Origin of the sequence: Dyadobacter sp. 22481 (genome assembly GCF_052044875.1) — a bacterium.
In the GTDB taxonomy this organism is placed as follows: Bacteria; Bacteroidota; Bacteroidia; order Cytophagales; family Spirosomataceae; genus Dyadobacter; species Dyadobacter endophyticus.
The window spans coordinates 1,266,626-1,324,296 of sequence record NZ_JBQENV010000001.1; the positions used below are offsets into that span (position 1 = coordinate 1,266,626).

Here is a 57,671-nt window from a genome sequence, read left to right on the forward strand (position 1 = left end):
TTCGATGATGAGATGGTCAGAAACGGCGCGATCGGTTTCATGCAAAAACCGGTAGACGAGCGGTCGGCCCAGCAGATATTTACGGCATTAAAACTGCAAGGCAAAGACCTGGACCGGCAGCGCATCCTGCTTATTGAAGACGATGCTTTCCAGAGTAAATACCTGGGCGATTTCCTCTCGGGCAATAATATTTTCGTGCTATACGCCTATTCGGCCGCCGAGGCGCTGCATATGCTCGAATCCGACCGGGTGGACGGCATTATTCTCGATGTAAGGTTGGCGGACATGAACGGATTGGATCTTTTGGACAAAATCAAAGAGAACCCGCAATGGAACGAACTACCTGTGGTGGTGAATACCGCAGAGGACCTTACGCAGGCTGATCTGGGACGTGTGATGAAATATGCGCACCCGGTGGTGATCAAAACGAAAAAGTCCAACGAACGGTTGCTCGACGAGGTGAAACTGTTCCTCAAAAAGATCCAGCCCAGAACGCAAGAGCCGGAGGTAGCGGGGGAGTCGTTCAGCAATGCGGTCGTGAATGCAGAACAGCACTTTGCAGGAAAAAAACTGTTGCTCGCTGACGACGATATGCGCAATATCTTCGCATTGAGCGCCGTGCTGGAAGACGCCGGTTTCAGTATTGAAATCGCTACGAACGGTAAAGAGGCTATTAATAAGCTGGAAGACAATCCGGAGATAGAACTGATATTGATGGATGTGATGATGCCCGAAATGGACGGTATCGAAGCGACGCGCCGGATCAGGCAGGTGCCCAGATGGTCCAACATTCCCATTATTGCCGTGACCGCCAAAGCTATGCAGGGCGACCGTGAGCAATGCCTCGAAGCCGGTGCCAACGATTATATTTCAAAACCTGTGGATGTTGATAAGCTGCTCTCGCTGATCAAGGTCTGGTTACACGCCTAGGGGAATGGTATTGATAGAATATCCGCAATTGGAAGTGCTCATCGCGCGGATCAGGGAAATATCCGGGTTCGACTTTTCGGGCTATGCGAGGCCGTCGTTGCTGCGGCGGGCCAGCAGGTATCTGACTACCCACAAAATGGAGTTCCCCGAGCTGCTTCTGCACATCGAACAGGGCGGGAGCGTCGTCTACGGCCTGATCCAGGAGCTGACGGTTAACTACTCGGAAATGTTCCGTGACGCCGACTTCTTTATGAAAGTGAGCACGGAGGTATTTACCTATCTCGAATCGTATCCTACTCTGCGTTTCTGGGTGGCGGGTTGCGCATCGGGCGAGGAGGCCTATTCGCTGGCTATTTTTCTCAAAGAGGCCGGTTTCCTGGGCCGCTCGCTCATATACGCGACGGACCTGAGCAATAAGGCGCTTACGGCCGCGCGCGAGGGGGTATTCACGCTCGGAAATGTGCGGGCGTTCTCGGAAAGTTATCTGGCGGCCGGTGGCAAACATTCGCTGTCGGACTACTACCATGTTGCGTACAATAAGGCGGTCATATTGCCCGAATTGCGTCGTAACATTGTTTTTTCAATGCACGACCTCACCGGCGACGGTGTGTTCAACGAGTTCCAGTTTGTGAGCTGCCGGAATGTGATGATCTACTTTACCCTGGAACTCCGGCAAAAAGTATTCCGGCTTTTGTATGACAGTCTCAGCATGTTGGGTTTTCTTTGCCTCGGAAAGCGCGAAACGCTGCGCTACTCGGGTCTGGAAGAAAACTTCAAAGTGATCGATAGCACGTTGAACATTTACCAGAAGATCAGATGAGCATTGCGAAAGAAGACGGTTCTCTCAGTTTAGTGCTGATCGGCGGGTCGTCGGGCAGCTTTGCGATCTTCGAAGAAATGATCAGGCTGGTCAAAAAACCGTTGTCCTTCGCATTGATTTTCGTATTGCACCGCGGCAAATCCAGCACCACCGTTTTACCCGAATTATTTAAAAACAAGACCAATGTAGCTATGAGCGAGCCGTATCATCTGGATCCGATCGAGGCGAATTGCATTTATTTCGCCTACCCGGATTACCATTTGCTGATAGGCCCCGACCGGCGGTTCTACTACGATTGCACACACAAAGACTTCTTTTCCAGGCCTTCCATTGATGCTACCTTTATTTCTGCCGCGGTTTCGGGCATTCACGTGAAAGCGGCTATGCTCTTTTCGGGTTCCAGCGCCGACGGGGCCTCTGGAATGAAAGCGTTGGCAGAAAAGGGCTTTCCGACGTACGTGCAGAACCCGGCCGAAGCAGAGTCACCGAGAATGCCTGAACAGGCCCTGTCAATCTATTCAAAACATCAGGTAATGATCGATGGAAACCCTTTTTCGATAATCAATAATATCCTTCAATAGCTACTCAACGATAACCCATGGAAAATACAAAGATTTTGTTGCTGGACGACCGGGAGGAAAACCTCATCTCGCTTAAAGCAATCCTGAACCGCGACGACATTGACATTTACGCCACCACGTCGCCCAACGAGGCGCTGCGGATTGTATGGGAGAATGACATTGCCGTTGCCCTGGTGGATGTTCAGATGCCCGGTATGGACGGTTTCGAATTCGCCGAGACGCTTTTTTCCAACCCGAAGACCCGCGAGATCCTGATTGTTTTCGTGACGGCTATTTCCAAAGAAACCACTTACGCAGTGCGCGGGCTTAAAACGGGGGCTATCGATTACCTCTACAAACCGCTGGATCCCTATATTACCAATGCAAAAGTCGATTCGCTGATCAAACTGGCGCGCAGCCAGCGCGAAATACGCGATAAGAACAAACTGCTCGAAAATTACGCGACGATCGTCCTGAATTCGCCGGATATTATCGCCACCGTAGAGCCGGACACCGGGTCGATACTGTCTATTAATCCGTCGGTTGAGACCATCCTGGGCATTTCGCCTGCTTCGCTGATTAAAACGCCGATGCTGGACCTGCTCGTAGATCCCCTGAAATCCTCGCTGCGTGATGTGCTTGTGAAGCGCAGTTTTATAGGTGGCGAGACGATCGTGGTGGAAGATCAGTTCTATGGCCGACTGCGGCAGCCTGTTTGGCTGGAACTCAGGATTATGTATAAAAACCGGCTGTTGTTTGTGAATCTCCACGACGTGGAAAAGCGTAAGGCGCACGAATTGGCGCTTATTGATGCGCAAACGCAGGCCGAAAAGGCGCGGAAAACGAAGGAGTCGTTCCTGGCGAATATGAGTCACGAGATCCGGACCCCTCTGAATGGCATCATAGGTCTGGGGAACCTGCTGTCGGCGACAGAACTCAGTGAAGCGCAGACGGAGCTGGTGAATATGCTCCGGCAATCGTCGGGATCGCTACTGAATATCCTGAACGATATTCTTGATATATCCAAAATAGACGAGGGTAAGTTCTCGATCATCCCGGCGTCTACTGACCTCCGGGTCCTCGGCAAGCAAATTATTGATCTGATGCAATTTAAAGCCGACGAGAAAAAGCTGGAATTGCGGCTTGAAATCGGTAAGAATACCCCTGAATCCGTAACGGTAGATGGCATGCGCCTGAATCAGATTTTGCTTAATCTTATCGGTAATGCGCTGAAATTCACTGAAACCGGTAGTGTGACGTTGAAAATGGAGCACCTGGCCCAAACGCCGGCCGGGCATTCGATACGGTTCGCGGTGGAGGACACCGGAATCGGCATGTCGGACGAGCATCTGGCCAATATTTTTTCGGAATACGGCCAAGCCTCCGAGAACACTTCGCATCAATATGGCGGCACGGGCCTCGGACTGACCATTTCGCAGAAACTCGTGCGGCTCATGGGCAGTGAGCTGGAAGTGAACAGCCGTTTCCGTCAGGGAAGCCAGTTTTTCTTCACATTGATCGTCCAGGACGCCAACGAAAAGTCGGGAGAGCAAAAGCCTGTCGTTTCATTTCAAAGCCTTCCATCTTTCGAGGGTAAGAAGGTGCTGGTAGCGGAAGATAATCCGATCAATGCATTGCTTTTGAAAAAATACCTGAAAGCCTGGCAACTAAATGCTGTGATCGTCAGCAATGGAAAAGAGGCCGTAGACCAGCTTCGGGAAGAACTGTTCGACCTGATCATTATGGATACCCGCATGCCCGAAATGGACGGTTTTCAGGCTGCGCGTTTCGCGCGTGAAGAGCTGCGCGTTACCACTCCGATCCTTTCGCTTTCGGCCACCGTGTTGCCGGAGGAAGTTTCCCAGGCACTCGATGCAGGTATGAACGATACGCTTTCGAAGCCGTTCGAGCCCGAAAAATTGCATCAGAAAATAGACTTGCTGCTTTCAACCTTAATGCCCGCAAACGTGTCCCAGGTTTAAAGTGCAACGATTTGCAGTAACTTTTCGTAATGAATATTTGCAGGATTTCGTTGTAGAAAGAGTAATTCTAATTTTAAAAGCAACAAATGAAAACGATCAGAAACAGTTGGTCATTGCTACTGTTAATAGCCCTGGGAGGTTGCAGTTCTTCCAAAACGATGCCTTACGCCTCCAAATGGAATGCCCCGTTCTCCTATGTGGATGAAATCAAACCCGACCAGCAGGATCAGCGGTCGCGACTCAGATACGGAATCATCAACGACGACCAGTACGTCTACATTACGCTCAAAACGAAAGATCCCAACACGATCCAGAATATATTGAGCAGCGGCCTTAAAATTGCATTCAGCCCCGAAGGGCAAAAGAAGGAGGGCTACGCGCTGACGTTCCCTGTTGTGATGAAAGAAGACCGCAAGGCATTGCGCCGTATTGATACTGATTTACCCAACAGCCTCGGACTGGATTTGCTGCTCGATTCTTACAATAAGGAGGCCGTTTGGAAAGACCGCGAAGGCCAGCACCTGATTGACCTCGTGCGGCCGGATGGCAGCATCAAATCGCACATCGCGATGGATCGTAACGGCGAACTTACCGAGCAGATCGCGATTCCTTTCGCGCTCATGAATGTGAATGCCCGCGAGACGGCAATGATGGGGCTCAGCATTAAAGTCGACGGACAGTCGTCATCCAATTCCGGTTTCAGTCCGCGCATCGGCATCGGCCTTGGGGGCGGTATCGGAATGGGCGGGGGCATGGGCGTCGGCATTGGTACGGGCGGCTATAATTCGCGATACAACGGCAATGATCGTAATGTCGACATCCGTCTGGAAGTGCAATTGGCAAGAGCTAATTAAACCAGTCTTTATCAGGATTTGCGGCCCGCGGCATTTTTGCTGCGGGCTTTTTTTGTGGGGTTGATGGTCGGGGTATGTACGCGGCGGCAAAGACCGGGTCAGCGGCAGATACGCTTGCATTTATCTGATATTCAATCGAAAGTGCATTTGACAAGTTTATAATTGACAAATAGTCAATCAATTGTTTGTCAATATCTTAGATATGATTTATTATTGTATAATACTTGATAAATCAAGTATATATCAACTGTAAATCAAATACTTTTCAAGTTTATGTCAACTATTTCTCAGGAGCTGAAACTGTTTTTAAACCTCACTATCATCCAGTCGATTACGGTGAAGCGTTTCGATGCGAGGCTTCAAAATCACGGTATCAGCCTCAATGAATTCATGATTTTGCACCATCTGGCGAATGTGCCGGACGAAAAATTGCGGCGTACCGATGTGGCTGAGAAGGTGGGTTTGACCGCCTCGGGGATCACCCGGATGTTGTCGCCGTTGGAGAAACTGGGGTATGTAAAAAGAGAGGCGAACAGCCGTGACGCAAGGGTGTCGTATGTGAAACTGGCTAATGCCGGGAAGAAAATTTACCTCGAAGCGATCGCCACGGCGGAAGCAACAACGGAGCAGATTATGGCCTCGGTGAAGACCAGGAAGCTCGACGATTTGCAGAAAATGCTCTCGGAGCTTGGCTCCACAATAGAATAGCCGCGCATAGCCCTGGGATTTTCACACAGGCCAATAAAAACGCCTCTGACAGACGATCTGCCAGAGGCGTGGGCAAAGGGTCAGGGAATGTTATTTCGCTTTCCTGAGGTAAATATTTCCGTTCATGTTCTTCATCATGATCTCGCTGCCGCCGCCATTGACTTTGCCTTTCACCCAGTCTTCGATGCTCACTTTGTACATGCCGTCCTTGGCTGAGCGCGTGGCCTGCGGTACCGATTTGTCGACGTCAACATCGAAATCGCTGTAAATGTCTCCGCGATCGGATTTGAGTTTAACGTCGAATTTTGCCGTGGCTGGAAGCGTAACATCCACATTGCCATTGAGCGTCGAAAACGCCATGGGCGATTTGGCCTCCACCGTTTTGAAATTTACTTTCAGCAGGCCGTTCACCGTATTGGCAACGGCCGAGCCTGAGATGTTGGTCAGGCGTATGTCGCCATTTACATTCGTGATCTCCATTACACCATCCACATTTTCGATCAGAATGTCGCCGTCGTTAACAGTACCGACATTGAGCGAGAACTTCATGGGAACTTTGATGTTCAGCTCCATTTTGGTATTGATAAGGTTCGAGCTGACATTCACGATGTTGTTCTCCTCAGTAGCCGAAATATCCAGTGCTCCGTTTTTGGAAATGCGTTTCATGCCTTCCGCATTCACTTTTGGCTTTTCGGGCTTATCCTGGTTTGTACTGGCGTCGATCACTACCTGGTTCCCGTTGTAGCCGGTCACGCGGATGGAGCCGGTGATCAGGTGTACTTTCAGCTTTCCGGGTTTGGCCGGGTCGCTCAAAGGGACTGTCAATTGTTCTTTCATATCGCCCTGGGCCAGCAACGGCGCCGAAATTGCGGTAAACGCTGTGAATGCTGCGAGGGCTAAAATGCGCGGGGTTTTCATTTTGCTATGATTGTTTTTTAAGATAGATATTGCCATTGAATGTTTCGAATTTGTAGGTAGGGCCGCCGCTGCCGATACGGATAAACGTTTCGGTACTAAGCTTGTAAATGGTTTTGTTATCATGGTTTTCAGCATTTTTGACAACTCTTACAGGCAGTTTTTCCACATTGGGGAAATCGGTATAAAAATCGCCGTGGAATGTTTTAAACTGACAGTCGACAGACATCGTGGCGGGGTAGCTTATTTTGATGTCGCCGTTCAGCGTTTTGAAATCCGATTCACCGGGAGGGACTGTCAGGTAATTGACTTCCACATTGCCGTTGATCGTATGCATGTCCGCCTTTCCCTTGGCATTCACGACTTTAATGGCGCCATTCACGTTGCGCACGCCCAGCGAGCCTGTCACATCATTCACATTCACGTCGCCGCCATTGACGGTCGAAACATGCAGATTGAGCGAGTAGGGGACTTTTACCGTAAAATCCAGTTCGAAATCGTAATGAATTTTCGGTCCGTCCCAGTTGCGTCGGTTGCGGTTAGGCCGGGAATCGAACGGGTTGGCGATGTAGGCGATAATACTGTCGGCATCTTGTTCGATTTCGAGTTTGAACTCGGCCTTTCCCTGATCGAGATAATCCTGTGTTTTGGCGCTGATCTTTTTATCGATTTCCAGCACCACTTTGTCACCATTGTAGCCTTCAACTTTGATGGACCCGTTGATGTTGTAAATCGCCAGCACATTCTTGGCGGCCTGCCCGGAGGTGATGGAAAACTCTTTGCTGACGTGCTCCTTGTGTTCCAGCTTTTGTGCCGGGGCCTGGGTACAGCAGAGCACTGCTCCCGCCAGCAGGGGGATTGCAAAATACTTCATGGCTAATAGATGATTTAAAGTTTATGAAAGGTCTTTGATTGTCTGTTCGATTTTCACCTTCACCAGGTCGTTCAGGTCTTCTTTTTGAAGCAACGTTTTCAATGCTTTTACGGAACGTTTCTCCTGTAATTTAACCATTACATCGGCCAGTGCCACCTGTACCATCGGCGAATCCTGCAATGCAAGCGATTTTACCAATTCCTCCCGCACCGATGCGTCACCTGCATATTGCGTGAGTGCTTCCAGTGTAACAAGCCGTACATTTACGTTAGGATCGTTGTTTAAGGTGGCAAACAGCGCCTCTAAGACGCGATCGTCGGCATGGGTGATCTCACTTGTGTAACCCACCGCGCGAAGCCGCTCTGTGGCCGAAGGATTTTCAAGCAGCGACAGCATCATCGTGCTTTTCATATCCTGCACTTGCCCGGCCAGTGCCTCTATCCGTTGCTGATAGGCGGTAGCATCCATTTTGCTGCTGCGGCTCGTCCGGTTGCCGATCACCCAGCCTAAGCCCACGAGCAGCAGGCTGAAACCAACCTGGACCGTCCATTGCGGCAACACAAACTCCCGGATACTTTCCATCATGCTCTGGAACGAGAACCGCGCCGCCGCTTTTTCTGCCTCTTTGAACTCGTCGAGCATGGTGTAGAAATTGGTCCGCAACGCCTCCTTGGGTTCAGGAATCCGGATTTTCGCCATACCGTCCCAGATCTGCTTATCGGCAGTGAACTCTTCCTGGCAGCTCACGCATTCGGCGAGGTGCCGGTTTATTTCCATCTGCTCGCTTTTCTCGAGGTTATTGTTGAGCCATTCGGTCAGTTTGCCTTTGGTATATTCGCAGTTCATTTGCTTATCGTCTTTCATTTGTAAAAAACCTTTTCTTCAATTCCCCCAATGCCCTGTGGACCCGCACCTTCACCGTTCCTTCATTGATATTCAGTACTTTGGCGATCTCGTCGTATTTCATTTCCTGGAACCTGCTCAAAATCAGTACTTCGCGGTACTCGGGGCTTAATGCACCCATGGCTTCGTGCAAAAAATCCTTGTCCTGCTGCCTTTCAAGGCTTTCATCGGCGAGCATTCCGCCTTCGAGCCTGTCGGCTACCTCGTTCACGTCGTAGAAATTGAACGACCTGTTTTGCTTCACCGAATCATTGAGCACATTCCTGGCCAGGTGGTACATCCAGGTTCTGAACTCCCCGTCACCCGCAAATGTGTGCCGGTATTTGAGCATCCTGTAAAACACATTCTGGACGAGGTCCTCGCTGAGATCGGCCTTGTGCGTCATGTGGTAAAAAAAACCGAACAGCGGCCGGTTGTACCGTTCGAAGAGCAAGCCCATCTTATCCAGGTCGCCGGTTTTCACCCGGAGCATCAGCGAATTGTCGGTTAGGGTATTCAAGGCTTCGCGCTTTGTTTTCGTGATTTTGATGTGGTAACTCCGGAGAATGGGAAAGGTTACAGGAATTTAAGAAAAAAGTTGAAAAATTTTTTGTAGCTGGCTCAAGATGGGGATCGCGTGGGGAGAATGCTTAGGCTAAAGCCGATTGGGGAGTGTATCGCTCACCCCGGATACGAGATGATGTTGACGGGCGCTGGCCCCAGGTCTGAAGACCTGGGTTGTGGCGGGATGTGATCATGGCCTAATACCTAGCTTCGCGGGGAGATCACCTGCGCTGGATCGTCTGCGGTGGGCCCAAGTCTGAAGACCTGGGGTCTGGTGGGATGTGATCATGGCCTACTACCTAGCTTCGCGGGGAGATCACCTGCGCTGGATCGTCTGTGGTGGGCCCAGGTCTGAAGACCCGGGTTGTGACGGGATGTGATCATGGCCTACTACCTAGCTTCGCGGGGAGATCACCTACGCTGGATCGTCTGTGGTGGGCCCAAGCCTGAAGACCTGGGGTCTGGTGGGATATGATCCTGGCCTACTACCTAGCTTCGCGGGGAGATCACCTGCGCTGGATCGTCTGTGGTGGGCCCAGTCTGAAGACCTTGGGTCTGGTGGGATGTGATCATGGCCTACTACCTAGCTTCGCGGGGGAGATCACCCGCGCTGGATCGTCTGTGGTGAGCCCAGGTCTGAAGACCTTGGGTCTGGTGGGATGTGATCATGGCCTACTATCTAGCTTCGCGGGGAGATCACCTGAGATGGATCGTCTGTGGTGGGCCCAAGTCTGAAGGCCTGGGGTCTGGTGGGATGTGATCATGGCCTACTACCTTGGTTCTTAGGGAGATCACCTTTACTGAACCGTCTGCGGTGGGCCCCGGTCTGAAGACCGGGGGGGCTGGTCAGAAATGTTGATTGACCTCATGGCGCCCCAGTTCGGGGGCTAGATCACCTGCACCAGGGCACCTGTGTCGTGTGTCGCAGGACCTGGATCGTGGAGCGCAGCATCCACTTAACCCGAGGCTTCAGCCTCGGGCCAGGCAGACCAGTCGAGTCCGGCTTTAGCCAAAGTATCATCTAGGTTGTCAGCGGGTATTTGGAGACATCTCGCTGTCAACCACATTAAACTTACCGCAGAATGCTGATCGAATTATCGTAAATCTTGTACTTACAGCCTGGTGCCTGGTCGCGGATCACCTGCTCGCAGAGGAATTTAAGGATCTCATCGCGCCGGGAAAGTGGCGTCCCGGTCTGTGCTTCCCAATATTTTGTTTCAGGGATATAAAGAATTACCACCGCATTGCCTCCGCCGAATTCCCATCCGAACTCAATATTAATGTCGCCTTCTTTGTAATAAATACTGCCGCCCCGCCCTTCCTGGCTATATTCCAATACAGGCACGAAACGGCTGATCAGGTCCTTTTTGAATTTTTCCATATTAATCCCCGAATCCAGTTCCACGCCATTGTAGTCAAATAACCGGTGTTCGTCGCTATCCTGTATCATGTGCAGGCTGCAAGGCGGCGAAGAATAGCCGGGATAAGGCGCGGGCTTTTTGATGTCCGACACCGTCGGTCTTTTAGGAACTTCGGGTTCCCTCAGTGGCAGGAGATGTACTTCCTCGTTACGGATGGCACGGAAAATGTTTGCGGGTGCATTCTCGTACGGCGCTTTGGGAAAGCCTTCCGTGAACTTGATGAACTGTATGCGGTGTGTCCAGCCGTCGGGCCAGCTGGCGTCAATGGTGTAGAAGCCGGGCGGGTAGGGTAATGTGTTGGTCAAAATCATGGTGCCGCCGTTGAGACGCTCACGCACGGGCTTTTCTTCGATCACTTCCTGCGAGCATGTATTCGTGAGGCGGAATGTGCCCGCGTCCCAGGCGTATTGGGGCATGTGAAAGACGAGTTGCTGGCAGTCGGGATAATGGATAACCCGCACTTTTTCAGGCCCCACGCTGCCTGTCTGTCCTTCGCCGGTTTTGTCGCCGGAACCCTGCCAGAGATTCGAAACGCTTGTCAACACGCATTTGCCGTAGTAGGCCTCTTCCCCGGCGGGCGTTTCGGTAAGCGGCTCGGCAGCGCCCAAAGGGATAATACCCGGGGTGCCATCACCGATATCAGGAACAAAATACCCTGATTCCGGCTGGCTTTCAGACTTTTCTAAAATGTGTCGCCTTACTTCGACGATATTACCCGGTTGAAAAACATGAATATGCCGGGTGATTTTGCAACGGATCGTAGGTTCCATCGGGGCAATGGTTTGGATCAAAAGAAAAACCCGGGCCGGATGCCAATGCGCATACGACCCGGATTCTAATGTAATAACTATTTATTTTTCAAATAGTTTATTTCGATCTATCGGCTATTCCGAACGAAGGGATTCCACTGGGTTCATCAATGCCGCTTTGACAGACTGGTAAGAAATCGTACACAGTGCCACCAGCACCGACAATGCGCCCGCTAATGCGAACATCCACCAGGTAACATCGATTTTATAGGCAAATTCCTGCAACCAGCGGTCCATCAGCCACCAGGCGGCGGGCGTGGCTATAAGCAATGCAACTATCACCAGTTTCAGAAAATCCCTGGAAAGCAATGCGATAATGCCCGCCACGGAAGCGCCCAGAACTTTGCGCACGCCGATTTCCTTGGTACGCTGCTCGGCCGTAAAAGTAGCCAGCCCGAATAAGCCGAGGCAAGCCACAAAAATGGTGAGCCCCGCGAATGTGCCCAGAATTTGGCCAGTCTTTTGCTCGGCCTTGTAAGTTTCATTGAAACGTTCGTCAAGGAATGTATAGCTAAACGGCATATCAGGGCGGAAACCGTCCCAGTTTTTCTTCATTGAAGCCAGTAATCCGGAAACCTCCGCGCTGCGGGTTTTGACCATCATCCAGCCCGAGCCATTGTTGAGGGTCATAACCAGCGGTCCTATTTGCTCGTGCATTGACCTGAAATGGAAGTCTTTCACAACGCCGATCACATGATAGGTTGCTTTATTTCCCTGGTTGTCGTTGCGGGTAATGATCCTGTCCATGGCATTCTCCGGCGTCCAGCCGAATGTTTTGACTGTCGTTTCGTTGATGATGATAGCGGTGGAGTCTGTGCCATATGCTTTCGAAAAATTACGGCCGCGGGCCATCTCCATACCCAGCGTTGCGATGTAGCTGTAATCGACATCATAGCGGAGGGTTTTTACCATCTGGTCAATTTTGCCGTCGGGGTTGACTGTGAAATTGTTGCTGTCGGAAGGTCCCGCAGGCACATATCCCGAAAGGCTTACGTTCGCAACGCGCGAGTCGTGTAACAATCCTTCACGAAATGCCTCCATGTTTTTGCCCAACGACCAGGCAGGGATCACGATCACCTGATCTTTGTTATAACCCAGCTTTTTGTTGCGGATAAACTGCAATTGCTGGTAAACAACCATGGTGCCAACAATCAGGATGATAGACATAAAGAACTGAAACACAACCAGTCCGCTGCGCAGATTGAAGCTTTTGCCCGAGGATGAGAACTTGATGACCGATGACCCGCCTTTCAGCACGGTGATAGGCTTGAACGACGACAGGAAAAATGCCGGGTAACTCCCCGCGAAAATGCCGACAAACAGTCCAAAACCGATTAATGCTGGTAGCAGACGCGGAACGGCGTCCCATTGCAGCGCCAGGTTTTTACCCGATAGCTCATTGAAAACAGGCAACGCGATAATGGTAAGCAGGATTGCCAGCACCAGCGCCAGCGACGTCAGCAAAATAGATTCAGTGAGAAACTGGCCTACGAGTTCACTTTTTTCGGAGCCCATCACCTTGCGTACGCCTACCTCCCGTGCGCGCTTGGACGAGCCGGCGGTCGAGAGGTTCATGAAGTTGATGCAGGCAATAAGGAGCATCATTACGGCTACGGCGCCGAAAATGTAAACATAGGTAATGTCGCCGTTCGCGTCGAGGTCATACTGAAAATCCGAATGTAAATGGATGTCGGTCAGAGGTTGCAGGCGGAGTTCCAGATTGTTGCCCTGTTTGCGGAATTCCGCTGTGGTGACGCCCATCGACTGTTTCAGCTGCGGACTAATGTATTTATCGACCGTTGCAGGCAGTTTGGCCTCCAACTTTTTGTAGTCGTAACCTCCCGGCAAAACCAGATAGGTGAAAAACTCGGACGTCATCCAGGAATTGGATTTTGCTTCGTCCAGCGTAGCCATCGAGCCCAGCAGGTCGAAACGGAAATGTGAATTGGAAGGGATGTCTTTCATCACTCCTGTCACGCGTAGGGTCTTATTCCAGTCTTTTAAAGTGATGATTTTGCCGACAACATCCGTTTTGCCGAAGTATTTACGGGCAGCAGTTTCGGATAAAATGATGGTATTCGGTTCAAGCAATGCGGTTTTAGGACTTCCCGTAATGAAAGGCAAGGTGAACACCGAGAAGAAATTGGAGTCGACGAACGCTAGTTTTTCATCGTTGTAAAGCTGATTGTTGAGCAAAACCAGTGGCTTTCCACCTTGTCGAAGCCTTGTCGATTCAAGCACCTCCGGATAATCGGCCTTCAATGCGGCGGCAGTAGGAGGCATAGCGTGCGCTTCGTTGATGATCCCACCCGGCATGGTGCCTTTGAATGTGGTGCGCACAATGCGGCCGGACTTCTCATGGAAACGGTCGAAACTCAGCTCGTCGATCACATAGAGGCTGATCAGTATGCACGAAGCCAGGCCAATGGCCAATCCGGCAATGTTGATGGCAGAGAAAACCCGGTTGCGGACCAGGTTTCGCCAGGCAATTTTGAAATAGTTCTTTAACATAGGAATGGTGCTGACTGGGTTTTGCAAGCAAATTCAATTTTCATGGCTAATAGACGGTACAATGTATTACATAGTACATTGTATAAAATATATGCCAAATCTTTAACCTGCTGTTTTACAATTATTTGAGTTTAAGCTAAACAGACAGCTCGTTCGCATTCGGACACTTTTGTGCGATAACGGCCGTGCCGACAGCCGATCTTTGCTACATTTACGACCGATTTCAGCGCATTATGACAGATCTTGAACACTACCTGCAAACCTATTTCGATTTCGACCAAACGGACCTGTCCAGGGTTGCCTCGTTTTTCAAGCCCGAAATACTGAAAAAAGGGGATTACTACCTCAAAACCGGGAAACTTTGCAATAAACTGAGCTTTATTAAATCGGGCTTGCTGCGGATTTATGTGGATCTGGAAGACCGCGAAGTGACGCAATGGATATGCACGCAGGGCTATTTCGTAACCGATCTGTCGAGCCTTGTGTTTGCCAATCCTGCCCGCTGGAACATCCAGGCGCTTTGCGACACAACGCTGTATACCATCGAAAAACATGATTACGACCGTCTCGGAGATTATATTCCCAAATGGCCGGTCACCGAGAAACTTTTCATCGCGCATTGCTTCACCACGCTCGAAGACCGTGTATTTTCCTTCCTTTCCATGACGGCCGAACAGCGTTACAACCTGCTTTTCGAAAGCCACCGCGACATTTTCACCCAGGTACCACTGCAATACATCGCCTCCATGCTCGGCATGACGCCTGAAACCATCAGTCGTATCCGCCGTAAGCAGCTCAGCTGATTTCTTGATCTAGGTCAAGTGCGTTCGGAAATGGCCCGGATACCTTTGTAAGGTCATTAATTAACCACCTGTGTTATGTTTCTAGGTCATTATGGTTTAGCATTCGGGGCAAAAAAAATCGCTCCAAAAGTATCGCTCCTGACGCTCTTCGTCGCCGTGGAGTTTGTCGATATTCTCTGGCCCTTCCTGCTTTTATTGGATGTCGAAAAGGTGAAAATCCATCCCGGGTTTACAGCGGTAACTCCATTTGAATTTGTACATTATCCGTTCACCCATAGCCTGGTCATGGGCGTCGTTTGGGGGCTAGTTTGTGGGGGTATTTACTGGTTATTCCAAAAAGACATCCGCAGTTCGATTATCGTTGGGCTGGCTGTACTTAGCCACTGGTTTCTCGACTTCATCGTCCATGTTCCAGACCTTCCGCTTACTCCATTTGGTGGTATTAAAGTCGGTATCGGCCTCTGGAACTCCTTGCCGCTTACCATGCTGGTCGAAAGCGCCATTTTCATCGCCGGTGTCTGGATCTACTTTAAAAACACCCGGGCTATCAACGGCAAAGGCAAATGGGGCCTTTTTTCGCTGATCGGCTTCTTCGTAATCGCCGAAATTTTTAACATGTTCGGTCCGCCGCCGGAAGATTCTATCCCGGCGTTGCTTGGCTCATTTGTTGTTTTGCAGGCGATTGTATTGGGACTGGCGTATTTTACTGATCAGAACCGGGAGACTATTTGATGACCGATTACCGACAACAGACCGCCGATTCATGTTCGGCGGTCAGCCGTCAAAAATTCATTTCCGTTGAAATCCCTTATAATGCGTGATAATATCCTTATCGCTGAACGTGTGATTAGGGTCCTTGCGGCCAAGGAAATACACGCCGCTGGCCGTATCGACATTAAATGAATCCGGTACGAGATGGTCGAAAAGCCTGATCCAGCTAAATACCATGGCTACCACGATGGCGACTTTTTTACTCCGGGTAAGTCCCCAGGCCGCATATCGCACGTTCCAAAGCAGGACGGTGCCAATGCCGGTCAGGAAGCCGGAATCCAGCAGTTTGAAATCTTTAAAAAGCAGGCGGTGACCGCTTTCGGTGAAGCGGGTGAAGTCGTACGGTCCCTCGTGCACGTGTTGCTGGAAAGGCGTTTCTGCATACACGACACCATCCGCTTTGAGTACTCGGTGGATTTCGGCTGCCACCCGTTGCGGGTACATGACGTGTTCGAGTACCGCCTGGATCCAGATCCCGTCGATACTGTTGTCGGCAATAGGGAGTGAGTGGCCATCGGCAATGAAATCGGTGTTGGAAGAGGCATAAATATCGAATGACAGCACATTGATGTCTTTTGCATCGTACATTCCCTCGGCTCCATTCCCGACGGCGCCCCCGCCGATAATGAGTACCGTCGATTTTTTGCCGGCATATTTAGGCACGTTTTCGAGGAATTGTGCCAGGTTCCGCTTTGTTTTATCGCCGCTTCCCCAAAATATCTTCTTGATCGCGTCGTACTTGTTGCCGCTCCGGGGAATAAGGCTTTCGCCCCCGGTTGCAAGCAGCGATTCCTTGTTAAGGATGGTTTCCCCGAAATTAAGGAGTATAGGTATCTTCTTCTGTATCAGTGGTATTTCGATGGTCGAATGCGAGCACTTTGTGTTGGTGCAGTAAATGCTTTCGTCAACGATTTTTAACGGAGACAAACATAAAGGACAAACTAGTGTGCCGTTTTCGAGTTGCTCGGTAAGCAGTGGACTGAAAGATGTCATGAGAAGATGAAAATGATTGTGGTGTGTGATTAAAGACTAAGTCTAAACCTAGCTAAGAAAGCTCAATTTAGAAAAAAGTACTGTTCTATAAGCCCGGGGTAAATGAATTAAATGATTTGTAAAGCGGGAAACAGACCACTGGCCACGGACGATTGCCGCCGGTCTATAAACTATTCTATTTGATTTTCGTAACTTAGCCGCATGGAGAAACCGGAATCACTCGAAGAATTCTATCAATACAAGTTTAACTGGCTGCCGGACAATTTGCAGCAGGATATCGGGCATTTCAATGTATTTTCGATGGGAGGGAACTACATGATCAACCCGGTACCAGCACGGTACAGCCGCAGGGACTTCTACAAGATCGCGCTGATCCGTGGCAAGAATATTTACCACTACGCGGACAAAAGCCTCGAACTCGACGGTACTGCCCTCATGTTCTTCAACCCCACGGTTCCCTATACCTGGGAAGCCGCCTGCGACACGGTTACCGGGTATTTCTGCATTTTTAAAGAAGGTTTTTTCTCGGAGAAACTACGCGGCAATGTGTCGGATCTGCCCATGTTTGCCGTTGGTGGACGACCGTCCTATATTCTCAACGACATCCAGGATACGCACGTAAGCGAGATCTTTGAAAAAATGTTAGGAGAGATTGCCTCCGATTACCCGTTTAAATATGATTTACTGAGAAACTACGTAACGGAGCTTATACATTATGCACTTAAAATGCAGCCCAGTGAAGCATTGTATCAGCACCCCAACGCAAATTCGCGGATTACGGCCGTATTTACAGAATTGCTGGAACGCCAGTTCCCGATCGAGGCGCCGTCGCAGCGGTTTGCATTGCGTTCGGCCAACGACTTTGCCCGGCATCTCTCGGTGCATGTGAACCATTTGAACCGTGCAATCCGCGAAACGACCGGTAAAACAACGACAACGCACATCGCTGAGCGCATTACCTCCGAAGCGAAGGCGCTTTTGCGGCATACCAACTGGAATATCTCCGAGATCAGCTATTGTCTCGGCTTCGAAGAGCCATCCCATTTCAATAATTTTTTCAGGAAACAGACCAGTCAGACACCATCCGCTTTCAGGATTGTTTGAATTTTGCAAGTATCTGTTTGAACCGCGCAATGCCGGCGCGTTCTGCCCATGTTACCTTTGTCATATTAAAACAATCAACAAAGGAATAATGGAAAACAGAAAAGTATGGTTTGTTACCGGTGCCTCCAAAGGCCTGGGACTGGCACTTGTGCAAAAATTATTGGCAAACGGGTTTGCCGTAGCCGCAACATCTCGCTCCATCGATGAGCTGAAAACTGCCGTGGGAGCCACAGGAGAGCAATTTTTACCCCTCAGCGTGTCGCTTACCGACGAGGAAAGCGTGTGTAAGGCGATCGCCGATACACGGGCTGCGTTCGGTCGTATAGACGTGGTAGTGAACAACGCGGGCTATGGGTTAGCGGGCAGCCTGGAAGAGCTTTCGGACGCCGAATCGCGCGGAAATTTTGATGTGAATGTGTTTGGTACACTCAATGTGATCCGCGCCGCGATGCCGCATTTGCGTGCGCAGCAGTCGGGGCATATCCTCAACATTTCGTCGATCGCCGGCATTACGGGTTCATTTCCGGGCTTCGGGATCTATTGCGCTACCAAGTTTGCCGTAAACGGGCTTTCCGAGTCGCTTGCGGCTGAGGTGGCGGATTTTGGTGTGAAAGTGACGATCGTCGAACCAGGCTATTTCCGCACCGATTTCCTCACCGCCGGATCATTTGTAACACCTAAAAACGGCATTGCGGATTATCAAAAGGTACGTGATTCGGAGGCATTGCACCAGCAGCAAATCAACGGCCAGCAGCCGGGCGATCCGGATAAAGCCGCCGATGCGATGATCCGCATTACGGGAGAGGCCAATCCGCCGTTGCATTTGGTCCTTGGGGAAGATGCCTATGGTTTGGCAAAAGCAAAAATTGCTACTTTTTCGGAAGAACTGGAAAACTGGAAATCGGTATCCGTTTCCACAGATTTCGACGCCTGAGTGACTTTAAAATATCCTTATCTTGCGGCATTAACAGCACTTGAAAATCAGACAAACTATGGCCGTTGAAGGAAAAATAAAGGCAATCGTAACCGGGACGACGGGTATGGTAGGTGAGGGGGTACTGCTCGAATGTCTGGAAAACCCGGACGTGGAGGCGGTTCTTATTATCAATCGGCGTCCACTTGGAATGGATCCCCCGAAGCTTACAGAGATTGTACACAAGGACTTTCACGATATTTCGGCGATAGAGGGCCAGTTGACAGGCTATAATGCCTGCTATTTCTGCCTGGGTGTATCGTCGGTAGGTATGAAGGAGCCGGAATACCGGCGCATCACCTACGATCTGACTCTGCACGTAGCCGAAGTGCTCAGCCGACAAAATCCTAACATGACCTTTTGCTATGTTTCAGGAGCAAGCACAGACAGCACAGAAAAAGGCAGCATTATGTGGGCGAGGGTGAAGGGCAAAACGGAAAATGATTTGCGGAAACTACCTTTCGATCAGGTGTTTGCATTCCGCCCGGGGTTCATGAAAGCTACCGAGGGACAGAAAAACCTGCTTAGCTTGTATAAATACGTCGGCTGGCTGTATCCGATTTTGAAAGCGGTATTCCCTAACAGCGCATCTACGCTGAAACAAGTTGCAAAGGCGATGATCAATGTTACAAAATACGGCTACGACAAGAATATCCTCGAAGTGAAGGATATCAATCTGGTAGGAGACAGGCAATACGTTTGATCACTTCATTTTTTCGTAGGAAAACGCATCGCCTTTAAGAAGTGGATGTTCCCCTTTCAGGCCGTCTTTTTCGGGTTTCAGAACGATATTTTCGACGAAAATTTCTATAATCCAGGGCTCAATGCGGAACTCGAAATAGTTGTCTTCGGACTGCACAGGGAATGAACTGTAACGTTCCGGAGCCAACGTAAAGAACAGGTCGATACCGGTCGTTTTGGTCTTGGGAATTTGAAATATGCCTTCCTGGTTCATTTTGCCATACTTTTCGCCTCCGGGGGTTCGGATCAGGGCTTCGAAAAATGGCAGGATCTGCTGGTTGCTGTCGACGATTTTGACGGTAGTAAAGTCGTCAGAAGCAGCTTTGCTGGCAACTAATGCAAAATCGCGTTCGGGTCTCGGGCGGCTGTTGAGCACAATACTTCCGTTCTGAACCTGCCATTTGCCGTGGCCCTGGCGGTCCATGGCGCCGTAAGAGAAATAAAGCTCGAAAGTGCTGTCGGGTTTAAGCAAAATGGCGGAAGCGGTTTCCATCACGCCCTGCAAATGGTATTCCCCGGGGATGGAATCCGGAGCCTGCGCAGCGGCAATGCGGCCGGTAAGGAGCATTAAGCAGAGGAGGTAGCGTTTTTGCTGCATGTAAGGATAGTTTAAAGTGTATAGCTGAGTTTGCCTTGTGCCGATAAGGACATAAGACTTAGGGAATTTAACTAAAAACGGCCGTTTTATCCACCGGATAATTATTATAAGGCTGAAATACTGAGCTTGTAGAACAACGAAGCCGGACCCATCGCTGGATCCGGCTTCACTTTTTTATCGGCAATCTAAAAGTTAGCAAGTGGCAGTTCGCTGCTCTACCCACTGGATGATTTCATCGGCGCGTTGAATGCCCTGTTGCGCAACGGTGGCGTTCTGCGTCCCGTCGTATCCCATATATAAATGCAGGAGTTCGTATGCGTCCACAAAATTGCCCAACACTTTTTTATCTACTGAGGCGAGTTGCTCTTTGTACCAATTAGCGTCCTTCTGTTTCTTAGTTGTGATTCCAAAGAAGCCATCAAGCGCAACCAGTACGCCTGTATATGCGGCGTGACCGGCCAGTTTGACATACTTCCGATCGGTATACCGATCATTCTCCTTAATAGCTTTTTCTCTCAAAATAGTCCGCGCATTTTCAACATAGCGTTTCGCTTCCAGGACAGGGTTTTTCTCTTTCATAGTGCAGTATTTTTATTTGACTTAAAACAAATTTAGCACTTTCGGACCCCTATTCCAATTCGAGCACTTCTCTCGGTTTCTGCGGTTTACGCCGTTTTTCTGTCCACAAATAGAGCGGTGGAAGGAGTATCGGGGCGAAAAGCAATGTGCTTGTCAAACCGCCGATAATCACGGTCGCCAGCGGACGCTGCACGTCGGAACCGATGCCGAACGAAATAGCGGCGGGTACCAGGCCGATAATGGCCACGACGAGGATGGAAAGCATGGCACGGAGCTGTTCGGAGGAAGCTTCCAGCACATCGTGTTCCAATGAATTTTCGCGGGCTTGCGTCGTGCGGTTCAATGCGGAGACGAGCAGCACGCCGGCCATCACCGAAATCCCGAATATGCTCACGAAACCCACACCGGCCGACACGTTGAAGTAATATCCCCGCATGAGCAATGCCACAATACCGCCTCCCAGGGCAAAAAGAATGCAGCTCATCGTCACCATCGTGTGCGGAAGATTTTTGAACAACATAAAGAGGAACAGGAACACCATCACAATGGTCAGCGGAATGGTGAATGCCAGCTGCTTACCCGCGCGTTCAAGGTTTTCGTACTGGCCGCCGTAGATGATGCTGTAACCTTTTGGCACGTGGACCTGCGCATTGAGTTTTTTCTGCAATTCTTTCACGAAACCACCCTGGTCACGGCCACGGATGTTGGTGCGGACTGTGACCATCCGTTTGCTGCCGTAGCGATAGATATTGGTTTGACCTTCAATGAAATGAATGTCGGCCAGCTGGCTCATGGGGATGAGCGCGCCTGTGAGCGAGGGTACCTGCACGCTCTTGATCGCGTCGATGGAATTCCGGTATTTGGGCAGGAAGCGAATCACAATGTCGTACCGCTTGGTACCGTCGTAAAGCGTGGAAATCGTTTTGCCGCCAATTGCCGCCTCGATCATGTTCTGAATATCGGCGACATTGATCCCGAAGCGAGCGGCTGCCTGCCGGTTGATGTTGATCGCCAGCTGTTCCTGAGGGCCTTCCTGCTCTATATTGACATTGTCGGCACCCGGGGTAGCTTTCACGATTTTCGCAATGGCTTCGGCTTTTTTGCGCATCATATTCAAATCGTCGCCAACAACCGAAACTGCCAGATCTGCCGCGCTGCCGGTTACGATCTCCATTACCTGGTCGATAATGGGCTGGCCGGACGAAAATGCAACGGCCGGGAGTTGGGCTTGCAAGTCTGCTTTAATCTTTTCTACCAGTTCTTTTTTGGAGATTGTTTTACTCCAAAGGTCATAATCCTTCAAACCCACGAGGATTTCGTTTCGGTTCGCAGGAAATGGGTCGGTACCGTCGTCGTTGCGGCCGGTTTGGGTGATCACGAACGATATTTGCGGGTATTTGGCAATGATCTTCCGGATTTTCGGCGCATAGCTCGCGTTTTCCTGGATGGTAATACCCGCCGGGAAGTTGCCACGGAGGAATATCGAGCCTTCATCGAGGGTCGGCAAAAACTCGGTTCCCAGTTTTAACCCGAACAAAACAAGCACGATCACGACACTGAAACCTGCGAGGACAGTGATTTTATAGTTCTTCAAAAAGCCGCCCAATGCTTTGGTATAGGACTTTGTAAGAAAGTCCAGAACAAAGTTCTTATGCTCTTTCATCGGCTTGTCGGGATTAGACAATGCTTTTTTGTAGGCAAAAGAAATGAGTACGGGAATGAACGTCAGCGCGGCCAGCATCGAACCGATCACGGCGAATGCGAGCGTCAGCGCCATTGGTGAGAAAAGCTTGCCTTCCACGCGCGTCATGAGCAGGATAGGCATGTACGCGAGGATGATGATGGTTACTGAGAAGAAGATCTCGCGACCCACTTCCTGGGCGGATAGCAATGTAATTTTGACGATACCCTGCTGTTTTTCCTCGGGGCTGGCAGTCCGGTATTTGCGAATCAAATGTTCGGCCATCACACAGGCACCGTCGACGATGATCCCGAAGTCGATCGCACCGAGCGAAAGCAAGTTCGCCGGAATGCCTGTCAACCGCATTAATATAAACGCAAACAACAAAGAGAACGGAATCGTAAGCGCCACTACCAGTGCGCTCCGGATGCTGCCAAGGAAAAAGATCAGCAGGATTACAACGATTGAAATTCCTTCAAACAGCGTATGCGCGACGGTTTCAAGCGAATGGTCGATCAGAAAGCTGCGATCGTAAAGCGGTTTCAAATGCACGCCTTCGGGCAGTTCGCTCGCTTCGAGGTCGGCGATTCTTTCTTTCAATACCTTCAAAACCTCGCTTGGGTTTTCGTAGCGACGGAGCAGGATAATGCCCTCAACGCCGCTGCTAACGTCCACTTTATCAGCGGTTATGGTGTAACCCATCACCCCGCTTGGAGGAGGAGGGGTGATCTCAACAGTGGCGACATCCCGTACAAATACAGGCACTCCATTGTCAGATTTCAACACAATATTCTGGATATCCAGCTCATTTTTAATGGCCCCAAGTCCCCGAATAGCAAAGCCCTGGCCACCGCGTGCAATCACATTCCCGCCGGTGTTCTGGTTGTTTGCATTGATGGCGTCGATCACATTTTGCATCGACAAGCCGTATTTCACCAGCTTTTCAGGCGAGGTAATGATGTGGAACTGTTTCAATGGACCGCCAAAAGTAGTCACATCGGCAATACCAGGCACTTGCAGCAATGCGGGCTTGATCACCCAATCCTGCAAATCGCGGAGCTGGGTAGGGCTGTAACTCGACGGCGCTTCCACCACGTAGCGGAGGATTTCACCTACCGCAGTCGACAAAGGGGCGAGCTCGGGTGCAACGCCATCCGGCAGCTCAGCTGAAGCAAGCCGTTCGGTAACCTGCTGACGGGCGAAATAATCGTCTGTGCCGTCTTTAAATGTCAACTGCACTACCGACAGTCCGAATATGGTCCGGCTGCGTCTGTCGAGCACGTTCGGGGTGTTTTGCAGGGCTCTTTCAATGGGAACCGTCACTTGCTGTTCCACTTCCTCGGCGGCGCGGCCTGGATATTGGGCTACCACGATCACGTTAGTATCGGCAATATCGGGGTAAGCCTCTATTTTGAGCTGTGTGAAGCACCAGAATCCGGCGCCCATCAGCACTACGCTCACAGCGATCACGACCCATCGGTTGCGAAGGCTGAAAAAAAGCAGGTTCTTGATCATTTTAATTCCACTTGTCTACATGGTTGGTAACTATAAACCCGCTTTTCACCTCTTTACGGAGTAATGTCAATGCGGATTTAACTTTTTCTTCCTCGTCTATAAAGGAAATGACCATGGGTGTTTCGTCGAAACTGAACAGGTCGTTGGGGCGGCTCAGGTGCTTGCCGTCGAAGCCTAGGCGGCCGCGATACACTGTGGCTCCCTGCACTTTCTGTCTAACCAGAAACTGCATAATGTATTCAAATAGCGGTATTTCGTCCTTCCAGTGATCGGCACTGATGAAGATCTGGGCTTGAAGCATATCCGGAGGGGGTTAATAGCCGAACGATAAACCTTTGAGTTGCATGACGCCCTTGGTCACCACATTTTCACCGTCTTTCAGGCCGCTGAATGCCACAATGCGGTCGCCGATTTGGTCGCCGATATTCACTTCGCGGCGCTCGAAAACCTGCGGGGCGGTTTTTAAAAACACATAGTTGCGGCCTTGCACAGTTACCAATGCATCTTTATTGATACTGAGTCTTTTACCTTCGCTCAGGCCGAATGCGACCGTTCCAAACATCCCGGCTTTCAGCTTGCCATTGGAGTTATTAATATTCACGCGCAGCTTGATCATCCGGGTGGTTTGATCCACCAGGTCGGCGATGTCGTCGATGGTACCGGTGAAGTCCTCGTTCGGAAAAGCGGTGAACTGAATGGTGCATTTACCGCCTTTTTTCACCTGGCTGATGTCGCTCTCGGGCACGTCGCAGATGATGTACGCGGTGCCCGCAGGCGCGGTGCGGAGTTGTTTGGGTTCAAAACCGCCTGCTTTGAGCTTCGTTTCGTGTTCGATAATGGCCGAACGCTCGTTGATCAGATTGGTTTCTTCCATCGCCAGAGCAGTCTGTGATTCGAGCAGGTCCTTGCCGGTAGCGGCACCATGTTCCTGCAAGTCCTTAATCCGAGACAGTTCTGTCTTGCGCTGACGGATATTGATATTCTGGATCTGGTTGATCATCGTCAGATGCTGCAAGAGCTGGGTATAATTGCCCGCAAGCTCGGGGTTATCGAATATCACAATGTTGCCCGAAGCCCCCTCATTCGAACGGAGAACGGTAGCGGAAACCTTCGCAGGTGCGGTTACATTCGCCATGAGCGAGGAACTGGATATCTTTTCAGTTTGGAAAAAATTCGCGCTTTCGGCCAGTGGAAACGATATTTTGGTGCCCGAGGCATTCACCACCGGCGAGGAATTGTCCTGTACGGGTTTGTTAGCGGCTTTGTTCTTGCAACCTGCCATCAATGTCATGGCCAGGCAGGTGCAAACGAGTATGTTCTTCATGATTATTGCGCGATTTGATTGATCATTCCGGATGCGTAAAGGAGGTCGATGTAGCTCTGGCGGTACTGCCCGAGGACGTCGTAATACTGCTGCTGCGTATCGAGCCAGCTGCGCTGGGCTTCAAGGAAGTCGATGATTGTCGTCCCGCCACGGAGGTAAGAATATTTAACACTGTTCAGGATTGTTTGGGATTGAGTTAGTAACTGATTGAAATTCTGTAAGTTCTGTCTGTGGGTGATATAGCTTTTATAGGCCGTCATGATTTCCGTCTGTACCTGCGTTTCGGTGGCGCGCAAATCCTGCTCGGCTTGTTGTTTCAGCACCTGCGACTTTTTGATCTCGCCCTGGTTCCTTGAAAAAATGGGTATTTCAATGGTGCCGTACACGCCCATGTAATGCGCCTTGTTCTGCGGGTTGTAGATAAGCCCGAGTTCCGGTACCGGCAATGCGCTCGATTTTTGCAGCTTGATATTCGCGTCGGCCACGTCCATCGTCGATTTGATGGCCTGGATATCGGTACGGTTCTGTAATGCCTGCTCCACGATAGCGTCCATCTGATCTGGGAATGCAAATGCAAACTGGTCGGTCGTGTCGATCCGGATCGAGTCCTGCACGCCCATCAGGAATTTCAGATTGGAAAGCTGATTGCGGTATTCCTGCGATGCCGATTTGAGCTGAATGTCGTACTGGTTCGCGAGCAGTTCGGTGCGTGCGAGGTCGGTGGTGGTGATCACCTGGTTTTTTACACGTAGGCGGTTGATATTGGCCAGCGAATCGATATTGGCCTTCGCTGTGCCCAATAAATCGAGTTGCTTGCGGGCTGCCCAAACATCCAGCCATTTCTGTGCAACTGTCTGAAACAGATGACGTTCCGTGTCTGCATACTGCTTTTGGGTGAGCCTGACATTTTGCTGTGCGAAATTGATCTTGTTCTCTCTCTGTACAGGCAACTGAAAAGGCTTGGTTACCTGCCACCAGATTTGCCGGTTGGCGCCGTTGAGCCACCCGGTGTTCTCGGGGAATTTGGACGACTGCACCAGCTGTAATGACTGGTTGTTCAGTATCACATTGGGGCGGAGCTGCGCGGTAGTAATGTCGGCCTGCGAAATGTCGACATTGAATTGCTCGCGTTTCAGGATGGGGTTATTGGACTTTGCCGTTTGGAGGGCTTGCTGCAAATTGTAGGTTGTCTGAGCCCTTGCAGACGCCATTCCCACCATCACCAGGATGAGAACCCGTTTTAAAACTGGATAGCACATGTTCGTTTAGTTTGAATTACCTGCGGGCAAAGGTTCTCAGCTGTGCTAAAAATGGTATTAAAACTGTTTTATAAAGTCATTAAAATTCGGTTAGAAATAAATTAGAGCGACGCTTTCACGACAGTTTCGGGCACAACCGATATTTGAGGGAAAATAAGTACTTTGCCAATTGTTAAGGAATAATAGTAAAACAGAACTACTATTACAACATCTCTACATGCATTTCATCGTTGCCTTCTTTCTCGTTCAATTTGCCCATTCAGCCATGCAGCACACCGACAAGCTGCCTAAATGGGCCAACTTCTTCAAGTATGCCCGCTTTTACGTGTTGGGCCTGGTGGCGATTTACTACATAGGAAGGCAGCCCGAGATGTTTACCTGGGTTTGGAATCTGTCGCTGCTGGGCTTACTGTGGTTTTTTTACAAGGAGGAGGATTTTCAGCCCATACGCACTACTGTTCAGTCGATTGTCCCGTTTGTGGGCGTATCCATGCTGAGCGACATCATCGAGCTGCTCTTTCCTAAATTTCACAAAAGCTATGACGACATTTTCGGCATGGCTATTTTGTTTGCATGGATTTTCTGCTTCGTGATTTGGTTTTATGCCAGGAAGCAACAGAAGGTTCTGGCACAGGAGCGGCGCGACCGCCTTCGTGACGAGGAGCTCGCGCGAGAACAGAAGCAATCCTTGGAATACCTGGTGGCAGAACGAACGCAGGAGTTGACCCAACAGAAAGAAGAGCTTCAAAAGGCAATCGAAGAACTGAAAGCAACCCAGAATCAATTGATACAGAGCGAAAAAATGGCTTCACTGGGCGAGCTCACGGCGGGTATAGCGCACGAGATACAGAACCCGCTGAATTTTGTAAATAATTTCTCGGAAGTGTCGGTAGAGCTTTGTCAGGAGCTGGAAGAGGAGATCGATAAGACGGGTATCGACGATAATGACAAGGATTATATCAAAGGTATCATCAGCGACCTGAGCCAGAACCAGCAGAAAATCACGCACCACGGTAAACGTGCCGATTCGATCGTGAAGGGAATGCTGCAACATTCGCGGGCGTCGTCGGGCGAGAAGGAGTCCGTGGAGGTGAATGCGCTCGCAGACGAGTATATGCGCCTCGCTTACCACGGCCTGCGCGCGAAAGACAAGGAGTTTAATGCGGCGTTAGTCACCGATTTCGACCCGACGATCGGGACCGTCAATGTGCTGCCACAGGACCTGGGCCGTGTTTTCCTCAACCTGTTTACCAATGCATTCTATGCCGTTGCTGAGAAAAAGCGGAAACTCACCGAGGCAGGCCAACTGGGCGACTACAAGCCGGAGGTTAAAATCAGTACTAAAAAATTCGATAACAAACTATATATCAGGGTTTCAGACAATGGAACGGGCATGCCGGAACACGTGAAAGCAAAGATATTCCAGCCGTTTTTTACAACCAAGCCAACCGGTCAGGGTACCGGTTTAGGACTTTCGATGAGCTACGACATCATTACCAACGGCCACGGAGGCGTGCTCGAAGTGGATAGCTTGGAAGGTGAAAAAACCGAATTCCGCATTACCTTGCCCATCGCCTGATTAACCTTAACCAAACATGAAAATACTGGTTGTAGACGACGAGGAAGACGTTAAATCGCTTTTTGAGCAGAAATTCCGCCGCGAGATCCGCGCCGGGCAGTTCGAGTTTTCGTTCGCATTTTCAGGCGAGGAAGCGCTGGAATACATGCAAAACCATCCTTCGGAAGTAGTCATGATCCTTTCGGACATTAATATGCCCGGAATGAGCGGTATCGAGCTGCTGAAACGCATTCGCACAGATCATCCCTCGGCCCCCCCGCAGGTGATGATGATCACCGCTTACGGCGACGCCGCCAACCACGACCAGGCGATGCAGCTTGGTGCCGACGATTTCCTGACGAAACCCGTCAATTTTAACGAATTGAAAGAGAAACTACTCCTGTTATGAAAGCCAAAATACTCGTAGTGGACGACGAGGCCGACCTGCAACTGCTCATCAAACAAAAGTTCAGGCGACACATCCGCGAACAGCAATATGAATTCGTTTTCGCTGAAAACGGCCTGAAAGCGCTCGAAGTGCTCGTCGAGCATCCCGACGTGGATATGGTGCTGAGCGACATCAATATGCCCGAAATGGACGGGCTGACTTTGCTCGTACGGCTCGGTGAAATGAGTCCGCTGTTGAAATCCGTGATCGTGTCGGCCTACGGCGATATGGACAATATCCGTACGGCCATGAACCGCGGTGCATTCGATTTCCTGACTAAACCGATCGATTTCCGCGATCTGGAAGTCACGATGGAGAAAACGCTTCAATACGTAGCCCAGTTGAAGGAAACATTGAAAGCTGTTCGTGAAAACGATATCCTGAGAATGTATGTGGATGCCTCGGTACTGCAATTCATGACCCAGGAAACCTTCGAAAAGTCGCTCATGACGAGCGAAAATATCGAAGGGACCGTCGTTTTTATGGATATGTGCGGCTTCACAGCTATATCCGAGAAAGAGCAGCCGGATCGCGTCGTGAAGCTCATCAACAAGTATTTTGATGTGATGGTGAAGGAAATCATCGCGCAGGGCGGACACGTCGACAAGTTCATGGGCGACGCCGTCATGGCGGTTTTCCGCGGGGATTACCACCTCGACCGCGCCGTGGAGTCGTCGCTCGCAGTTCGCAACCATATTAACGGCTTCAAGGAAGAATTGTCGGATCAATCCGGTTACCACCCCAAAGTTTCGATAGGGATTAATTCCGGTGAAATGGTGTCGGGTAATATCGGTTCGGCTGCATTGAAGCGGTTGGATTACACGGTGATCGGCGACGTGGTGAATGTGGCTCAGCGACTTCAATCCATTGCCAAACCGGGGCAGGTGGTCGTGCCGGATTCGGCCTATGAAAAGCTCAAAGAAGCATTCCAATGCAGCTTGGTCGGCGAGGTGAACCTCAAAAACAAATCGAACCCCGTGTTGATCTACGAAGTGCTCGAATAGCCATGCAAATCGAAAAGGCTGAACAATACGTGCTCGGACAGCTAGAAAACCGGCTCGACCGCACGCTTTTTTATCACGGAATCCACCACACGCTCGATGTTGTGAATGCGTCAGCAGAAATAGCAGCGTCGGAAGGCGTTACCGACGAGGAATCCCTGTTATTGCTTCGTACCGCCGCATTTTACCACGACAGTGGCTTCATGACCGTCTACCAGGGCCATGAGGAAGCGGGTTGCCTGCTCGCGCGGGAGGTCTTGCCCGGTTTTGGCTACACCGAACATCAAACAGAAACAATCTGCGGGATGATTATGGCAACAAAGATCCCGCAAAGCCCCCAAAATGCGCTGGAAATGATCCTTTGCGACGCCGACCTGGATTACCTCGGGCGCGACGATTTCCAGGGCATTGCAGCCACATTATTCGAGGAATTGAAAGCGAGGGATATGGTGGAGGACATTCCTGCGTGGGATGCGGTGCAGGTCAGGTTCCTGGAAGCACATTCCTACTGGACGGCTTCGGAGCAGAAGCGTCGGGATGCCGTCAAGCAACGGCATCTCCAACACCTCAAAAACAAGGCACGCGCCTTATAACTGGCGCATTTTTTCATTCTGCACGCGGATCCGCTGGCATAGGATGCGCAGCACGTTGCGCAGGATCTCGTCGCGTTCTTCCATCAGTTCAAAGAAATCTTCCTGGTCGATGCGGAATACGAGCGTGTCGGTTTCTGCCACAGTAGTTGCCGAGCGTGGCTCTGTATCCAGCAATGCGAGCTCCCCGAAAATCTCTCCCTTATCGAACAATGCAAGCTGTTTCGGACCGTCGTAAATGCCTACCTGGCCGGTGTAAATGATGTACATCGAATCGCCCAGGTCGCCTTTCGCAAATATCTCCTGCCCGTCACTGTAAGTCACCTCTCTCATGATCGGTGCAATGGAGCTGAGGACATTCTCGGGCGTCTGCGCGAAAAGCTGGGTGTTTTTAAGGACAATCACCCTTTCCATTTCGGAAATCTGCTGGGTGGGTTCGGCGTGTTTCATAGGGATTCGAAGCGAGAATTTAAGTTCGGGGCGCCGGGCGAGGATGGCATATTTTTCTTGCACGGCCTCGCGTATCAGGCGTGATGAATGGTGGGAGAGCTTTTCGAGATGTATCAAATCGGCCTCGGCAATGTCGCATTTGCCGACAGCCAGCGCGATGGTCCAGGTTGTGAACGACCGCTCCTCCTGTGACAGGATGGTGGTGATCAGCGACAGGCCCGGATCCATATTGCCCATATACTGACGCAACGCGTCGCGCTTTCTCTGGATCGGTATATTCTCAAACAACGCATGCAGCGATGGGTACAGCATTCGCGGCAAAAAGCTCTCGATCAATTCGAGCGAATTGGCGCGTTTCTCTTTGCCGGCATGGCGGATTCCCTTCCAGGCACTCTGCACAGCCTCCTTGTCGTACTGCATCATGAAGAGGTAGAACAGCCGTTGCGCGGTTAATTCCAACTCATATTCCAGGGCATTGTTCCATACAATATCGTTTTCAGAAGCATCCATTCCGTTGAGCAATTGCCCGGCATGGATGAGCTCTTTTTCCACAAATTCTGGTATAAGTACTTTGTAATCAGCTATTAATGTGTAGTTGCTAAGTGGTTTCAAAGCCGCAATATGGATGAAACTGTCAATATGATTGGTATGGGAATTACTTTCTTTACTTTTAATACTAGTGGTGTTTTCAGTATTAATTAAAAATTTATGCTGGTAAATATTTTTAATAAGGTTAAAAAGTATTTGAAGTATAAATTCATGCCTGCCTTTTTCAGCTGTTTTAATAAACGTCCTGATGCGATCCCCGGCGGTATCCTGCTGCAACCACTCCTCGATAATGCGGATGCCGAGGTCACCGGAATTGATCAGCGCATGGATGGTCGAGGGCGTCAATGTGCCTGTGAGCACGAGACGGAGATCCCGTAAAAGGGCAGGAGAGCCTACGGTCGCCGCTACTTCTATCGCATAGTTGCGCACGCGTTGCGAGCCGTTGTGAATGCAGCTTTTGAGCAGGTTTTCGTACGAATGAATGCCCGTTACTTTCAGGCAGTCGAGCGCTGCGAGCTGGTGGCCTTCCTGCTCCGAGCCGAAAAGTCTTTGCAGGGTTCCGTGTATTAACGGCAATGCTTTTCCTGCCTCCCAGCACCCGATAATGGTGCCTTTTACAATGTCCAGATCCTGGTGTGCGAGGAAACGGGCGAGTTCCTCCTCGGAAAGCCTCCCATTGGCGCAGGCCAGCCGTACGGCCAGCACCTGGCATGTCGCATCAGGTTCGTTTTCGATGTAAGAGATAAATGAACCCGAAAGCTCGGGTTTATCGAGTGCCGAAAGTGTTTGCAAAGTCTTCAACCTTACCTGTACAAAAGGGTTTTTCAAAAGCTCGCCGGCATGTTTGCGGAACAGCGATATTTTGTTTCTTGCCAGCCAGTCGATCGCGTTCAGAACCTCTTCCTTACGGTCGCTTTGCAGGTTTTCGGTGATAATCGGCAATGCCTCGGCAGGGGAGGCCATTTCGCCGCTGCGGATGAAGCGCTTGCTGATCGCCGATTTCAGTTCCTGCATGTAGTGCTGGTAGGTTTTCCGGAACACCAGCAATGCACCGACCGCGAAAAGCAGCGACAGGTCGAATGTGAGGCTGATATCGCTCCAATGCTGCGTGTAGACGATCCAGAGCATAACACCCGCGATAAGCATCCCAAGCGGCTCAAAAAGGCCTTTCGCTAGCGTGTGACCTTTCAAACGGGTTTTGGTGGAAAGCGGTTGGAACAAAACAAGGAAAACCGGGTCGAAAATAGTCCTTCTTACCAGTTCGAAAAGCAAATAAGCAATGCAATAGTAAACCAGCAGCGAAGGCTCGTCTTTGCGGAAATAGGACGATACGAGCAAACCCAGGGAAATGGCGATGGTCGTCAGCGGCAGCAGGTATAATGTGACTTTAATCCCGAATCGCTCCACGGTTTTACTCGAAAACAGCATTTTCACGAACGTCGAGATCACATAAGTGGCCGTGAGCAGCGAACCCACGAAAAAGATCACGTCGTGCTGGCTATGGAATTTGTATTTGACGTTTACAAAAAAATGGTACTCGATCCAGGTCGCGGTGGCCGCAATGGCGACCATGCCTATGCATAGCGAAGTCAGCAGCTTGTTGCCTCCAAAGTATTTCTGGATAATGCGGGAATCGGAATTCGTTTGCCTGGTGCGTGCGTGGTGCGGGTTGGGAATATCGGTATGTCGGAATGTGAGGATCTGCGTGTAGAATGCCAATGCGAAAAAAATCAGCGAGATAACGAGCAGTATTGCCAGTACCGACGGGGAATGGATTAGCACGGCAAGAACCGCACCAAGCGCTTTGGCAGGCATATCGCCCGAGCCGATCACGCTGAACAGCCGCTTGCTTTGGCGCACATCGAAAACCAATGCGGATAAGCCCCAGAATTCCAGGTTGATAAGCAGGTAAACGATCCGGTAACCCACCATCACGGCAATGGCGGTGGCTACGCCATGCCCGAGCAGCAACAAACCGATCACGACGATCACCATAAACAATGCCGAAAGCATCGTTCCAAGGCTCAGCTTTTTGAGCAGAAGATGGTGTTCGAAATACTCATAAACTTTTCCCGAGGCCATCACGGCAAGGGCCGCGGCGATGTAGGCGAGCGGCAGCGAGTATTCTGGATGGTTTTCCAGCAGGAGCACATTAGCCGAAACGTAAACCAGCGTGGTACCGACGTTCGTAAAGAAATTATGGAAAAAGAAAAGGATTGTTTGCGGGTTAATGGACTTCGTAAACCGGTTTTGGCTTAAAAATGGGATCATAGAGTTGGAATGCTAGCGTCGCTACTGTAAAATAAACACTTATTATTCCTTTTAAAAACCCGTTTGGGTGAAGGAGGTATTAAATAAGAGCGAACCGGGCCGCCGGGCGGTCGAAACATCATTTGCATAGCGCAAACGGCCTTCGATCGCCGGGCGGCCCCGTACGCTCAGGCTGCCACCATAGGCACATTTGACATAAACTGCGGATCCTCAGCCCCGAATGATCAGCACGGAGGGGGAGTACGAAAGCCACACGCTGTGCGACTCCACCGCTTTGATCCAGCTTTCGAGGCTGATCACCATCAGGTCCTGACTTTGCAGAAAGTCCTTTTCAAGCACGTTTTCGTAAAGCATGGTCACGTTTTCAGGCGATTTTTCCTGCAATGCATCCAAGGCCTCACCGGTTTCGACGTGCTGGCTTACGGTCTGCGACGGGTCCATGATCGTCATTTGCAAGCCGTTTACGACAGAAAGGCGCTCGGCGAATGGGAGCAGGCGGCGGTCCTCCGGCGTGAACAGCGGCATGAAAACATTCTTTACCTGTTCGAGATTTTTTTCGATCAGAATGCCGACGGGCACCTTCACCGATCTGATGATGTGCGTCGTCCGTTCGTCGAAAACATCGGAGTGGAAGAGCTTTTCCTTACCGGTAATGGTATCGAAAAGGCGCTCGCGGCTAACGAATTTGGAAGTGAAACCCAATATTTTCCCCAAAAAAGTACCTTCGAACACCGATTTGCCGATCCCGATCATCAGCATATCGAAATCGCCGTCGTTAGCGGTTTCGATAATATCGTGCTCGATGCTCTGCGATGGTTTGAAGAGCGACGTGAAAGAAGTATTGAGCTCGTGGGCCTCTTCGTTGATCGGTCGGAAGGTTTCGTACTGGTATTCTTCGGTATTGACCTGGTTGAGATAGCTGCTCGGCGAAAGGTGCAATGCGGTAATGTTTTGCTCATCAGGTTGTTTGGAAACCAGTTTGTCGGCCAGGCGAAGCATTTTGCGGCCGCCCTGCGGACTTGCGAATGCAATGAGTACCGAAAAACGCGACGGCTCGTGTATCGGATGGAGGTCGTCTTTCGGTGCGGGGAGGAATTTGTCGATCAGGTCTAGGGCGGGGCCTGTCATACAGGTTGTTGCGAGGGCCATGATCACCATCATTGTGAAGATTTGAGGCGAGAGTACGCCGATGTCGTACCCAATATTGAGCACCACCAGTTCCACCAGTCCGCGGGTGTTCATCAGCGAGCCGATAATAAGACTGTCGCGCCACGACTGCTTCACAAACAATGCCGCTACGGCGCTTCCGACGAACTTACCGATCACCGCCGCCGCGATGATGAGCCCGGTGACATACCAAAGATGCGGATCATTCAGCAGGCCTATCTGGGTTCTTAAACCCGTAAAAACAAAGAAAAGCGGCAATAGCAGCACCAGTGCCACGTCTTCTACTTTCTCAATAAAAATATTGCGGAAACGTTGGTTCGCAGGCATGATCACCCCGGCCATAAACGCCCCGAAAAGCGCGTGAATGCCGATTACCTCGGTGAGATAGGAAGAAACGAGCAGCACGACGAAGAACAGCGCCACTACCGGCTTTGTAAGTCCCTCACGGTAAGCATAGTGGTCGCCAATGCGTTTCAGCATCGGTTTTACCAATTGCAGCATCAGCAATACATATGCAACGGAAAGGATGATCGTATAGATCGCGCTCACAAATTCGCCGGCCTTCACGATTGCGATCACTGCCGCGAGGATGCACCACGCGGTAATATCGTCGGTGGCCGCGCAGGTGATCACCATCATGCCCAGGCGCGTACGGGAGAGCCCGCGCTCCTGCACAATGCGTGCAAGGACCGGAAATGCGGTGATACTTAACGCAATACCTGTGAAAAGGGCGAAGGACAGGAAGTTAATGCCCTCGGGGGCAAAGTCGGTGTAGAGGTATAATGCCAGCCCTACGCCCAACGCAAACGGCAGTATAATGCTGGCGTGGCTGATCACGATCGCTTCCTGCGCCTTGGTTTTCAGCACTTTGAGATCCAGCTCCATGCCGATGATGAACATGAAAAGGATCAGTCCTACCTGGCTGAGAAACTGCAAGTTGCTCAACGAGGTTTTGGGGAAAATGAAAGCGGAAACTTCCGGGTAGAACATCCCGAGCACCGACGGCCCCAGGAAAATACCCGCAGCGATCTCACCGATCACTGTCGGCTGGCCGATGGCTTTGCAAATCCAGCCAAACAGGCGGGCGACGATGATAATGGTGACGATTTGGGCGAGGAGCGTGGCGAGCGGGTGGGTGAGGTTGTGCCCGAAGGTATCGGTGAATTGCTCCCAGGAGGATATACTTTGTGCTTTTTGAGGAATCTGGCCGGCTTTTTCGAGGAATGTGCCCTGTCGGATAAAGAAGTAGAGCAGGGCTGCGAATATTCCGATTGTAATGCAGTAAAAGAGTACGTTGCGAATGTTCTTCATCAGTACATATGAGAGTGAAGCGCGCAAAATACTGAATTAAGGCGAAAGATGGTAGGACTTCGCGCCCTACCATTTTTCAAAAACCTAGCTCCAAAGACGGTCGTGCGAACGTTTTTCGTTCCAGTCGGGCGTTGGGGCGAAGAACGATTTGTCCTTCGGATGCAGGTGTTTTTTAACCTCTTCTTCAACGAGCTCGATGCCGAGGCCGGGCGCTTCCAAAGGCACAGGCGCATACCCTTTGTCGATCAGCTTGCGACCGTCGGTGGTTTTCACGAGGCTTTCCCACCACGGCACATCCACCGAATGGTGTTCCAATGCCAGGAAGTTCTGCGTGGCGGCTGCGCAATGCACGTTGGCCATAAAGCTTACCGGCGTACCGGCGAAGTGCATCGCCATCGCAATGCCATGATCCTCAGCGTAATCGCCGATACGTTTCGTTTCAAGCAAGCCGCCCGACGAAGCCAAATCGGGGTGGACGATGTCTACCGCGCGCTGTTCGATCAATGCTTTGAAACCTTCTTTGAGGTAAATGTCCTCGCCGGTGAGCGTCGGCGTTTCCAGCGCATCCGAGATGGTTTTCCACTGATCGGTGTATTCCCAGGGCACCATGTCTTCGAACCACGCGAGGCGGTATTTGTCGAGCGCTTTTCCAAGGCGAATGCCGTTGTTAAGATCAAAATGGCCGTAGTGGTCGGAAGAAAGCGGTATCTCATATCCGACCACGCCGCGCACTTCTTCCACTACTTTTGCCATTTCTTCCAATCCTTTCGGTGTGATCTGGATCGCGGTGAAAGGGTGTTTGGTATTGGCATAGGAATGGTAATCGCCGGCCCATTGGGAGAAACCGCCACCCCACACCTTGTTATTCACAACGCTGCCTTCATTGTTCCGTAGCATTCCGATCGAAATATCCATTTTCAACCACGTGTAGCCCTGGTCCTGCGTACGGAATTTGATCTTTTGCTTAAACTCGTTGATATCGTTCGACTCGGGCGTGTCCGCGTACAAGCGAACCTTATCGCGGTAGCGACCGCCGAGCAGCTGCCAGCATGGCACGCCGTAAGCCTTTCCACAAAGGTCCCAGAGCGCCATTTCCACGCCGCACACGCCACCCGCCTGACGGCCATGGTAACCAAACTGCTTGATCGATTTGAACAGCTGCTCCACATTGCAGGGGTTTTGGCCTAACAAATGGCTTTTGAGGAACAATGCATAACGCTCGTCGGCGCCGTCGCGCACCTCGCCAAGGCCGTAAATCCCTTGGTTGGTATCGATGCGGATAATGGGCGTCCGGCCCACATTCTGTACAATGCAATACCGCAAGTCGGTGATTTTCAATTCCGAAGGTTTGGAAGCACGGCTTACTTTGGAAGTGGCTTGCGCAATGGTATCCTCGGTCGACATCGACATGAAACCCCCTAACGCAATGCCGCCTACCGCGGTTTTGCGCAAGAAATTACGACGGCTATCCCCGGTAGCAGGGTTAGCAATTTCTGCCGCTGCGACCGCTTTTTCAGCGCTTTCAACTTGTTTATTCGATTCAATGATTTGCTTTAAAATGTTTTTCATCGGGATTTGAGTTTAGTATCGTGATTTGTTTTGACCGCCGACTATGGACCGCGCGCTAATAATTCCTTTCCTTCAAGTAATCGTCCAGCTCCTTCTTCGTCATCGGCAACTTGCCGGGGTAATTATTTACCCAGTTCAAAAAGTCCTTCTGGATCACATCCGACCATTTCGTATCGATTTCCCCGGGCGTGTATTTGCCCTCGCGCAGGCGTAGGTGCCCGAACTCGTCGCGCAGGGCCGTTACCTCGGAAGTAATCACGAGATCTTCCACCAAATGCGCCGGAATAAAGATCGTCCCGTATTTTTTAGCCAAAACGACATCCCCCGGAAGTACCACCGCGCGACCAATGCGGATCGGGGTGTTGATGTTGGTAAGCATCATTTGCTGAATATATGAAGGGTCCTGACCTTTGATCCAGGCATTGAAACCGTTGATCTCGCTCAACCCTTCTACATCGCGTACGGAGCCGTAAAAGATTACCCCGCGCTTGGATTTGGCATAAATGGAGTTGCCCAGGTTGTCACCGATGAGCGTACCGTCGGCGATCTTGCCGTAGCCGTCGGCCACGTATACATCGCCTTCTTTGAGCACGTCAATCGGCCAGGAGTTGGTACCGCCGGTTTGCACGCGGCCTTCTTTTTTACCGGTTTCTTTCACCAGGTCCTGCAAATCGGGGCGGGCGGGCATGTATTGCGCCGTTACCACGCGGCCGGTCATGGTGCTGTCGTTGTGGATCAGCTGCCATTCGCCTTCAAACTGATTGTGGTAGCCTTTGTTGCGCAGCACGCCCCAGGCTTCTTCCATGGAAATGTTTTTCAGACGGGCCAGGATCGCATCCGACACGTGCGGACGGCCATCCGGCGATCGTGCCCCTTTCCAGCCGGAGGTGTAGGCTTTAATCTGGTCAGGAGTAGGGGAGATCGCTTGTGCGTGGGAAGCAAGGCTTCCCAGCACAAACGCCCCTGCAAGCAAGGTTTGTTTAAGCATAAATGAATAATTAAGGGTTAGTAATAGTCATTATTTATCCCAAAAAACGGGTGTTCCAAGCTCGTCGGGCCCCATTCTGGCGATAGCCGCCTTATAGTTGGCCTCGTTGACAGAGCGTTCGAGCACAGGGTACACCAATCTCTTGATAAAATCTTTCACCGACGGGTCCTTACCCGGGTAATTGTTCACAGGAAGTACCGGGAAGCCGCTTCTGCGGAAGTTGGCCCAGGCTTCGGAGCCGTTGAGGAACGAGGAGATCCAGTACTGGTTGTTGATCTGCTCCAACGCTTTGGCAGGTAGGAACGGGTTCGCCGTCAGGAATGCGTCCTGGCTTGCGGTCGGAATGGTGGCAAGCACGTCGTAGGTGGCCATCTGGTTCATATGTGCGCGCACGCCTGTTTCGTACAATGCCTTCACGTCGCCCGTGGCCCATCCGCGCTGCACCGCTTCCGCGAGCAGGAGGCTGGTTTGGGACCAGGTGATGAAGAACTCCGGTGCATCGATTTTGCCCAGCGTGCGGCGGTTGATCTGCGAATATTTGAATGCAGAACCAATCTTGCCCGGAAAACCGGGCGCATTCGCGATCGTCGATTCATTGTAGCCGTAGGGCATTCCTTCCTGGTTCGCAGGCGAGGTATCTTCGGCCCCGGCAGTAGCGAGTGGGTTGCCGGGCGTTTCGTATTTCACTGCGATCACACGGATGCGCGGGTCGCTCGTTTCTTTGAGAAAATCGACCAATGCTTTGCCCAGATACACATTACCGCGCTCGGTTCCCTGGAAATAGTTGGCCAGCGGGTGGTTAAATGTGCTGTTGAATGCGATCAGCGCGTTGTCGGCGTTGGAGCTTTGCAAGCCGCCATTCGCCGGGTCGACAGCCACCGCCACATATTGCTTAGCTTTCGCTGCATCGATTTTGGAATAACGCATAGCAGCGCGGAGCAGCAGCGAGTTGCCCAGCTTTTTCCATTGCGCGATATTGCCTTTGAAAAACAAATCACCCGCTTCAATGGGCTTGCCCGCGTCCAGCGCTTTGGTACCTTCCTGCAATTCTTTCAGGATGTCGTCGTAAATGACTTTCTGGTCGTCATATTTCGGCAGGTTAATGCCTTCAAGAAACGCTTTTCCGGCCTCAAAATAGGGTACGTCGCCGTAAGTATCCACCAAAACCATGAATACGTAAGCCTTCCAGATGCGCGCCATTTGGTACAGGTTCGACCGCGCGGGATCATCCTTGGTTTTGTAAAGGACGGTCGTCAGCAGGTTCACCGGACCGTTTTGCAGGTATAGCGAATTGAAGTTTGCATTCGAATTGGGATCGGAAACGGCATTGTGGTTCCCGCCTTCGAGTACGCCCGTGTAAGGTGTATTAATCTGTTGCACGATCTGCATCTGGTAGTTCTGGGTGGCAATGGCAGACGTGAATTCCGCATTGGAGAACAGGTAGATGGGATCGATGTCTGTCGCGAGGACGGGGTTTTTGTTAACCTCCTCAAAACCGCTGTCGCAGGAGCTCGCGCCGGCCAGAACGCTCAAAGCTGTGATATATATGAATATTCTTTTCATAAAAACAATGTTCAATAGTCAGGTTACAATTTGATATTCAGGTTGATACCATAGCTCCGCGTGGTCGGCAAGGTATGCGTCTCAATGCCTTGCAGGTTGTCTGATGCCGATACCTGTGCTTCGGGATCGAGATTGTCGATGTATTTCTTGATCATGAGCACATTGTTGCACATCGCGGAGAGTGTCAGGCCTTTGATGAAGCTCTTATCACGCACGAAACGCGAGAGGTCGTAGCCCACCGAGATCGTTCTCCAGCGCACAAATGCACCGTTGTACACGAATGGCGAGGCGAGGTTGGTGCTGCGGTAAGCGGTATAGAATTGCTGTGCTTCCACCCGTTGGGCATTCGGCTCGCCGGTAGAGGTTACACCTTCGAGCAACACGCCACCTTCGCGGCCTACAAGCGATGGTTTCGAGAGTCCTTCACGCAGGAAGTTCAGGTTCGAGTTCGAGAGGATCTTGTTGCCCGCCTTGAAATCGATTTGTGTGCCAATGCGGACGCCTTTCACATTGATCGTGTTCACCCACGCACCCACCCATTTCGGGATCGCACTGCCGAAAGTGGTGAGGTTACCCTGCTGGGGCAGACCACCCGAGGTAATAATGCGGCCCTGCGCATCGCGCTTGTAGTCGAAACCACGGAGGGAGGCAAGCGGCTTGCCCACTTCATGTGACACAATACCGAAGAATTCGCCGGTGCCGACGTCGAAACGCTCCTGTCTTTCAGCAAGTTCGATCACCTTGCTGATGTTATAGCTGCCGTTGAAGCTGGTTTCCCAGGTGAAATTGTCGTTGCGTACTGGTACGACGGTGAGCAAAAACTCCACGCCCTGGTTACGCAGCTTACCCACATTCACCTTCGTTTGGCTGAAACCGGAAGTGTTCGAAATGCTGACGTTCAGAATCTCATCCACCGTGTTTTTGCGGTACAACGAGAGGTCGAGGTTCAGGCGGCTGTCGAATGTCTTCAATTCCAGGCCGACTTCCGTTTCCTTCACTTTAAGCGGGCGGAGGTTCGCATTCGGGCTGACGGTGGACGGCAGGTTGCCCAGCGCCGTTCCATTGAAAGGGTTCGCATTGATAGCGTAATACAGGTTGTTGGAATACGGGTCGGTATCACCACCTACTTCCGCATAAGCAGCGCGGAGCTTGCCATATGTGAGCCAGTCAGGTGCATTAGCGAAAGCCTGGCTGAACACAAAGCTGCCACTCACGGATGGGTATAAGTAGCTGTTTGATTGTGGGTTCAAAGTAGAGAACCAGTCGTTGCGTCCCGTCACATTCACAAACAGGAAGTTTTTGTAGGAAAATTCAGCCGATCCGTAAATAGAGTTAACCTTCTTTTTACTATAACCGTAATTCGGGTTTTTGACCTGACCGTTGGCGATGGTGTACAGGTCGCGCACGTAGAAGTTGGTTACGGCGGTAGACACATTGTCGCTTACCTGCAGCATCTGGTTGCCACCCAATGTAATGTCGATGCCGAAATCTCCGAACGACTTGTTGGCGCCGATGAGGATGTCCATGTTACGCTCGCGGAAAGTGGCTACATCCTGGTAGTAATAACCGTTGAAACCGGTCGCCACGGCACCGATTGAGCGTGTACCCGTCGGGCGGTTGTAATTGTACGGACGCGTGTAATAATCCTGCCCGATGCGACCCTGGACGAACAACCAGTCGGTGAAATCGTAGCGTACCGAAGTATTTCCAAAAATCCGGTCGCGGCGCACGTTTTCGAAGCGGTCGTAGGCCACCCAATAAGGGTTGTTGCGGTTGGTGAAACGCGCCAGGGGCATTTCGTTACCGTTGGCGTCCTTGCGGTTTTTGAGCCAGTCGGTGTCGATGCTCGTAGCCAGGGTATAAATGGTGGTGTTCGCATTCATGTCCTGAATACCGATCTGCGGCGGGTTTTTGTTATACTCGTTGGAATAGTTTGCGTTCAGTTGCGCGGAAAGCTTTTTGGTAAACTTGTAGTTCAACCCCAGGTTGAAGATTTTTTTATGATAAGCCGAATTCGGCATGATCGCATTGGCATCGGTATTGGCAAAAGAGAGGCGGAAATTTCCTTTTTCATTACCACCTGATAATGCAACTGAATTGGTAAAACTGGTTCCTGTGCGGTAAAACTGCTTGATACGGTCTTTGTGGGCTACGTAAGGCTGGGTACTGCCGTCGAACTGCGGTGTAGGTTTGCCGTCGAGCTTCTCGCCAAATGCAAAAACGCCCGAGCTTTGAGCTTCGGCCACGGTGGTAGGGCGTTTTCCAAACTCTCCCTGGCCGTATTCGTATTGAAAATCGGTGTAATCCAATGCTTCCTGGGCCTGGAAATTCGAGTTCAGCTCCACGCCGATGCCGGTGGTTTTGCTGCCGCTTTTGGTCGTGATGATAATCGCACCGTCTTTCGCACGGAAGCCATACAATGCGGCCGCAGCGGCGCCTTTCAATACGGTCATCGACTCGATGTCGTCCTGGTTAATGCTTTGCAGACCATCCCCCGCATCGGAAGAACCGCCCGTAGGGTTACCTGTACCGTTTCCATTAGAGCCGCCCGCCGAAACGCTGCTGTTATTGATCGGAATGCCGTTTACAATGATCAGCGGTGAGTTGTTGCCTCCGAATGACGACTGGCCGCGGATACGGATCTTGGTAGAACCGCCGGGACCGCTCGCGGGTGGTGTTACGTTGAGACCGGCTACTTTGCCTTGCAGGCTGTTACCCAGGTTGGTGGTGCGGTTGGTAGTCAATTCTTCGGTATTAACCGTTGCCGTCGAATATCCCAGCTTTTTGGCATCCCGCTTGATACCCAGCGCCGTTACCACCACCATTTCGAGGTTGCGGACGTCGGGGGTCATGGAAATGTCGTAATTCGATTGGTTACCCAACGGTATTTCCTGGGGCGTGAAGCCGACAGACGAGAACACCAGCATGCCGCCGCCATCGGGCACGCTTAGCTGGAATGAGCCCTCGGCATTCGTGGCGGTTCCTACTTTCGTGCCTTTCACGACGATGTTCACGCCGGGCAGGGGATAACCCTTTTCGTCGGTCACCTTTCCTGTGATATTCCGGTCGATGTCGCTTTGGTTGCGGATCACTTCGGGTAATGCGCTGCCGGGTTCGGCGGCGTTTTTAATCAGCACAACCTGCTTGCCTTCGATCTTGTAAGTGATGTTGGCAGGTTTGAAAAGGTCGTCCAGAATATCGCCAAGCGACCTGTCGACGGCATTGATGGAAACTTTTCTTTGCGATTTGATCAGCGAAGAACTGTACGTGAAACGCAACTGTGTCAGCTTGTTGAGTTTGTTCAGTACCGTCTTCATTTCGAGGTTACTGACCTGGATTGTGATCTTCTGGTTCAGAATATCCTGTGCCCCAACGGTGCCCGCTGCCGACACTGAGGCAAAGATAAAGGCAATTAATAATTGGTAAAGTGATATTCTCATAACCCTGTAAAGTAGCCGGGATAGATGTCGGTGTTTTTTCATATTTTTGAAAGTTTTGTTCTGAATTGAAATGATGGGACAAAACGCTCCTGTACGCCACAGATTCCAGTCCGGGCGAGGGGAGTAGCAGGGCCGGTGATGGCGCAATCATCACTGGCTCTTTATCATTCAAAGGGGAGCAGAGTTACTGGTATATCATAGGCGAAATTTGGGATTAATGGTAGTTGATTTTAGTCCTGAAAAGGGTTTAGAGAGATTAATTACATCCTTTGGAACTGATCACAACGCGACCATTCTCCATATCATAGCCGGCACCGATGGCCTGGCATATTGCATTCAATCGTTGTTTCAGATTTTCTTCGCTAAACTGCGCACTGATCATGCAGTTGGAAACCGTTTCGGCGTTGTACACGATGCTGATGCCGTAAGCTTTGCCCAGCGCATCGAATGCTTCGGCGACCGGCTTGTCGTCGAACACCTGCTCTTTCTGCACTGCCGATTCGGCGAGTAGCACCGGATTGGCCGTAACGGCCTTTTCGAGCTTGTTGTCCTTACGGTTGAAAACCACCTGCTGATTAGGGTTCAGGATAACACCGGCCGGTTTAGCTCCTCGTGAGATTTCATATTCCTTCTTGGCATACACCGATACGCGACCGGTTTTAACGGCAATCATTTCCGTATTATCACCCTCAAATGCCTTAATACGGAAGCTCGTACCGAGCACTTTCGTGACGGTTTCATTGGTATATACCAGGAATGGCTGTCTGGGATTCTTGGCTACGTCGAAAAACGCCTCACCCGTCAGGTACACTTGGCGCTCTCCGGCAGCGAATTGCCGCGGATACCGGATGCTGCTGCCTTTCGCCAGTGTAGCTACGCTTTTGTCGCTCAAGAGCACGGTCATTTCCACTTCCGTAGCGTTGGTTTTGATCAGCATTTCCTGGCCCATTGTGATTTCCTGCCCTTTACCGGACGGCGCTATCGTGTTATGGGACGTGTAGTAAAGCCAGCTCAGACCACCGGTGAGCAACAGCACAGCCGCCGCCCTCCACACTGCGCGCTGATAGAAAGGCATATGGCCTTCCGCTTTTCGTACTTCGGCAATACGCGTGATCTCCGCGATTTCGTGCCGCAGCATTTCGTCCGAAAGATCATCTTTATAGAGGTCATGCACCGCGAGCACCAGCTCCCGTGCACGTGCCGCGACGCCCGCACGGTCGGCATTTTGTAGTAACCACTGCTGCCAGTAACGGTCGAGTTCCGGTGTAGGCGCCATAACCCAACGTCGGAACGATTCGTCCGTCGCCAGTTCCTCCACAGTAAATATTCGGTGTAAGCTCATCGGCAAAACAAAAACATACGGTTCAGAGCATTTGCAGGCTCTTTAAAATAGTATGTCTGTTTTGAATACCGGGATAACCAAAAAAGTCAAAAAAAATTTTAAAAAGTGATAAAGGGAAGAGGGAAGGGAGGGATATAAGGATAAAAAGTTAAAATTGGTTAATACTTTTTAAAAGTATTATTTTAAATTAAAAGTAAATTAAGTATAAAGCCGCTGCTCGTGCCGGGCTCGTTCAAATCTCCATTCTCCCTTCCTCCTTACTTACGATAAGAAGAAAAGCAACACCCAAAAAAACTCCGCCGGAGCCCAGATTTCCTTGATCTCTTTCAATGTCCGGTAGAGCAGATTAGAAACGCTCTGCCGTCCCAGCCCCATGACGCTGGCGATGTCCTCGTTGTCGAGGTTTTGATAAAAGCGGAGATAGATGATCTCTTGCTGGCGTTTTGATAGCAGCGAAATGATGCGTTTGAGGCGGCCGTTTTGAAAGCGGATGTGCTCGGCCTCGATGATGTTGGTTTCGATGGAAGGATCGGACGGATCGGTATCGAAAATGGCCACTTGCGGCTCGTGGAAACGTTTCAGGCGGATACTTTCCTTGATGAGCTTGTGGCGGAGCGCTTTAAGTAGATAGGACTTGACGAATGCGGTTTCGGAGAGAAAATTGCGGCGTTCCCAAAGTTCGAGGTAAAGCTCCTGAATGGAATCGCGGATGAAATCGGGATCGGAAGAAAACTTTGTGGCATAGTTGTACAGCGCCCGGTAATGCGTCTGGGCGAGCTGCCCGAGCGCTTCTGCGTCGCCGGCCTTGAACCGCTGCCAGAGCCTGATATTCAGCTCGCCGGTATTCGATATGTTTTCGTCCTGATTCAAATCCTTAATGTAACGGCAATGTTGTATTAAATCAATGAATTGTGCCAATCAAAGCCGCCGGTAGGGGTATTCTCCTTGTGAAATGGCGGCAATTATTCTGTGTTGGAAATGTTAGGGGAAAATAAAACGGGGCGGTGTTTCGCCGCCCCGTTGGAAGACTGCAAGGGCAGGTTATTTCACTACTTTCAGTTTCCCCTGCATCAGCGAGTAATGCCCGGGGAATGTGCAAACGTACTGGTAGGTGCCCGCCTGACTTGGCGCCACGAAATAGATCGCCTCCGTTTTTTCAGGCTCCACGATATTGGTGTGGAAAAGCACATCATTCGTTTTGGGCACATAATTCAATTCGGTGCCTTTCAAGCCCAGGTTCAAACCCGCTTCACCAACCGCGTTGGCTGCCCCCGGCTTGGTAATGACCAGGTTGTGGAGCATATCGTCGTTGTTGTTGAAAACGACTTTAATTTTGCTGCCAGCTTTCACCTGAATTTCGGAAATATCAAATTTCAAACCCGGAACGGTTCCGATTGTCACCACCTGATCCGGTCCGTTGGTCCAGCTGGCCGGCATTTCGGTCACGCGTTTGGCTGAGGCGGCGGTATTGGCTGCCGTTGCGCCGGGCGCCGTTTCGCCGGGCGCCGCAGCGCCGTGCCCACTGTGATCCATCGTGGTGCTTGCTTTCACGGTCGTCGTAAACTGAGACGCATTGGCCGCCTGGCCGCCGGCGATCTCGTTCAATGTGTAGTAACCCGTCGCATGCAGCAGGTTGTTGCCGTCTGCCGATTTCACGCCTTCCGCCTTGATTTCGTGGATGTACCCTTTGCGCAGTGTCGCTGGATCGACTACCAGACGCACCCGCAGGCCGTCTTCTGAAACGATAATGCCTTTCAAAGGCACTTCCTGGGTGTTAATAATCGGGCTGCCGTAAGTGCGGTGGTAGCGGTAAGTAAAACTGTTCATTTTGTATGCATCTTGCTCAGCAGCGGCCTTTTTGTCGATAGGACTGGTGAATGTGATCTCAAAACCATCGGGCGTCGAGCGGACAGTCTTCATTTCGAACGGCATTTTACCGGTCCATACAAGTCTTTGAATACCAAATTCTTCCTTACCCGTTGCCGACCATCCCCGGCTCGTCTGGCCTACGAACATCGAGCCGTCGAGACCCCATTCCAGACGAAGGATACCCGACATAAAACCTTCGCGAAAAGGGAAGACAGTTCCCTGCCACACGCCATTCACTTTTTCGAGGTCAACGCGGGTGATGATGCTATGTCCCTGGTCACCCACGAACATCTGTCCCGTAAATGGCCCGAACGCCCCGTTGGTTACGTCTTCCTTGAAATCGGAGGTGGAGATACCCACCAATGTGTGCGGGAACCAAACTGCCGGTGGTTTCAGGCCAGGAACCTTCTTGGCAACATCGTAAAGCGGTTCGCCGGTGCTCGGAACATCTTCCGGAGTCAGTTTCACAGGTGATCCTTCTTCTTTGCTCCAACGCAAGCCGGCAGGGTTACCCGCGAAGTCGCCTTTTTCAAGATGTGTCATACGGCCTGAGCCCACCCAGTCGCCCTGGTTTTCAGTATAGAAAATATCGCCTTTATACGATCCGAAGCCGGAAGGGGAGCGCAATCCCGTCGCCCAGGGCGTGAGCTTGCCGTCCTGGCCGAGTTTCAGCATCCATCCGCGCCATTTCGACTGGCTGGCGCCGCGGCCAACCCAGTCGAGGTTGAGCGTAACAAGCATTTCGCCGTTCGGCATGGGTACCGGTCCGTAAGAATACTGGTGATAATTACCCGACAATGGCCAGCGCGAGAACGAGTCGTAAACATCCGCAACACCGTCGTTGTCGGTGTCTTCGAGGCGGGTAACTTCGCCGCGCTGCGACACGAGGAAGTCTTTACCTCGATAATACAGGCCCAGGGGCTCGTGCAGTCCCGATGCGAAACGGTGGAACGAAGGCTTGCCGTCGCCTTTCAGGTACGGGTTGCCGATCATCCATACCTCGCCGCGGCGGGTTGACGTCGCGAGACGGCCGTCGGGCAGTACCTGCATCCCACCTATTTCCATTTTGATGTTTTCAGGAATCGGAATGGTGATAATGCGGTAATAGTCGTCAATCTTATTGGGTTTGGACTGCGCAAACGCGTTCACACAGCCAGCGGTAATCAGTGTAGTTAAAAGAATATTTTTCATTAGATACAAATCAGATAATGAGGTTTTACCAAAACAGGGAATAGCTGGTCGTGTTGGAAACAGGAAGGATAAGCTCCTTCATTTCACCGGCCGGACGTACTACCGCTTTGGCTTTTTTATCAACCTGCACATAAAAGCGGTCGTCGATCTGGTAAAGTCCTTTCTCTATTTCGGTGATCTGCTTGCCGCTCGCGAGCAGCGAGTATAGCGCACCTGCGGGCGTGCCTTCCAGGCGGCCGTCCACGCGGAACGTGCGCGAGAGGCTGTTGCCGCCCGAAACCAGTTCGTCGCTCACCGTCGCCGAGCCGATCGCGTAACGGAAGACCGGGTAACCTTTCTGATCGATTTTGTAGCCAAGGAAATTGATATTGGAAGAATCGGGCCACGTTGCATTCGCATTGTCGAGCACCGCTACGCTGCTGCGTCCCGAAACATGTACTTTGAGGCCAGCGGGGAAAAGCAGTTGCGGCTCGCCGCGCTCGTACCACATCTCGGTCACGTCGGCAAACTGGCCTCTCCACGCCTGTACCAATGCGCCGCGGTTCAGGTCGACGGTATAATTCCAGCCATCGGGGCTTCCTACTGAGATACAATGCGTACGCTTCGATTTTTCGCCGTCCAGCTGAATGAATGAGCGCACCATTTCCGGGCGCTTGTCGGGCGTCACGCTGATGTAGGGCTTGGGTTCAGGCTCGGGCAGGGACGACAATGAATGCAGGTCGTAAGGGCGCACACCCGATTTCTCCACGCGCAGCCCCAATGCAGGCTGGCGCCACGGGAAGCGCGAGTAATAAATTTTGAATTTGTGTTTGCCCTGTGTCAGGTTAATAGAACCGGTGTGTGTTTCCTGAGAAGTGGCTTCACCGGACGATACCACGCTTTTGCCGTCGATATCAACCGAAAGGACAGGACCGGAATAAATAGTCGTGAAAATGTAGTCGCCAGCCTCGGTTACGTCGATATCCCCTTCATACACAAGGTGAAATTCCCGCATTCCGTTGGTCACCTCCTGGGTTAGCAGGGGAGACTGACCCTCGTGGTCGAGCTTGCTATATTCTTTGGCATCCCATTTGTCTGCGTAAACTTTGTAATTTAGGTTACTGATTGACAGTGGCTTGCGATTAGCAAGAAGTTGGTAGCCTACATTGCGGAATGCGATGCTGCCTTTGGTAACTTCGAATGCGATGGGCTGGCCATCTGCTGCGGCTTTTGAGTTAGGAAGGTAAACGGTTTCTAGAACTGTGACGCCGTTTAGCGAAAGCGCATTCAGGCGTGCGGAGTTAGGAATGTGTTGTACGGATGCATCATAGGAAATTTCGAGTGTCTGCCACAGACCGGCCGATTTAGCGGCGTTCTGGTTCGGAAACTGGCCGATATACCCCGACGTCGTGGCGTCCGCTGTCTTTTGTTTGCTGCTATCGGAGATCTTTACTTTCTGCCCGCCCGGAAGGATGATATTTCCCTCGGCTCCCGGCGAAACGTTGAATTCGATGTATAGCCGTAAGTCGCTCGCTTTCAGTTTGGTAGTCAGCACGGTTCCTGCATTACCGATCAGTACGCCGTCGCCGGTCAGTGTTTTGGGCTTCGCCGTACCGGTAGGGTGTATGGAAATGCCACCTTGAATCGACCAGTTGGGAGCGGCGCTTTCAAATGCGCTGAGGTCTTTGAGGGGAAGCGGAGAATAGTTTCCCTTTCCTGTCTGAGCCATCACCATCGCCGGGCAAGCCAGCAGCAGGAGGGAGACTTTCTGAAACAATTGATGCATTGGAATCGATTAAGTGTATTGTTTACAATTAAAAAACGAAGTTCGACATTTTTTTACCATTATATCCGGAAATAGTATGAATTTTTTGAACGGTTTTTAATAAAAAAAGCTGCTTGTGAAGAAGCAGCCTTGCGTATTTTAATCGGCGTGGTGAAGTTTTATTACTCCTCTTTCGTACAGTTACAAGATTGCCCGCATGATGCATAGTAGCCGTTTTTGCGGGTAATTGTACAGCAGGCATTTGAACATGAGCGTGTGCCAGGTCCACCGGCACTATGGCATTGCTCTGTCAAAAACTCGGGATTGCCCCTCAGACTTGGCAATGGCCCCTTAAACGCAATGCCAATAGCGTCGACTGCCGCTTTTGACAAATAGCCGGTCGGCGATCGCGCGGGATGGTAAACCCTGCGCGATCAGCTTGATAATTTCGTATTCCCGGGAGGTGAACATGGCGATTGTTGGTTTTGGATTTGCATTGATACCACTATCTTTCCGTATCGTCATCCGGGAATTAGCATAGTCCATATTTGAATTATCAAAAGTTTAACACCTATGCCTCCCGCCGCCCTGGCGTATATCGGCAAGGGTTGAAACTGCAGGGGGGAATGACAGGAGGATTTGGTGTGAGAACTGGCGGTGTTTAGTAGCCTTATTCAAGGATTTTTCTGTATTATTCCAAAATACATGTCCGGAATAGTCCAATCTGGTGACCATTGTTTTGTAAAATGTTGATAAACAAGCCGGTAAGGTTGTTTGCGGTTGCATTTCATTTTTGTAAATTTAAAGGGGCGCGATGCAGACGTCCGATCACAGCGGAGGGACATTCGTGGAATTTTAAAGTGTTAGTCAGTAGTAGTTACCGGTTCTCGGGGAGGCAGTGTCGAAGGGAAGATTTGTTTATAGTATGTTAATAAATACTTAACATAACAGTCTGTATTTAACCGGATTTTTGCGCTTTGCAAGGCGTATTGCCTGTTTCCATTCTTTTCTCACCTAAATAACCTAGTGCTCATGATTAAAAAATTTTACTTATGCTTTCGGCTGAGTATTTTCAGAAGAAGCGCGTACACCGGGCTCATGCTCACGGGGCTGCTCTACTGCCACGCGGGCGTCGCACAGTCGGTTATTACCGGGCAGGTGATCTCCGATGATGACAAGGCGCCTCTCGCGGGCGTGAGCGTCATCGAAAAAGGGAGTAACAACGGTACAGTGACGGATTCCAACGGAAAGTACCAGATCACGGTGAAGGGCGCCAGCTCGGTACTGACATTCTCGTTCCTCGGCTACGTTTCGCACGAAGTGACGGTCGGCGGCCGTGCCGTGGCGGACGTGACGCTTTTTGCCGATCAGAAACAACTTCAGGAGGTAGTGGTGACGGCCCTCGGTATTAAAAAAGACGTCCGCAAGTTGGGTTACGCGGTGCAGGAGCTGAAAGGTGAAAGCATCGTTACAGCGCGTGAGACCAACATTGTGAACCAGTTGGCCGGTAAAGTGGCCGGTGTGACGGTCGTAGGAAGCCCGTCGGGTATCGGCGGTTCGGCACGGGTAACGATCCGGGGTGAGCGGTCGGTAGATTTGAACAAAAACCAACCGTTGTACGTGATCGACGGGGTGCCTATCAGCAACTCCATCACGGGCGGCTCGGGCCAGGGGAACCTGGAAGTCGATTTCGGGAATGGCGCGAGCTTTATCAACCCCGACGACGTGGAGACGATGAGCGTGCTGAAAGGACCGGCGGCTGCGGCCTTGTACGGATCAAGAGCGGCCAATGGGGTGATCCTTATCACCACCAAATCGGGTAAGGGCAACAAAGGCATCGGTGTGGAAGTGAATAGCAACACCACATTCGAGCGTGCGTTGAAATTGCCTGAGTATCAAAACAAATACGGACAAGGCAATGGTAACGGAGGCGACTTCGCGTTCGTGAATGGCGCCGGTGGCGGTCTCACGGATGGTACCGACGAAGGCTGGGGGCCGGAGTTCAAAGGCCAGAGCTACCCGCAATACAACTCACCGCGTACACTGAACGGACAGGTAATCCCTTATCTCGGTGGGGACCTGAATGCCCCCGCGGGTAGTGTGATCACCGCAACCCCCTGGGTACCGGATGTGGACGGTTTGAAAGACTTCCTCCGGACAGGCCGTACCTTGACGAATAACGTCGCATTGATTGGAAATAACGACCAGGGTAGTTTTCGCTTATCGTACACCAATCTCGACCAGACGGGTATTGTGCCGAACACCGATCTGAAACGCCATACTGTCTCATTGAGTGCAGGTTATAATCTGACGAAGAAGCTCTCGGCAAAAACATTTGTGAGCTATATCAAGAGCGCGAGCGGCAACCGTCCGTCGATCAGCTATGGTACGGAGAGCATCATGTACCTGTTCAACTGCTGGCTGCCACGTTCGGTCGATGTAGGTGATATGAAACGTTTATGGATGAACGGTCTGGAAGACCGACGCCAGTTCAGCTGGAACTACAACTACCACGATAACCCTTACCTGACGGTTTTTGAAAATACCAACGGCCAGGAAGTGAACCGCATAATCGGAAACGTTATCCTGAAATACGATTTTACCGACTGGCTTAGCCTGCAAGTGCGGACGGCTACCGACTGGGGCAACGAGCGGCGCGAATACCGCCGCGCATTCAGCACGCAACGTTTTCCGTTCGGTCAGTACCGCGAAACGAAGATCAACACCGAGGAACGCAACAGCGATTTCCTATTGTCGTTCAACAAGGACGTCACCAGGGATATCAACATTTCGGCGACACTCGGTGGCAACCAGAACCGCCAGAGCTCTATTTACGACGAGGAAAATGCAGGCCAGCTGAATTTGCCGGGCATTTACAACCTGACAAACTCCCGCATTGCGCTCGTAGCTTCGCAAAGCAAGGTAGGCAAGCGTATCAACAGTTTGTACGGTTCGGCCTCGGTTTCATTCCGCAATTACCTGTTCCTCGACATTACCGCACGTAACGATTGGAGTAGTGCATTGACGCTCCCGACAGCCCTGAAAGCTTTTGGTACTGAAAACAACTCGTACTTCTATCCTTCGGTAGCATTGAGCGCCGTATTGAGCGACATGACCAAACTTCCGGAAGTGATTTCATTTGCCAAACTCCGCGGAAGCTTCGCGCAGGTAGGTAATGACACCGATCCGTTTACCTTTACCCAGGCTTACAATCCCAGCACGCCTTTCGGAAGCTCGCAGATCTACGGCGAGACCGATCGTTTGGCTAACCTGAACCTGAAACCGGAGATCAGTACTGCATTCGAATTGGGTGCGGATGTGCGTTTCTTCAAGAATCGCGTAGGATTGGACTTTACATTCTACCAAAGCAAAACCAAAAACCAGATCCTGCAAATCCCCCTTTCACAGACAACCGGTTATAATGGCCGTTTCTTCAATGCGGGTGAGATCAAAAACTGGGGTTTTGAGACGATGTTGAATGTAACACCGGTGGAAATCAATGATTTCAAATGGAATGTCGGCATCAATTTCTCGGCTAACCGCAGCAAAGTACTCGAACTCTCCGACGGTATCACCAACTTCGTGATGGCGAGCAAAGGCGTAAGCATCGAGGCACGCGTGGGTGAAAGGATGGGGGACATGTACGGAATCGCATTTGCGCGTGTGCAAAACACCAGCCCTTCCCTGCCTTATTATGATGCGTCAGGCCAGAATGTAGGTCAGGTCGTTTACAAAGACGGTCGCCCGGTGCCTACTACCAACGTTCAGAAAATGGGTAACTACAATCCCGACTGGCTCGCAGGTATTTCCAATCAGTTCAGCTATAAGAATGTGAGACTGAGCTTTCTGTTCGATATTCGCCATGGAGGAAAGATATTTTCTGAAACACAGGTGGTTGGCCGTGAAGGCGGTATCATTAAAGAAACCCTCGAAGGACGTGCCGATGGATACGACCTGGGCAAACCCGGCAACGGTGTGATCGGCGACGGCGTGGTGCAGAATGCGGATGGTTCATTCAGCAAAAACGACGTGAAACTGACAGCCCGTGCGTGGCATACCGCTTTTACGGGCGGCCGCAACATCGCCGAAGGTGTGATGTACGACGCTTCGTTCGTGAAGCTTCGTGAATTGCAGCTGGGTTACTCGATCCCTAACCGCATCCTGGGGCGGTCGCCGATCAAGAACATCACCATTTCGTTGGTAGGACGTAACCTGGCATTGTGGTCGAAAGTGCCGCACGTGGATCCCGAAACAATGGCTTACAACGGAGGAACCGCTTTGCCGGGCATCGAATACATGTCGATTCCTTCGAGCCGCAGCTATGGTTTCAATGTGAGTTTCAAACTGTAAAATTTCAATTGGAAAACAATGAAAAAGCTAATTCCGATATATATCATGGCCGCGCTGATCGTGTCAGGCGGGGCATGTACCAACGATTTTGAAGAAATCAATACCAATAACAACGTTCCGAACGACGTCACGCCCGACCTGCTACTGGCCGGTGTGATCCGCAACCTGGTCAATAGCCAGGTAAACGACGCCTGGGGTATCGGCAACATTGTGGTGCAGCACCACGCCAAGATCCAGTTCGTGAACGAGGACCGCTACTTGTGGGGGCAGCAAAACAGCATCTGGGACAATGTGTATGGTAATATGCGTAATGTTAAAAACATCCTGGACCAGGTTGGCACCGACGATGCCAATGCCTACAAAGGCATCGCGCTGATCCTGAAATCGTGGATGTTCGCGCTCGCGACCGATGCTTACGGCGATATTCCTTACACGGAGGCGACGAAAGGCAAGACAGATGGTGTTTATCAGCCGAAATACGATACCCAGGAAAGCGTTTATGCGGGCGTACTGGCTGATCTTAGTACAGCCAATAATATCCTCTCTACGAGCACAACAGCCGTTTCGGGCGATATCCTCTTCGGAGGAGGTACCGGTTCGCTGATTAAATGGCGCAAACTCGCCAATTCTTTGCGTCTGCGCTACCTGATGCGTATTTCGAAACAGAAGGATGTCAAAGCGGATATGCAGGCGATCCTTGCCGATCCTGCGAAGAACCCTATTTTTGAAGGAAATCAGGACAATGCAGAGTTGAAATATCTGGCAGCGGCCCCCAACCAATGGACGTTGTACGGTGCGCGCGTAGGTTCATTCGACGAATTCCGGGTGAGCAAGACGCTTAGCGACCGCCTTACCGCATTGAAAGACCCGCGTCTGATGGTCTTCGGTCGTCCTTCACAATCGTCGGTATCGGCTGGTAAGCCGGTGATCGAAGGTGTTCCTAACGGACTGGGAGATGTGCCGGCATTGAACTACAATGGCGGCCCGCAAGGCGTCTCGCGCGTAGGTTACACGTTCGCGTGTCTCGTCTGCAACGACCCCGGACAAGCAGCGCCGGATCCTTCTGCTCCGCGTGGGATCATTATGAACTACTCCGAATTGCAGTTTATTCTGGCAGAAGCGCGCGAAAAAGGATGGATTACAACCGGTACCGCCGAGGGTTACTATACAAAAGGCGTTCAGAGCAATTTCGACTACTGGAAAAGCGTAGTGCCGTCTTCGTACGGCATCAATGTTACGCCGGACGCGTCGTACTACACGCAGGCGGGCGTAGCGTACACAGGCACCAGCGCTGAAAAACTGGGAAAAATTGCGCTGCAAAAGTGGATTGCCTACTATTTCAACGGCCTGGAAGCCTGGTTCGACTGGCGCCGGACAGGTATGCCGGAGATCAAGCCGGGGCCGGACAACCTGAACCAGAACCGTGTACCCGTACGCTTTATTTACCCGCTGTCGGAGCAATCGCTGAACGGTGCAAATCGTGAAGAAGCGGTGAAACGCCAGGGGACCGATGATTTGAATACCCGGACTTGGGTGGCTAAATAAGGGAGAAAGGGAGAAAGGGAGAAAGGGAGAAAGGGAGAAAGGGAGGATGGAGGAAAGGGAAGAAATGTTAGGAGCGAAGTCGAAGCACTTGAAATACGGCATAATTCACCGTATGGACTGTCTTCGACTGCGCTCAGACTGACATCCTCCCTTTCCTCCATCCTCCCTTTCCTCCCTTTCTTCCATCCTCAAATCAATGCGCTTCCAGCCAGTTGGCGCCTACGCCAATGCCTGTTTCCATCCGCACCGCCATCGGGATCGCATTTCGCATTAACTCATCGACCTTCTCTTTCAACAAATCAATTTCGCTGTAATGTGCATCGAAAACCAATTCGTCATGCACTTGCAGGATCATGCGCGATTTGAGCTTTTCCTTTGCCATAAAATCGTGGATATTGATCATCGCGACTTTAATCATATCGGCCGCAGAGCCCTGGATCGGGGCGTTGATGGCATTTCGTTCGGCATAGCCGCGGTTGGTCTGGTTCCGGGAGTTAATATCCGGCAGATACCGGCGGCGGCCGAGGATGGTCTCTACATACTCGCGCTCACGCGCGTCGTTTACGACCTTGTCCATATAGCCCTTCACAGCGGGGAATTCCTCGAAATAGGCTCGGATGATCTCACTCGCTTCCCCGCGCGGGATGCCCAGGCGCTGTGCGAGACCGAACGCAGAAATGCCGTAAATGATACCGAAATTGACCATTTTGGACTTCCGGCGCATATCGGAAGTCACTTCCTCTAAGGGCACTGCAAAAACCTTGCTGGCCGTGGTGGCGTGAATGTCGCGGCCCTGGTTGAATGCCTCCGTCATACTGGCGTCGGCACTGAATGCCGCCATAATGCGTAGCTCGATCTGCGAATAATCCGCGGAAAGGATTTGGAATTCGTCGGTATCCGGCACGAATGCTTTGCGAATCTCGCGTCCGCGCGGCGTGCGGATGGGGATGTTTTGAAGGTTCGGGTTGGTGGAACTCAGACGCCCGGTGGCCGCCACCGCCTGGTTATAAGAAGTATGAATGCGGCCCGTGCGGCTGCTTACCATCGTCGGTAATGCATCGACGTACGTCGATTTTAGTTTTTGTAACTCGCGGTAATCCAGTATTTTACGGGCAATAAGGTGATTCGCTTCCAGGTCGGAGAGGATTTCCTCACCCGTCGCATATTGGCCTGTTTTCGTCTTTTTCGGCTTGTCGATCAGCTTCATTTTCTCAAACAACACCTCTCCAAGCTGCTTCGGCGAGCTGATATTGAACGATTGCCCGGCCGCTTCGTAAATCTCCGATTCGGTCTGGCGGAGGTCGGATTCCAGCACGCCCGACATTTCTTTCAATGCATTGATATCCAGCCTCACGCCGGTATTTTCCATCGAGGCCAGCACTTTCGTCAACGGCATTTCGACTTCGTGGAAAAGTTTCGCTGCATTCACTTTCGGCAGTTCGCGGCTGAAAATCGCATTGAGCTGAAACGTAATGTCGGCATCTTCGCCTGCGTATTGTGTGATCTCGGGGATCGCTACATCGCGCATATTGCCCTGTTTGCCGCCTTTTTTGCCAATCAGCTCCGTGATCGACACCGGTTCGTAGTTCAGGTAGGAAGCTGCCAGGATGTCCATTCCATGGCGCTTATCGGGTTGCAGCAGGTAATGCGCCAGCATGGTGTCGCTCAGCTTGCCGTGGACTTCAATGCCGTAGTTTTTCAGGACAAGCAGGTCATACTTGATGTTCTGGCCAATTTTTTCAATATTTTCATTCTCAAAAACGGCCCGGAAGTGCTCCACGATTTCCTGCGCTTTTTCGCGGTCGGCAGGCACCGGAATGTAGAATGCTTCGCCGGCGAAGTAGGAGAACGAAAGTCCTACGAGCTCTGCGTCGGTGGTATCCAGCGAGGTCGTTTCGGTGTCGAAACAGAATGCTTCCTGCAAGCCCAGATAATGCGAGAGACTGGTCATCAGTTCGGGCGTATCCACGGTATGGTAGCGGTGGAAAGTATTGGCAATAGTCTTTTTCGACGTCGGAATGCGGATACCTTCTGTGTCTTCGGTGAGCTCGCCGTCGGCAAGGTCGCCGCTGACGACCGCTGGCTGCTGACCAATTTCTTGTGCTGGATTACCGAAAATGTCGAGCTGGTCCTTGTTGACGGTTTTGCGTGCTTGCGGGGCACCTGCACGTCCTCCAGGGGCCGGAGCTCCGAGCGATCCGCCAGCAGCTGTCGTTGAGCCGCCGCCTACGCCGAGGACACGGGTTTTTAATGTTTTGAATTCGAGTTCATCAAACAAATCGGCGATGAGTTCTGCATTCGGCGAGCAAATGGTGAGGTCTTCGGCATCGAACGGCACGGGCACTTTGCAATCGATCGTTGCAAGTTGCTTGCTTAATATGGCCTTATCGAAGTTCTCGCGGACTTTTTCGCCAAGTTTGCCTTTGATTTCGTCGGCGTGTGTGATCAGGTTTTCGATTGTATCGTATTCCTGGATCAGCTTCTGGGCCGTTTTCTCTCCCACACCCGGTATCCCCGGTATGTTATCGACGGCGTCGCCCATGAGGCCGAGGAT

The 57,671-nt window shown here is 51.2% G+C and carries 42 protein-coding genes (2 of these 42 running past the window's edge); 17 read left to right on the forward strand and 25 right to left on the reverse strand.

What is annotated here, in order from left to right; genetic code table 11:
* From ACTJJJ_RS04900 to ACTJJJ_RS04925, 6 genes are all read left to right on the forward strand, one after another.
* Positions 1–930, forward strand: the 3' portion of a protein-coding gene (locus ACTJJJ_RS04900; RefSeq protein ID WP_188930030.1) for a response regulator. 2,496 nt of this gene lie to the left of the window's left edge; the window shows 930 of its 3,426 coding nt (coding positions 2,497–3,426); its start codon lies off the left edge, out of view; its stop codon occupies positions 928–930.
* A gap of 4 nt (positions 931–934) precedes the next feature.
* A complete protein-coding gene (locus ACTJJJ_RS04905; protein ID WP_188930028.1) occupies positions 935–1,750 on the forward strand; it encodes a CheR family methyltransferase in 816 nt (271 codons plus the stop codon).
* A complete protein-coding gene (locus tag ACTJJJ_RS04910; RefSeq protein ID WP_188930026.1) occupies positions 1,747–2,331 on the forward strand; it encodes a chemotaxis protein CheB in 585 nt (194 codons plus the stop codon). Before ACTJJJ_RS04905 ends, ACTJJJ_RS04910 begins: the two co-directional genes overlap by 4 nt.
* Positions 2,332–2,348: 17 nt before the next feature.
* Positions 2,349–4,292: a response regulator gene (locus ACTJJJ_RS04915; RefSeq protein ID WP_188930024.1), complete on the forward strand. Its 1,944-nt coding sequence runs from the start codon at positions 2,349–2,351 to the stop codon at positions 4,290–4,292.
* Between the two features lie 86 nt (positions 4,293–4,378).
* Positions 4,379–5,146: a hypothetical protein gene (locus ACTJJJ_RS04920; RefSeq protein ID WP_188930022.1), complete on the forward strand. Its 768-nt coding sequence runs from the start codon at positions 4,379–4,381 to the stop codon at positions 5,144–5,146.
* A gap of 273 nt (positions 5,147–5,419) precedes the next feature.
* A complete protein-coding gene (locus ACTJJJ_RS04925) occupies positions 5,420–5,854 on the forward strand; it encodes a MarR family winged helix-turn-helix transcriptional regulator (protein ID WP_188930020.1) in 435 nt (144 codons plus the stop codon).
* Positions 5,855–5,944: 90 nt separating this feature from the next.
* Here ACTJJJ_RS04925 and ACTJJJ_RS04930 read toward each other — a convergent pair whose 3' ends face one another.
* The 6 genes from ACTJJJ_RS04930 to ACTJJJ_RS04955 form a co-directional block, all read right to left on the reverse strand.
* The gene (locus ACTJJJ_RS04930; protein WP_188930018.1) at positions 5,945–6,772 is read right to left on the reverse strand and encodes a DUF4097 family beta strand repeat-containing protein; all 828 of its coding nucleotides are present in this window, start codon (positions 6,770–6,772) and stop codon (positions 5,945–5,947) included.
* A 4-nt stretch (positions 6,773–6,776) separates the two neighbouring features.
* A complete protein-coding gene (locus ACTJJJ_RS04935; protein WP_426294574.1) occupies positions 6,777–7,643 on the reverse strand; it encodes a DUF4097 family beta strand repeat-containing protein in 867 nt (288 codons plus the stop codon).
* Positions 7,644–7,664: 21 nt separating this feature from the next.
* Entirely contained in the window at positions 7,665–8,507 is an 843-nt protein-coding gene (locus tag ACTJJJ_RS04940) for a HEAT repeat domain-containing protein (RefSeq protein ID WP_188930014.1), read from the reverse strand.
* Entirely contained in the window at positions 8,494–9,018 is a 525-nt protein-coding gene (locus ACTJJJ_RS04945; RefSeq protein ID WP_188932230.1) for an RNA polymerase sigma factor, read from the reverse strand. Before ACTJJJ_RS04945 ends, ACTJJJ_RS04940 begins: the two co-directional genes overlap by 14 nt.
* 1,143 nt (positions 9,019–10,161) lie before the next feature.
* A complete protein-coding gene (locus ACTJJJ_RS04950) occupies positions 10,162–11,280 on the reverse strand; it encodes a hypothetical protein (RefSeq protein ID WP_188930012.1) in 1,119 nt (372 codons plus the stop codon).
* Positions 11,281–11,394: 114 nt separating this feature from the next.
* Positions 11,395–13,830, reverse strand: coding sequence for an ABC transporter permease (locus tag ACTJJJ_RS04955; RefSeq protein ID WP_188930010.1), 2,436 nt, complete (start codon positions 13,828–13,830; stop codon positions 11,395–11,397).
* Between the two features lie 233 nt (positions 13,831–14,063).
* Here ACTJJJ_RS04955 and ACTJJJ_RS04960 point away from each other — a divergent pair, with 233 nt between their 5' ends.
* The gene (locus tag ACTJJJ_RS04960; RefSeq protein ID WP_188930009.1) at positions 14,064–14,633 is read left to right on the forward strand and encodes a Crp/Fnr family transcriptional regulator; all 570 of its coding nucleotides are present in this window, start codon (positions 14,064–14,066) and stop codon (positions 14,631–14,633) included.
* A gap of 75 nt (positions 14,634–14,708) precedes the next feature.
* Positions 14,709–15,365 (forward strand): metal-dependent hydrolase, encoded by a 657-nt coding sequence (locus ACTJJJ_RS04965; protein WP_188930007.1) that lies wholly within the window; start codon positions 14,709–14,711, stop codon positions 15,363–15,365.
* Between the two features lie 57 nt (positions 15,366–15,422).
* On the opposite strand, the gene ACTJJJ_RS04970 is transcribed toward ACTJJJ_RS04965, so the two are convergent.
* Entirely contained in the window at positions 15,423–16,397 is a 975-nt protein-coding gene (locus ACTJJJ_RS04970) for a methyltransferase domain-containing protein (protein WP_188930004.1), read from the reverse strand.
* A 201-nt stretch (positions 16,398–16,598) separates the two neighbouring features.
* Here ACTJJJ_RS04970 and ACTJJJ_RS04975 point away from each other — a divergent pair, with 201 nt between their 5' ends.
* The 3 genes from ACTJJJ_RS04975 (at position 16,599) to ACTJJJ_RS04985 (ending at position 19,177) form a co-directional block, all read left to right on the forward strand.
* Positions 16,599–17,501, forward strand: coding sequence for a helix-turn-helix domain-containing protein (locus tag ACTJJJ_RS04975; RefSeq protein WP_188930002.1), 903 nt, complete (start codon positions 16,599–16,601; stop codon positions 17,499–17,501).
* Positions 17,502–17,589: 88 nt separating this feature from the next.
* Positions 17,590–18,435 carry an oxidoreductase gene (locus ACTJJJ_RS04980; protein ID WP_188930001.1) on the forward strand — a complete coding sequence of 282 codons (846 nt, stop codon included), beginning with the start codon at positions 17,590–17,592 and terminating at the stop codon, positions 18,433–18,435.
* Between the two features lie 58 nt (positions 18,436–18,493).
* Positions 18,494–19,177 (forward strand): NAD-dependent epimerase/dehydratase family protein, encoded by a 684-nt coding sequence (locus tag ACTJJJ_RS04985; protein WP_440701606.1) that lies wholly within the window; start codon positions 18,494–18,496, stop codon positions 19,175–19,177.
* Here ACTJJJ_RS04985 and ACTJJJ_RS04990 read toward each other — a convergent pair whose 3' ends face one another.
* The 6 genes from ACTJJJ_RS04990 to ACTJJJ_RS05015 all read right to left on the reverse strand — a co-directional run bounded on the left by ACTJJJ_RS04990 (position 19,178) and on the right by ACTJJJ_RS05015 (position 26,171).
* Entirely contained in the window at positions 19,178–19,813 is a 636-nt protein-coding gene (locus tag ACTJJJ_RS04990; RefSeq protein WP_188929996.1) for a hypothetical protein, read from the reverse strand. It abuts the gene before it with no gap.
* Between the two features lie 192 nt (positions 19,814–20,005).
* Positions 20,006–20,392: a DUF5618 family protein gene (locus ACTJJJ_RS04995; protein WP_188929994.1), complete on the reverse strand. Its 387-nt coding sequence runs from the start codon at positions 20,390–20,392 to the stop codon at positions 20,006–20,008.
* A gap of 49 nt (positions 20,393–20,441) precedes the next feature.
* A complete protein-coding gene (locus tag ACTJJJ_RS05000) occupies positions 20,442–23,588 on the reverse strand; it encodes an efflux RND transporter permease subunit (RefSeq protein WP_440701607.1) in 3,147 nt (1,048 codons plus the stop codon).
* A gap of 1 nt (position 23,589) precedes the next feature.
* Positions 23,590–23,889, reverse strand: coding sequence for a DUF190 domain-containing protein (locus tag ACTJJJ_RS05005; RefSeq protein WP_188929991.1), 300 nt, complete (start codon positions 23,887–23,889; stop codon positions 23,590–23,592).
* A 12-nt stretch (positions 23,890–23,901) separates the two neighbouring features.
* Positions 23,902–24,912 carry an efflux RND transporter periplasmic adaptor subunit gene (locus tag ACTJJJ_RS05010; protein WP_229221550.1) on the reverse strand — a complete coding sequence of 337 codons (1,011 nt, stop codon included), beginning with the start codon at positions 24,910–24,912 and terminating at the stop codon, positions 23,902–23,904.
* Positions 24,913–24,914: 2 nt separating this feature from the next.
* Positions 24,915–26,171, reverse strand: coding sequence for a TolC family protein (locus ACTJJJ_RS05015; RefSeq protein ID WP_188929989.1), 1,257 nt, complete (start codon positions 26,169–26,171; stop codon positions 24,915–24,917).
* A 217-nt stretch (positions 26,172–26,388) separates the two neighbouring features.
* On the opposite strand from ACTJJJ_RS05015, the gene ACTJJJ_RS05020 reads away from it, so the two are divergent.
* From ACTJJJ_RS05020 to ACTJJJ_RS05035, 4 genes are read left to right on the forward strand one after another with little or no spacing between them, the layout of a single operon-like run.
* A complete protein-coding gene (locus ACTJJJ_RS05020) occupies positions 26,389–27,750 on the forward strand; it encodes a sensor histidine kinase (RefSeq protein WP_188929987.1) in 1,362 nt (453 codons plus the stop codon).
* Between the two features lie 16 nt (positions 27,751–27,766).
* On the forward strand, positions 27,767–28,138 hold the full coding sequence (locus ACTJJJ_RS05025; protein WP_188929985.1) for a response regulator: 372 nt from the start codon (positions 27,767–27,769) through the stop codon (positions 28,136–28,138).
* Positions 28,135–29,181 (forward strand): adenylate/guanylate cyclase domain-containing protein, encoded by a 1,047-nt coding sequence (locus ACTJJJ_RS05030; protein WP_188929983.1) that lies wholly within the window; start codon positions 28,135–28,137, stop codon positions 29,179–29,181. Before ACTJJJ_RS05025 ends, ACTJJJ_RS05030 begins: the two co-directional genes overlap by 4 nt.
* A 2-nt stretch (positions 29,182–29,183) precedes the next feature.
* Positions 29,184–29,771, forward strand: coding sequence for an HD domain-containing protein (locus ACTJJJ_RS05035; protein WP_188929981.1), 588 nt, complete (start codon positions 29,184–29,186; stop codon positions 29,769–29,771).
* On the opposite strand, the gene ACTJJJ_RS05040 is transcribed toward ACTJJJ_RS05035, so the two are convergent.
* From ACTJJJ_RS05040 to ACTJJJ_RS05090, 11 genes are all read right to left on the reverse strand, one after another.
* Positions 29,766–33,038, reverse strand: coding sequence for a cyclic nucleotide-binding domain-containing protein (locus tag ACTJJJ_RS05040; protein ID WP_188929979.1), 3,273 nt, complete (start codon positions 33,036–33,038; stop codon positions 29,766–29,768). The two genes, ACTJJJ_RS05035 and ACTJJJ_RS05040, sit on opposite strands and share 6 nt — an antisense overlap.
* Before the next feature lie 210 nt (positions 33,039–33,248).
* On the reverse strand, positions 33,249–35,516 hold the full coding sequence (locus ACTJJJ_RS05045; RefSeq protein WP_188929977.1) for a cation:proton antiporter: 2,268 nt from the start codon (positions 35,514–35,516) through the stop codon (positions 33,249–33,251).
* A gap of 84 nt (positions 35,517–35,600) precedes the next feature.
* Complete coding sequence (locus ACTJJJ_RS05050) at positions 35,601–37,085, reverse strand: mandelate racemase/muconate lactonizing enzyme family protein (protein WP_426294556.1); 1,485 nt, start codon at positions 37,083–37,085, stop codon at positions 35,601–35,603.
* Between the two features lie 55 nt (positions 37,086–37,140).
* Positions 37,141–38,073 carry an RraA family protein gene (locus ACTJJJ_RS05055; protein ID WP_188929973.1) on the reverse strand — a complete coding sequence of 311 codons (933 nt, stop codon included), beginning with the start codon at positions 38,071–38,073 and terminating at the stop codon, positions 37,141–37,143.
* Positions 38,074–38,103: 30 nt separating this feature from the next.
* A complete protein-coding gene (locus ACTJJJ_RS05060) occupies positions 38,104–39,636 on the reverse strand; it encodes a SusD/RagB family nutrient-binding outer membrane lipoprotein (RefSeq protein ID WP_440701608.1) in 1,533 nt (510 codons plus the stop codon).
* 23 nt (positions 39,637–39,659) lie between these two features.
* Positions 39,660–43,118: a SusC/RagA family TonB-linked outer membrane protein gene (locus ACTJJJ_RS05065; protein WP_229221548.1), complete on the reverse strand. Its 3,459-nt coding sequence runs from the start codon at positions 43,116–43,118 to the stop codon at positions 39,660–39,662.
* Positions 43,119–43,332: 214 nt separating this feature from the next.
* Entirely contained in the window at positions 43,333–44,418 is a 1,086-nt protein-coding gene (locus ACTJJJ_RS05070; protein WP_188929968.1) for a FecR family protein, read from the reverse strand.
* 261 nt (positions 44,419–44,679) lie between these two features.
* Positions 44,680–45,336, reverse strand: a complete 657-nt coding sequence (locus tag ACTJJJ_RS05075; protein ID WP_229221545.1) for an RNA polymerase sigma factor — start codon at positions 45,334–45,336, stop codon at positions 44,680–44,682.
* A 123-nt stretch (positions 45,337–45,459) separates the two neighbouring features.
* On the reverse strand, positions 45,460–47,478 hold the full coding sequence (locus ACTJJJ_RS05080; protein WP_188929965.1) for a plastocyanin/azurin family copper-binding protein: 2,019 nt from the start codon (positions 47,476–47,478) through the stop codon (positions 45,460–45,462).
* A gap of 25 nt (positions 47,479–47,503) precedes the next feature.
* Positions 47,504–49,243 carry a family 16 glycoside hydrolase gene (locus tag ACTJJJ_RS05085; RefSeq protein ID WP_188929962.1) on the reverse strand — a complete coding sequence of 580 codons (1,740 nt, stop codon included), beginning with the start codon at positions 49,241–49,243 and terminating at the stop codon, positions 47,504–47,506.
* 330 nt (positions 49,244–49,573) lie between these two features.
* A complete protein-coding gene (locus ACTJJJ_RS05090; protein ID WP_188929960.1) occupies positions 49,574–49,768 on the reverse strand; it encodes a LuxR C-terminal-related transcriptional regulator in 195 nt (64 codons plus the stop codon).
* Between the two features lie 486 nt (positions 49,769–50,254).
* Here ACTJJJ_RS05090 and ACTJJJ_RS05095 point away from each other — a divergent pair, with 486 nt between their 5' ends.
* Entirely contained in the window at positions 50,255–53,572 is a 3,318-nt protein-coding gene (locus tag ACTJJJ_RS05095) for a SusC/RagA family TonB-linked outer membrane protein (protein ID WP_188929958.1), read from the forward strand.
* Between the two features lie 18 nt (positions 53,573–53,590).
* Positions 53,591–55,117, forward strand: coding sequence for a SusD/RagB family nutrient-binding outer membrane lipoprotein (locus ACTJJJ_RS05100; RefSeq protein ID WP_188929956.1), 1,527 nt, complete (start codon positions 53,591–53,593; stop codon positions 55,115–55,117).
* 193 nt (positions 55,118–55,310) lie between these two features.
* Here ACTJJJ_RS05100 and polA read toward each other — a convergent pair whose 3' ends face one another.
* Positions 55,311–57,671 carry the 3' portion of a DNA polymerase I gene (gene polA, locus ACTJJJ_RS05105; RefSeq protein WP_188929954.1) on the reverse strand. 552 nt of this gene lie beyond the right edge of the window, so 2,361 of the gene's 2,913 nt are visible here — the last part of the coding sequence; its start codon lies beyond the right edge, outside the window; its stop codon occupies positions 55,311–55,313.

Coding starts and splice junctions, on each gene's coding strand:
- ACTJJJ_RS04920 (WP_188930022.1), top strand. CDS start 4,379: ATGAAAACGATCAGAAACAGTTGGTCATTGCTACTGTTAATAGCCCTG.
- ACTJJJ_RS05080 (WP_188929965.1), bottom strand. CDS start 47,478: ATGAAAAATATTCTTTTAACTACACTGATTACCGCTGGCTGTGTGAAC.
- ACTJJJ_RS04910 (WP_188930026.1), top strand. CDS start 1,747: ATGAGCATTGCGAAAGAAGACGGTTCTCTCAGTTTAGTGCTGATCGGC.
- ACTJJJ_RS05030 (WP_188929983.1), top strand. CDS start 28,135: ATGAAAGCCAAAATACTCGTAGTGGACGACGAGGCCGACCTGCAACTG.
- ACTJJJ_RS05070 (WP_188929968.1), bottom strand. CDS start 44,418: ATGAGCTTACACCGAATATTTACTGTGGAGGAACTGGCGACGGACGAA.
- ACTJJJ_RS05100 (WP_188929956.1), top strand. CDS start 53,591: ATGAAAAAGCTAATTCCGATATATATCATGGCCGCGCTGATCGTGTCA.
- ACTJJJ_RS04935 (WP_426294574.1), bottom strand. CDS start 7,643: ATGAAGTATTTTGCAATCCCCCTGCTGGCGGGAGCAGTGCTCTGCTGT.
- ACTJJJ_RS05045 (WP_188929977.1), bottom strand. CDS start 35,516: ATGAAGAACATTCGCAACGTACTCTTTTACTGCATTACAATCGGAATA.
- ACTJJJ_RS05020 (WP_188929987.1), top strand. CDS start 26,389: ATGCATTTCATCGTTGCCTTCTTTCTCGTTCAATTTGCCCATTCAGCC.
- ACTJJJ_RS04955 (WP_188930010.1), bottom strand. CDS start 13,830: ATGTTAAAGAACTATTTCAAAATTGCCTGGCGAAACCTGGTCCGCAAC.
- ACTJJJ_RS05015 (WP_188929989.1), bottom strand. CDS start 26,171: ATGTGCTATCCAGTTTTAAAACGGGTTCTCATCCTGGTGATGGTGGGA.
- ACTJJJ_RS05025 (WP_188929985.1), top strand. CDS start 27,767: ATGAAAATACTGGTTGTAGACGACGAGGAAGACGTTAAATCGCTTTTT.
- ACTJJJ_RS04945 (WP_188932230.1), bottom strand. CDS start 9,018: ATGCTCCGGGTGAAAACCGGCGACCTGGATAAGATGGGCTTGCTCTTC.
- ACTJJJ_RS05035 (WP_188929981.1), top strand. CDS start 29,184: ATGCAAATCGAAAAGGCTGAACAATACGTGCTCGGACAGCTAGAAAAC.
- ACTJJJ_RS05055 (WP_188929973.1), bottom strand. CDS start 38,073: ATGCTTAAACAAACCTTGCTTGCAGGGGCGTTTGTGCTGGGAAGCCTT.
- ACTJJJ_RS04985 (WP_440701606.1), top strand. CDS start 18,494: ATGGCCGTTGAAGGAAAAATAAAGGCAATCGTAACCGGGACGACGGGT.
- ACTJJJ_RS04960 (WP_188930009.1), top strand. CDS start 14,064: ATGACAGATCTTGAACACTACCTGCAAACCTATTTCGATTTCGACCAA.
- ACTJJJ_RS05010 (WP_229221550.1), bottom strand. CDS start 24,912: ATGAAGAACATACTCGTTTGCACCTGCCTGGCCATGACATTGATGGCA.
- ACTJJJ_RS04975 (WP_188930002.1), top strand. CDS start 16,599: ATGGAGAAACCGGAATCACTCGAAGAATTCTATCAATACAAGTTTAAC.
- ACTJJJ_RS05085 (WP_188929962.1), bottom strand. CDS start 49,243: ATGCATCAATTGTTTCAGAAAGTCTCCCTCCTGCTGCTGGCTTGCCCG.
- ACTJJJ_RS05065 (WP_229221548.1), bottom strand. CDS start 43,118: ATGAAAAAACACCGACATCTATCCCGGCTACTTTACAGGGTTATGAGA.
- ACTJJJ_RS04940 (WP_188930014.1), bottom strand. CDS start 8,507: ATGAAAGACGATAAGCAAATGAACTGCGAATATACCAAAGGCAAACTG.
- ACTJJJ_RS04970 (WP_188930004.1), bottom strand. CDS start 16,397: ATGACATCTTTCAGTCCACTGCTTACCGAGCAACTCGAAAACGGCACA.
- ACTJJJ_RS04915 (WP_188930024.1), top strand. CDS start 2,349: ATGGAAAATACAAAGATTTTGTTGCTGGACGACCGGGAGGAAAACCTC.
- ACTJJJ_RS04965 (WP_188930007.1), top strand. CDS start 14,709: ATGTTTCTAGGTCATTATGGTTTAGCATTCGGGGCAAAAAAAATCGCT.
- ACTJJJ_RS05000 (WP_440701607.1), bottom strand. CDS start 23,588: ATGATCAAGAACCTGCTTTTTTTCAGCCTTCGCAACCGATGGGTCGTG.
- ACTJJJ_RS04905 (WP_188930028.1), top strand. CDS start 935: ATGGTATTGATAGAATATCCGCAATTGGAAGTGCTCATCGCGCGGATC.
- ACTJJJ_RS04930 (WP_188930018.1), bottom strand. CDS start 6,772: ATGAAAACCCCGCGCATTTTAGCCCTCGCAGCATTCACAGCGTTTACC.
- ACTJJJ_RS04990 (WP_188929996.1), bottom strand. CDS start 19,813: ATGCAGCAAAAACGCTACCTCCTCTGCTTAATGCTCCTTACCGGCCGC.
- ACTJJJ_RS05095 (WP_188929958.1), top strand. CDS start 50,255: ATGATTAAAAAATTTTACTTATGCTTTCGGCTGAGTATTTTCAGAAGA.
- ACTJJJ_RS04980 (WP_188930001.1), top strand. CDS start 17,590: ATGGAAAACAGAAAAGTATGGTTTGTTACCGGTGCCTCCAAAGGCCTG.
- ACTJJJ_RS04950 (WP_188930012.1), bottom strand. CDS start 11,280: ATGGAACCTACGATCCGTTGCAAAATCACCCGGCATATTCATGTTTTT.
- ACTJJJ_RS05005 (WP_188929991.1), bottom strand. CDS start 23,889: ATGCTTCAAGCCCAGATCTTCATCAGTGCCGATCACTGGAAGGACGAA.
- ACTJJJ_RS05040 (WP_188929979.1), bottom strand. CDS start 33,038: ATGATCCCATTTTTAAGCCAAAACCGGTTTACGAAGTCCATTAACCCG.
- ACTJJJ_RS05050 (WP_426294556.1), bottom strand. CDS start 37,085: ATGAAAAACATTTTAAAGCAAATCATTGAATCGAATAAACAAGTTGAA.
- ACTJJJ_RS04925 (WP_188930020.1), top strand. CDS start 5,420: ATGTCAACTATTTCTCAGGAGCTGAAACTGTTTTTAAACCTCACTATC.
- ACTJJJ_RS04995 (WP_188929994.1), bottom strand. CDS start 20,392: ATGAAAGAGAAAAACCCTGTCCTGGAAGCGAAACGCTATGTTGAAAAT.
- ACTJJJ_RS05090 (WP_188929960.1), bottom strand. CDS start 49,768: ATGGACTATGCTAATTCCCGGATGACGATACGGAAAGATAGTGGTATC.
- ACTJJJ_RS05060 (WP_440701608.1), bottom strand. CDS start 39,636: ATGAAAAGAATATTCATATATATCACAGCTTTGAGCGTTCTGGCCGGC.